At 62.3% G+C, this 56589-nt stretch carries 54 protein-coding genes and 1 tRNA gene (1 of these 55 running past the window's edge); 28 read left to right on the top strand and 27 right to left on the bottom strand.

The genetic code is table 11. From position 1 onward, the window contains the following. A protein-coding gene (locus CWB41_RS14340) for a CTP synthase (protein ID WP_115836292.1) crosses the window boundary here: on the top strand, positions 1-1086 show its 3' portion. Its footprint begins 543 nt before the window's first position; 1086 of the gene's 1629 nt are visible here — the last part of the coding sequence; its start codon lies off the left edge, out of view; the stop codon is at positions 1084-1086. 182 nt (positions 1087-1268) lie between these two features. After that, a complete protein-coding gene (locus tag CWB41_RS14335; protein WP_115836293.1) occupies positions 1269-1595 on the top strand; it encodes a hypothetical protein in 327 nt (108 codons plus the stop codon). A 4-nt stretch (positions 1596-1599) separates the two neighbouring features. Here CWB41_RS14335 and queF read toward each other — a convergent pair whose 3' ends face one another. Both queF and CWB41_RS14325 read right to left on the bottom strand, forming a co-directional pair. Then, the gene (gene queF / locus CWB41_RS14330) at positions 1600-2061 is read right to left on the bottom strand and encodes a preQ(1) synthase (protein ID WP_115836294.1); all 462 of its coding nucleotides are present in this window, start codon (positions 2059-2061) and stop codon (positions 1600-1602) included. 42 nt (positions 2062-2103) lie between these two features. Further along, positions 2104-2541 (bottom strand): MarR family winged helix-turn-helix transcriptional regulator, encoded by a 438-nt coding sequence (locus CWB41_RS14325; protein WP_115836295.1) that lies wholly within the window; start codon positions 2539-2541, stop codon positions 2104-2106. Positions 2542-2673: 132 nt separating this feature from the next. Between CWB41_RS14325 and CWB41_RS14320 the strand changes: the two genes are divergently transcribed. The 4 genes from CWB41_RS14320 (at position 2674) to eno (ending at position 6468) form a co-directional block, all read left to right on the top strand. Beyond that, positions 2674-3600 (top strand): ketopantoate reductase family protein, encoded by a 927-nt coding sequence (locus tag CWB41_RS14320; protein WP_115836296.1) that lies wholly within the window; start codon positions 2674-2676, stop codon positions 3598-3600. 25 nt (positions 3601-3625) lie between these two features. Continuing rightward, complete coding sequence (locus CWB41_RS14315) at positions 3626-4006, top strand: tautomerase family protein (RefSeq protein ID WP_115836297.1); 381 nt, start codon at positions 3626-3628, stop codon at positions 4004-4006. A gap of 27 nt (positions 4007-4033) precedes the next feature. Further along, positions 4034-5059, top strand: coding sequence for an aldo/keto reductase (locus CWB41_RS14310; protein WP_115836298.1), 1026 nt, complete (start codon positions 4034-4036; stop codon positions 5057-5059). Positions 5060-5181: 122 nt separating this feature from the next. After that, entirely contained in the window at positions 5182-6468 is a 1287-nt protein-coding gene (eno, locus tag CWB41_RS14305; protein WP_115836299.1) for a phosphopyruvate hydratase, read from the top strand. Here eno and CWB41_RS14300 read toward each other — a convergent pair. After that, positions 6465-8444, bottom strand: coding sequence for a putative bifunctional diguanylate cyclase/phosphodiesterase (locus tag CWB41_RS14300; RefSeq protein WP_129396513.1), 1980 nt, complete (start codon positions 8442-8444; stop codon positions 6465-6467). The genes eno and CWB41_RS14300 overlap by 4 nt on opposite strands. Positions 8445-8592: 148 nt before the next feature. Between CWB41_RS14300 and CWB41_RS14295 the strand changes: the two genes are divergently transcribed. From CWB41_RS14295 to lpdA, 5 genes are all read left to right on the top strand, one after another. Next, the gene (locus CWB41_RS14295; protein ID WP_115836301.1) at positions 8593-8940 is read left to right on the top strand and encodes an FtsB family cell division protein; all 348 of its coding nucleotides are present in this window, start codon (positions 8593-8595) and stop codon (positions 8938-8940) included. Positions 8941-9106: 166 nt separating this feature from the next. Beyond that, on the top strand, positions 9107-10159 hold the full coding sequence (pdhA, locus tag CWB41_RS14290) for a pyruvate dehydrogenase (acetyl-transferring) E1 component subunit alpha (protein WP_115836302.1): 1053 nt from the start codon (positions 9107-9109) through the stop codon (positions 10157-10159). A gap of 3 nt (positions 10160-10162) precedes the next feature. Then, positions 10163-11533: a pyruvate dehydrogenase complex E1 component subunit beta gene (locus CWB41_RS14285; protein WP_115836303.1), complete on the top strand. Its 1371-nt coding sequence runs from the start codon at positions 10163-10165 to the stop codon at positions 11531-11533. A gap of 10 nt (positions 11534-11543) precedes the next feature. Continuing rightward, entirely contained in the window at positions 11544-12863 is a 1320-nt protein-coding gene (locus tag CWB41_RS14280) for a pyruvate dehydrogenase complex dihydrolipoamide acetyltransferase (protein WP_115836304.1), read from the top strand. 1 nt (position 12864) lies between these two features. Beyond that, positions 12865-14307, top strand: coding sequence for a dihydrolipoyl dehydrogenase (gene lpdA, locus CWB41_RS14275; RefSeq protein ID WP_129396512.1), 1443 nt, complete (start codon positions 12865-12867; stop codon positions 14305-14307). An 8-nt stretch (positions 14308-14315) separates the two neighbouring features. On the opposite strand, the gene CWB41_RS14270 is transcribed toward lpdA, so the two are convergent. Then, complete coding sequence (locus CWB41_RS14270) at positions 14316-14528, bottom strand: ChaB family protein (protein ID WP_115837966.1); 213 nt, start codon at positions 14526-14528, stop codon at positions 14316-14318. Between the two features lie 65 nt (positions 14529-14593). Here CWB41_RS14270 and lipA point away from each other — a divergent pair, with 65 nt between their 5' ends. Together lipA and CWB41_RS14260 are read left to right on the top strand one after the other, a co-directional pair. Beyond that, the gene (gene lipA, locus CWB41_RS14265; RefSeq protein ID WP_115837968.1) at positions 14594-15544 is read left to right on the top strand and encodes a lipoyl synthase; all 951 of its coding nucleotides are present in this window, start codon (positions 14594-14596) and stop codon (positions 15542-15544) included. 49 nt (positions 15545-15593) lie between these two features. Beyond that, complete coding sequence (locus CWB41_RS14260; protein ID WP_115837660.1) at positions 15594-16052, top strand: type II toxin-antitoxin system RatA family toxin; 459 nt, start codon at positions 15594-15596, stop codon at positions 16050-16052. Here the strand turns inward: CWB41_RS14260 and CWB41_RS14255 are convergent, their stop codons facing one another. The 5 genes from CWB41_RS14255 to CWB41_RS14235 all read right to left on the bottom strand — a co-directional run bounded on the left by CWB41_RS14255 (position 16053) and on the right by CWB41_RS14235 (position 20806). Further along, positions 16053-16544: a CinA family protein gene (locus CWB41_RS14255; RefSeq protein ID WP_115837661.1), complete on the bottom strand. Its 492-nt coding sequence runs from the start codon at positions 16542-16544 to the stop codon at positions 16053-16055. 210 nt (positions 16545-16754) lie between these two features. After that, on the bottom strand, positions 16755-18191 hold the full coding sequence (locus CWB41_RS14250; RefSeq protein ID WP_115837663.1) for a polysaccharide biosynthesis protein: 1437 nt from the start codon (positions 18189-18191) through the stop codon (positions 16755-16757). 98 nt (positions 18192-18289) lie between these two features. Beyond that, positions 18290-19141 (bottom strand): serine O-acetyltransferase, encoded by an 852-nt coding sequence (cysE, locus tag CWB41_RS14245; protein WP_115837941.1) that lies wholly within the window; start codon positions 19139-19141, stop codon positions 18290-18292. Between the two features lie 77 nt (positions 19142-19218). Further along, on the bottom strand, positions 19219-20535 hold the full coding sequence (locus CWB41_RS14240; protein WP_115837665.1) for an O-acetylhomoserine aminocarboxypropyltransferase/cysteine synthase family protein: 1317 nt from the start codon (positions 20533-20535) through the stop codon (positions 19219-19221). 52 nt (positions 20536-20587) lie between these two features. After that, positions 20588-20806, bottom strand: a complete 219-nt coding sequence (locus CWB41_RS14235; protein ID WP_115837667.1) for a hypothetical protein — start codon at positions 20804-20806, stop codon at positions 20588-20590. A 438-nt stretch (positions 20807-21244) separates the two neighbouring features. Here CWB41_RS14235 and CWB41_RS14230 point away from each other — a divergent pair, with 438 nt between their 5' ends. The 3 genes from CWB41_RS14230 (at position 21245) to CWB41_RS14220 (ending at position 24987) form a co-directional block, all read left to right on the top strand. Further along, positions 21245-22201 (top strand): family 2A encapsulin nanocompartment shell protein, encoded by a 957-nt coding sequence (locus CWB41_RS14230; RefSeq protein WP_115837669.1) that lies wholly within the window; start codon positions 21245-21247, stop codon positions 22199-22201. A gap of 65 nt (positions 22202-22266) precedes the next feature. Next, positions 22267-24456 carry a family 2A encapsulin nanocompartment cargo protein cysteine desulfurase gene (locus CWB41_RS14225; RefSeq protein WP_115837671.1) on the top strand — a complete coding sequence of 730 codons (2190 nt, stop codon included), beginning with the start codon at positions 22267-22269 and terminating at the stop codon, positions 24454-24456. 108 nt (positions 24457-24564) lie between these two features. Beyond that, positions 24565-24987 carry a hypothetical protein gene (locus tag CWB41_RS14220; RefSeq protein WP_115837673.1) on the top strand — a complete coding sequence of 141 codons (423 nt, stop codon included), beginning with the start codon at positions 24565-24567 and terminating at the stop codon, positions 24985-24987. A gap of 100 nt (positions 24988-25087) precedes the next feature. On the opposite strand, the gene CWB41_RS14215 is transcribed toward CWB41_RS14220, so the two are convergent. Together CWB41_RS14215 and CWB41_RS14210 are read right to left on the bottom strand one after the other, a co-directional pair. Then, complete coding sequence (locus CWB41_RS14215; RefSeq protein WP_115837675.1) at positions 25088-25543, bottom strand: Lrp/AsnC family transcriptional regulator; 456 nt, start codon at positions 25541-25543, stop codon at positions 25088-25090. A gap of 146 nt (positions 25544-25689) precedes the next feature. Further along, positions 25690-27105: a hypothetical protein gene (locus CWB41_RS14210; RefSeq protein WP_129396511.1), complete on the bottom strand. Its 1416-nt coding sequence runs from the start codon at positions 27103-27105 to the stop codon at positions 25690-25692. A gap of 90 nt (positions 27106-27195) precedes the next feature. Here CWB41_RS14210 and cobT point away from each other — a divergent pair, with 90 nt between their 5' ends. Beyond that, complete coding sequence (gene cobT / locus CWB41_RS14205) at positions 27196-28233, top strand: nicotinate-nucleotide--dimethylbenzimidazole phosphoribosyltransferase (RefSeq protein WP_115837679.1); 1038 nt, start codon at positions 27196-27198, stop codon at positions 28231-28233. Positions 28234-28306: 73 nt separating this feature from the next. On the opposite strand, the gene CWB41_RS14200 is transcribed toward cobT, so the two are convergent. The 3 genes from CWB41_RS14200 to CWB41_RS14190 all read right to left on the bottom strand — a co-directional run bounded on the left by CWB41_RS14200 (position 28307) and on the right by CWB41_RS14190 (position 31701). Beyond that, positions 28307-29392, bottom strand: a complete 1086-nt coding sequence (locus CWB41_RS14200; RefSeq protein WP_115837681.1) for a DNA sulfur modification protein DndB — start codon at positions 29390-29392, stop codon at positions 28307-28309. A 426-nt stretch (positions 29393-29818) separates the two neighbouring features. Beyond that, positions 29819-30457 (bottom strand): thiopurine S-methyltransferase, encoded by a 639-nt coding sequence (gene tmpT, locus CWB41_RS14195; RefSeq protein WP_115837683.1) that lies wholly within the window; start codon positions 30455-30457, stop codon positions 29819-29821. A 47-nt stretch (positions 30458-30504) separates the two neighbouring features. Continuing rightward, entirely contained in the window at positions 30505-31701 is a 1197-nt protein-coding gene (locus CWB41_RS14190; protein WP_115837685.1) for a bifunctional 2-C-methyl-D-erythritol 4-phosphate cytidylyltransferase/2-C-methyl-D-erythritol 2,4-cyclodiphosphate synthase, read from the bottom strand. 245 nt (positions 31702-31946) lie between these two features. Between CWB41_RS14190 and dusB the strand changes: the two genes are divergently transcribed. The 8 genes from dusB (at position 31947) to hflX (ending at position 42116) form a co-directional block, all read left to right on the top strand. Further along, on the top strand, positions 31947-32882 hold the full coding sequence (gene dusB, locus CWB41_RS14185) for a tRNA dihydrouridine synthase DusB (protein ID WP_245411355.1): 936 nt from the start codon (positions 31947-31949) through the stop codon (positions 32880-32882). Continuing rightward, entirely contained in the window at positions 32879-34042 is a 1164-nt protein-coding gene (locus tag CWB41_RS14180) for a two-component system sensor histidine kinase NtrB (protein ID WP_115837689.1), read from the top strand. Before dusB ends, CWB41_RS14180 begins: the two co-directional genes overlap by 4 nt. A gap of 41 nt (positions 34043-34083) precedes the next feature. Continuing rightward, positions 34084-35556, top strand: coding sequence for a nitrogen regulation protein NR(I) (gene ntrC, locus CWB41_RS14175; protein WP_115837691.1), 1473 nt, complete (start codon positions 34084-34086; stop codon positions 35554-35556). A 161-nt stretch (positions 35557-35717) separates the two neighbouring features. Further along, complete coding sequence (locus tag CWB41_RS14170) at positions 35718-37976, top strand: sensor histidine kinase NtrY-like (protein WP_115837693.1); 2259 nt, start codon at positions 35718-35720, stop codon at positions 37974-37976. A 15-nt stretch (positions 37977-37991) separates the two neighbouring features. Next, a complete protein-coding gene (gene ntrX, locus CWB41_RS14165; RefSeq protein ID WP_115837695.1) occupies positions 37992-39362 on the top strand; it encodes a nitrogen assimilation response regulator NtrX in 1371 nt (456 codons plus the stop codon). 13 nt (positions 39363-39375) lie between these two features. Further along, positions 39376-40236 (top strand): D-amino-acid transaminase, encoded by an 861-nt coding sequence (locus CWB41_RS14160; protein WP_115837697.1) that lies wholly within the window; start codon positions 39376-39378, stop codon positions 40234-40236. 201 nt (positions 40237-40437) lie between these two features. Continuing rightward, positions 40438-40692 (top strand): RNA chaperone Hfq, encoded by a 255-nt coding sequence (hfq, locus tag CWB41_RS14155; RefSeq protein WP_115837699.1) that lies wholly within the window; start codon positions 40438-40440, stop codon positions 40690-40692. Positions 40693-40757: 65 nt separating this feature from the next. Beyond that, the gene (hflX, locus tag CWB41_RS14150) at positions 40758-42116 is read left to right on the top strand and encodes a GTPase HflX (RefSeq protein WP_207206656.1); all 1359 of its coding nucleotides are present in this window, start codon (positions 40758-40760) and stop codon (positions 42114-42116) included. A gap of 9 nt (positions 42117-42125) precedes the next feature. Here hflX and mazG read toward each other — a convergent pair whose 3' ends face one another. From mazG to CWB41_RS14100, 9 genes are all read right to left on the bottom strand, one after another. Continuing rightward, positions 42126-42920 carry a nucleoside triphosphate pyrophosphohydrolase gene (gene mazG, locus CWB41_RS14145; protein ID WP_115837701.1) on the bottom strand — a complete coding sequence of 265 codons (795 nt, stop codon included), beginning with the start codon at positions 42918-42920 and terminating at the stop codon, positions 42126-42128. Positions 42921-42988: 68 nt separating this feature from the next. After that, entirely contained in the window at positions 42989-43642 is a 654-nt protein-coding gene (locus CWB41_RS14140; RefSeq protein ID WP_115837703.1) for a cold-shock protein, read from the bottom strand. Positions 43643-44033: 391 nt separating this feature from the next. Next, positions 44034-44831, bottom strand: coding sequence for an MBL fold metallo-hydrolase (locus CWB41_RS14135; RefSeq protein ID WP_115837705.1), 798 nt, complete (start codon positions 44829-44831; stop codon positions 44034-44036). Beyond that, positions 44828-45616: a TatD family hydrolase gene (locus tag CWB41_RS14130; RefSeq protein ID WP_115837707.1), complete on the bottom strand. Its 789-nt coding sequence runs from the start codon at positions 45614-45616 to the stop codon at positions 44828-44830. Before CWB41_RS14130 ends, CWB41_RS14135 begins: the two co-directional genes overlap by 4 nt. A gap of 6 nt (positions 45617-45622) precedes the next feature. Continuing rightward, complete coding sequence (gene metG, locus CWB41_RS14125; RefSeq protein WP_115837709.1) at positions 45623-47173, bottom strand: methionine--tRNA ligase; 1551 nt, start codon at positions 47171-47173, stop codon at positions 45623-45625. Positions 47174-47321: 148 nt separating this feature from the next. Continuing rightward, on the bottom strand, positions 47322-48413 hold the full coding sequence (locus CWB41_RS14115; RefSeq protein WP_115837711.1) for a DNA polymerase III subunit delta': 1092 nt from the start codon (positions 48411-48413) through the stop codon (positions 47322-47324). Between the two features lie 54 nt (positions 48414-48467). Then, positions 48468-49166, bottom strand: a complete 699-nt coding sequence (gene tmk / locus CWB41_RS14110) for a dTMP kinase (protein WP_115837713.1) — start codon at positions 49164-49166, stop codon at positions 48468-48470. Then, a complete protein-coding gene (locus CWB41_RS14105) occupies positions 49163-50353 on the bottom strand; it encodes a D-alanyl-D-alanine carboxypeptidase family protein (RefSeq protein WP_115837715.1) in 1191 nt (396 codons plus the stop codon). Before CWB41_RS14105 ends, tmk begins: the two co-directional genes overlap by 4 nt. A gap of 136 nt (positions 50354-50489) precedes the next feature. Next, positions 50490-51410, bottom strand: coding sequence for a septal ring lytic transglycosylase RlpA family protein (locus CWB41_RS14100; RefSeq protein WP_425373471.1), 921 nt, complete (start codon positions 51408-51410; stop codon positions 50490-50492). Positions 51411-51861: 451 nt separating this feature from the next. On the opposite strand from CWB41_RS14100, the gene CWB41_RS14095 reads away from it, so the two are divergent. Beyond that, positions 51862-53346: an outer membrane protein gene (locus CWB41_RS14095; RefSeq protein WP_129396510.1), complete on the top strand. Its 1485-nt coding sequence runs from the start codon at positions 51862-51864 to the stop codon at positions 53344-53346. 23 nt (positions 53347-53369) lie between these two features. On the opposite strand, the gene CWB41_RS14090 is transcribed toward CWB41_RS14095, so the two are convergent. Next, entirely contained in the window at positions 53370-53861 is a 492-nt protein-coding gene (locus CWB41_RS14090) for a GAF domain-containing protein (RefSeq protein WP_245411357.1), read from the bottom strand. A gap of 301 nt (positions 53862-54162) precedes the next feature. On the opposite strand from CWB41_RS14090, the gene CWB41_RS14085 reads away from it, so the two are divergent. Then, positions 54163-54390 carry a hypothetical protein gene (locus CWB41_RS14085; RefSeq protein WP_129396509.1) on the top strand — a complete coding sequence of 76 codons (228 nt, stop codon included), beginning with the start codon at positions 54163-54165 and terminating at the stop codon, positions 54388-54390. Positions 54391-54467: 77 nt separating this feature from the next. On the opposite strand, the gene CWB41_RS14080 is transcribed toward CWB41_RS14085, so the two are convergent. After that, complete coding sequence (locus CWB41_RS14080) at positions 54468-55040, bottom strand: hypothetical protein (protein ID WP_115837722.1); 573 nt, start codon at positions 55038-55040, stop codon at positions 54468-54470. A gap of 249 nt (positions 55041-55289) precedes the next feature. On the opposite strand from CWB41_RS14080, the gene CWB41_RS14075 reads away from it, so the two are divergent. Beyond that, entirely contained in the window at positions 55290-56096 is an 807-nt protein-coding gene (locus CWB41_RS14075; RefSeq protein ID WP_115837724.1) for a bestrophin-like domain, read from the top strand. A gap of 30 nt (positions 56097-56126) precedes the next feature. Here the strand turns inward: CWB41_RS14075 and CWB41_RS14070 are convergent. Next, a tRNA-Arg gene (locus tag CWB41_RS14070) sits at positions 56127-56203 on the bottom strand. A gap of 34 nt (positions 56204-56237) precedes the next feature. Further along, positions 56238-56543: an ETC complex I subunit gene (locus CWB41_RS14065; RefSeq protein ID WP_115837726.1), complete on the bottom strand. Its 306-nt coding sequence runs from the start codon at positions 56541-56543 to the stop codon at positions 56238-56240. Between the last annotated feature and the right edge of the window lie 46 nt (positions 56544-56589).

Raw genomic sequence — 56589 nt, 5'->3', positions numbered from 1 at the left:
GCCGGGGAACTGAAGACCAAGCCGACCCAGCATTCGGTGAAGGAGCTGCGCTCGATCGGCATCCAGCCGCAGATCATTCTCTGCCGCACGGATCGCGAGATTCCGCGCGAGGAGCGCCGCAAGATCGGTCTTTTTTGCAATGTCCGCGAAAGCGCGGTGATCGAGGCGAGAGATGTCGCCTCGGTCTACGATGTGCCGGCCGCCTATCACGCGGCGGGGCTCGACCAGGAGGTTCTGGCGGCGTTCGGCATCGAGCCGGTGCCGAAGCCCGACATGAGCCGCTGGAACGCCGTGACAGCGCGCACCCATAATACCGAAGGCGAAGTGACGATCGCCATCGTCGGCAAATATACGGGCATGAAGGACGCCTATAAGTCGCTCATCGAGGCGCTCGCCCACGGCGGCATGGCCAATCGCGTCAAGGTCCAGCTCGACTGGATCGAATCGGAGGTGTTCGAAGGCTCGGACCCGGCGCAGCGGCTGGAAGGCGTCGATGGCATTCTCGTGCCCGGCGGCTTCGGCCATCGCGGCGCCGAGGGCAAGATTCTCGCCGCGCGCTTCGCTCGCGAGCGCAAGGTGCCTTATTTCGGCATCTGCTTCGGGATGCAGATGGCGGTGATCGAGGCGGCGCGCTCGCTTGCCGGTATCGCAGACGCCAATTCAACCGAATTCGGCCCGACGAGCCAGCCGGTCGTTGGCCTGATGACCGAATGGATGCGCGGCAATGAATTGCAGATGCGCGCGGCCGAAGGCGACCTCGGCGGCACGATGCGGCTTGGCGCCTATCCGGCCTTTCTGCGGCCGGGATCGAAGATCGCCGGGATCTACGGCGAAGCTGAAATTTCCGAGCGCCACCGTCATCGCTACGAGGTCAACATGACCTATCGCGATCAGCTCCAGGACAAGGGGGTGATCTTCGCCGGCCTGTCGCCGGACGGGCTGCTGCCCGAGACGATCGAGCTCGAGAACCATCCCTGGTTCATCGGCGTGCAATATCATCCCGAGCTGAAGTCGCGGCCGTTCCAGCCGCACCCGCTGTTTGCGAGCTTTGTTGCCGCCGCGGTCGAGCAGAGCCGATTGGTCTGAGCCTGCTTATTACCGGCGCCCAAGCCGGACAAGCATGATGGAAATCAAAGCTTTGGAAACCTTACCGTGCGAGTTTTCGCGCTTCGAGGGGCCGCCGGACGCTTATTGCTGGGTTTTGCGGCCCCGCGCGCCTACATGTGATAAGTTGAAATCGAACCGCGTCGTTGACGAAAGGTGATTTGATGAAACTCTTTTTGTCTGCCCTGGCCGCATCGGCGCTGGCTTTCGCCTGGACGCCGTCGCAAGCGGCGACAACGACACACACGCACGTCCATCATCATTACGTGCATGTGGTCCATCATTATCATCATCATTACTATGCGGGCGGTCCGTACTACGCGCCACCGCCTCCGCCGCCCGGCTATTATCCAGGGCCTGCGCCTTATTACGCTGGCGGCGTTTATGCGCCGGGATATTTCTATGTCGCGCCCGGAACGGAGTTGGGCAATCGCAATACGCTGAAGGCGCTGATGGACAGCGAATGGGACCCGCCGTTCTCCGGACGCTGAAGTTCTATCCGCGCCCGCGATAGGGCGCGACTCCCTGATCGGGCACCCAGACGCCCGCCGGCACCTTGCCGCTCTGCCAGAAGACATCGATGGGAATGCCGCCGCGCGGATAGAAATAGCCGCCGATGCGCAGCCAGCGCGGCTTGAGCAGCGCGATCAGGTCTTTGCCGACCCGGATCGTGCAATCCTCGTGGAAGGCGCCGTGATTGCGGAAAGCGCCGAGATAAAGCTTCAGCGACTTCGATTCGACGAGCCAGCGATCCGGCACGTAATCGATGACGAGATGGGCAAAATCCGGCTGGCCCGTCACCGGGCAGAGCGAGGTGAATTCCGGCGCCGTGAAACGGGCGATGTAATCCGCGTCCGGATGTGGGTTCGGCACGCGGTCGAGCTTGGCTTCATCGGGGGAAGCGGGCAGGGCGGCCTGACGGCCGAGCAATGGCGCGGCAATGGGTTTTTTGCTCATGCGGGCTTATAGCGCGCGCGCTGCGGCTCTGCCACGCCCGCGTTAATCCAGATCGAGGGCCGCGACCTCGTGCAGGACGGCCCGTAGCGAGGCGGCGCGCTCGACGCCGAAAGCCCCCTCGAAAGCGCTCTGAGCCTGTTTCCATCCGGCATTGGCTTGCTTCAGCCGCGCCGACCCGTCGGGCGTGACATGCAACAGCTTGCTGCGCCGGTCCTCGGCGCTTTGACGGATAGCGATCAGCCCCTCGCGCTCGAGCGGCAGGATATTGCGGCCGAGCGTCGTGCGGTCCATCACCATCGCTTGGGCCAGGGCATGGATGCTCATCGGCCCGGCGCGGCTGAGCCAGCTCAGGATCGAGAATTGCGTCGTCCGCAACGCCGACGACGCGAGGTACCTGTCATAAAATTGGGTGACCCGGCGGGCAGCCTGACGCACCGCCAGGCAATTGCACAGGCTCGCCACGTCGCTGTCGGGCGGCATGTCAAATCCTCAAAAAAGTTTCGGCGGATTCGACATAAGAGCATATGCACGCTTGTCAACGGATATTGATCGTGACCCGTTAGCGCCAGCCGGCCAAAAATGCTTAAAGGAGGCGCTTTTGGAGGGGAATGGATGCGGATTCTTGTAATCGGTGCCGGCGCGCTCGGTGGCTATTTCGGCGGGCGGCTTCTGGCGGCAGGCCGGGATGTCACTTTTCTCGTCCGGCCGCGCCGGGCCGCGCAGCTTGCCGCGCGCGGCCTTGAGATCGTCAGCCTCAAGGGTGGCTTGCAGATTGCCAATCCGCCGACGGTGACCGCCGACAAGATCGCGAGCCATTACGATCTCATTCTTCTGAGCTGCAAGGCCTTCGATCTCACCGATGCGATCAAGTCCTTCGCGCCCGCGGTTGGCCCGGAAACAATGATCCTGCCGGTGCTGAACGGCCTGCTGCATCTCGACATTCTGGCCTCGCATTTCGGCGCCGAGCATGTGCTTGGCGGATGGAGCAAGATTTCTGCGACGCTCGATGACGATGGCCGCGTGCATCACCTCAGCAGCTTCCATGCGATCAGCTTCGGCGAACAAGACGGAACAAACACCGCGAGCGTCGAAGCCGTGGCCGAGACCCTCGGCCGTAGCGACTTCGATGCCCGGCTGAGCGACCATATCCTTGCGGAAATGTGGAACAAATGGGTTTTCATCGCCGCGGCCGCGAGCCTCGGTAGCCTGTTGCGCGCGCAGGTCGGCGACATCGTTGCCGCAGGCGCGGAAAGCTACGGGACGGCGCTCCTGGAGGAATGCGCGGCGATCGCGGCGCGTCACAATTTTCCGCAGGACGCTCAGGGCATGCAATTCGGCGAAAAGATGCTGTCCGAGGCCGGCTCCGAGTTCAAGCCGTCGATGCTGCGCGACATCGAGCGCGGCCAGCGCACCGAGGCGCATCATATCGTCAGCGATCTGCTGCGCCGGCGCGGCGATCTGTCGACTCCCATCTTGCAGATCGCTGACGCGCATCTCAAGGTCTACGAAGTACGCCGGGCCCGCGAAAGCGGCGCCTGACTTCAATCACTATAGGAGAAGCACAATGCCTCTCGTTCGGGTCGATCTGCCGCGCGGCAAACCCGCCGACTATAAGCAAACCATCGGCGATGTGATTTATGCCGCGATGCGCACCACGATCAACGTGCCGGAAGGCGACCGCTTCCAGATTTTCGCCGAGCATGCGCCGGAAGATCTGTTCATCGATCCGAATTATCTCAATATCGCGCGCTCGCCCGAGGCGCTCATCATCCAGATCACGCTCAACGAGGGCCGTACCACCGAGCAAAAGCGTGCCTTCTACAGGGCAATCGCGGACGGCCTTCACGACAAGATCGGCCTGCGGCGCGAAGACGTCTTCATCAATCTCGTAGAAGTGAAGAAAGAGAACTGGTCATTCGGCAACGGCGAAGCCCCATATGCGTGAAGGGCATCTCAAGTTAACGAGGGGAATATGGAATATCGGCAGCTAGGCGCCTCGGGATTCAAGGTTCCGGTTCTGAGCTTCGGTACTGGCACGTTCGGCGGCAAGGGCGAGTTCTTCGCCGCGTGGGGATCGAGTGACGTCAAGGAAGCGACACGGCTCGTCGACATCTGTCTCGATGCCGGCCTGACGCTTTTTGACAGTGCCGACATCTATTCCGCCGGCGCGGCGGAGGAGGTGTTAGGCGAGGCCATCAAGGGCCGCCGCGATCAGGTGCTGATCTCGACCAAAGCCACGTTCCGTTCAGGACAGGGGCCGAACGACGTCGGCTCCTCGCGCTTTCATCTTACGCAGGCGATCGAAGGCTCGCTGAAGCGACTCAAGACCGATTACATCGATCTTTTCCAGTTGCACGGCTTCGATGCTCTGACGCCGATCGAGGAAGTGCTCTCGACGCTCGACGATTTCATCCGCGCCGGCAAGATCCGCTATATCGGCTGCTCGAATTTCTCCGGCTGGCATCTGATGAAATCGCTGGCCATCGCCGATCGTTACAATCTGCCGCGGCATGTCGCGCACCAGGCCTATTATTCTTTGATCGGCCGCGAATATGAATGGGAACTGATGCCGCTCGGCCTCGATCAGAAGGTCGGTGCCTTGGTGTGGAGTCCGCTCGGCTGGGGACGGCTCACGGGGAAAATCCGCCGCGGCCAGCCGTTGCCGGAAACAAGCCGGCTGCACAAGACCGCCGACATCGGGCCGCAGGTCGATAACGAATATCTTTACAAGGTGGTCGATGCGCTGGACGAGGTCGCGAGGGAGACAGGCAAAAGCGTGCCGCAGATCGCCCTGAACTGGCTGCTGCAGCGCCCGACGGTCGCGAGCGTCATCATCGGCGCCCGCAACGAGGAGCAGTTGAAGCAGAACCTTGGCGCTGTCGGCTGGTCGCTCACCCCGGAACAGGTTAAGAAGCTCGATGCCGCCAGCGAACGGGTGCTGACCTATCCTTACTGGCATCAACGCAGCTTCCCGGAACGCAACCCGCCGCCTGTCTAATTCCCTTCGCAAAAAGCGTCATATCGTCCTTTGGGCGGGTGCGCCCATATCACCCCTTTTTTCGGCGGCGGCTTCGTCGTAGAAACCGCGCCAAACGAGGAAACCCGCCGAAAGGACAATTTATGACCGCGATCGTCGATATTGCTGGCCGCGAAATTCTGGATAGCCGCGGCAATCCCACGGTCGAAGTTGACGTGACCCTGGAGGATGGTTCCTTCGGCCGCGCGGCGGTTCCCTCGGGCGCATCCACCGGCACGCATGAGGCGGTTGAACTGCGCGACGGCGACAAGTCGCGCTTCGGCGGCAAAGGCGTGCTGAAAGCGGTCGAATCCGTCGATCGCGATATTTTCGATGCTTTGGCCGGCCTCGACGCCGAGGATCAGGTGGCGATCGACGAAGCCTTGATTGCGCTCGACGGCACGCCGAACAAGTCGCGGCTCGGCGCCAATGCCATCCTCGGCGTTTCGCTGGCCGTCGCCAAGGCGGCGGCGGATGTCAGCGGACTGCCGCTGTTCCGTTACGTCGGCGGCACGCAGGCGCGCGTCCTGCCCGTGCCGATGATGAACATCCTCAACGGCGGCGTCCATGCCGACAATCCGATCGATTTCCAGGAATTCATGATCGTGCCCTTCGCCGCGCCGTCGCTGAAGGAAGCGGTGCGCTGGGGCGCCGAGGTCTTCCAGGTCTTGAAGAGCGCGCTGAAGAAGGCGGGCCTCAACACCAATGTCGGTGACGAAGGCGGCTTTGCCCCCGATCTGCCGTCGGCGGAAGCGGCACTCGATTTCTGCCTCAAGGCGATCGAGCAGGCGGGCTTCAAGCCGGGCGAGGAGATCGCCCTCGGCCTCGATTGCGCCGCGACTGAATTTTTCCGTGACGGTGCCTATCGCTACGAGGGTGAGGGCAAGACCCGCAGCAGCGAAGAGCAGGCGCAATATCTCGCCAAGCTCGCCGGCGCCTATCCGATCGCGACGATCGAGGACGGAGCGTCGGAAGAAGATTGGGAGGGCTGGAAAATTCTCACCGATCTTCTCGGCAAGAAGGTCCAGCTCGTCGGCGACGATATTTTCGTCACCAATGTCGAGCGTCTCGGCAAGGGCATCGCGCAAGGCATTGCCAATTCGATCCTCATCAAGGTCAACCAGATCGGCACGCTGACGGAAACGCTCGCCGCGGTCGATCTGGCGCAGCGCGCTGGCTATACCGCCGTCATCTCGCACCGCTCGGGCGAGACGGAGGATTCGACCATCGCCGATCTCGCCGTCGCGACCAATGCCGGGCAGATCAAGACCGGCTCGCTCGCGCGCTCCGACCGGCTCGCCAAATACAACCAATTGATCCGTATCGAGGAAGAGCTGGGCGGCCAGGCGCGCTATGCCGGCCGTGCCGCACTCAAGGCCTGGGCGGGTTAGGCCGAAGCACTTTTCTTCAGGCGCGGCGGAGTCGCAACGTGCGGCTGCCGCTGGCTGATCGTGCATTCCCCGGCGAGAAACTCCGCAACCTTCTCGGCCGGCATCGGCCGGTTGAAGAGATAGCCCTGTCCTTCGGAGCAGCCCTGCGCCTGCAGCCAGATCCGTTGCGGCTCGATCTCGATGCCTTCCGCCGTTGTACGGACGTTGACGCTGCGGGCGAGATCGAGCACCGCCTTGACGATCGCCATCGTCTGTCCGTGTCCGGGAATTTCGCGCACGAAGGAATGGTCGATTTTCAGCCGATCGAAGGGGAAGGAACGCAGGTAGGACAGCGATGAATAGCCGGTGCCGAAATCGTCGAGCGCGATGCTGATGCCGCGGCTTTTCAGGGCACACAGCACTTCGCGCATCGCCTGGTTGGCGACCAGAGGCACCGACTCGGTGATTTCGAGCTCCAGCCTTTCCGGCGGCAGACCGCTTTCGGCTAGCGCCGCCTCGACCTGCTGGATGAAGTCGGCGCGGCTGAGTTGCAGAGGCGAGAGGTTCACCGCGATCCTGATGTCGGCGGGCCAGCGCGCGGCTTCGCGGCAGGCCCGGCGCAAGAACCAATTTCCGAATTCGACGATGATGCCGATTTCCTCGGCGATCGGGATAAATTCGCTTGGCGGGACAAGGCCGCGCGAGGGCTCATACCAGCGCGCGAGCGCTTCGAAGCAAATCGTTCTGCCGGTCGCGAGATCGACAATCGGCTGGAAATGCAGCGTGATCTCGCCCCGCGCGAGGGCTTGGCGCAGATCCTTTTCCATTGCGCGGCGCGCAAGCATGCGCCGGCCCATTTCTTCGTCGAACAGGCAATATCTGGCGCGTCCCGCGCCCTTCGCGCGGTAGAGCGCGACGTCGGCACGGCGCAGAAGATTGCTGAAATCATTGCTATCGGTCGGTGCCCGCGCGATCCCGATACTGGCCGAGGTGGTGATCGTGCGTTCTTCGACCTCGAACGGCCGCGCGAAACAGGACAGAAGCTTTTGCGCAAGCCGCTCGATCTCCCTGAGCTTCGCGACGGGAAATTGCAGAACCGCGAATTCATCGCCGCCGAGCCGGGCGACGAATTCACCGTTCTGGCAAACCGTCCGCAGGCGCGCGGCGACGGCGCTCAGCAATTGATCGCCGACCGCGTGACCGAGCGTGTCGTTGACGCCCTTGAAATCGTCGAGATCGATATAGTGCACAGCGAGGCTTTTCCCGCCGGACGCGGGCAGCTTTTCGAGAATTTCGCAGGCGCGCTGTTGAAAGGCTGCGCGGTTCGGCAGGTCCGTCTGCTGATCGCGATAGGCGAGCTTCAGGATGCGCGATTGGGCGCGGTCATGTTCGAGGGCGATCGCACAGAGATTGATGCAGGCCGCGACGATCTGGCGATCGAGCATGTCCGGCCCGCGCGGTTCGCGGTAATAGAAGGCGAACGTACCCAGGACCTTGCCGTCGCGGCCCTTGATCGGACTGGACCAGCAGGCTCGCAGACCGTGAGGCAGGAACAGGTCTTTATAGTCCTTCCAAAGCGGATCGGAGGCGATATCCGTCACTTCGACCGGCTCGCCGCGATAAGCGGCCGTGCCGCAAGAGCCGGTGTTGGGCGCTATGGCAACGTGTGAGGTCAATTTCACAATTTCATCCGGAAGACTCGGGCCGGCCAGCGGAAGCAGGCAATTTGCCTCTGCATCCACCCTCAGCACTGAGCAAATAGCGTTGGGCGAGAGTGTTTCGGCACGCTGGCACAGCAACACGATGATGCGCGCCAAGGGCCAGCCGGTCGCTATGGCTTCGAGGATTTCCTTCTGCAATTGCTGCAGCAATTGGGCGCGGATCGCGGCGCCGGAGCGGTGAATTTCGACCGCTGCGAGCGGCGCGGCGCCGGCCGGTTTGTCGAACTCGACCGATCCGGTGGTGCAATTGCTGTCGCGCAAAATATCGGCTGCCACACAAAACTCGCTGTTTGAGCCGGGCCGGTTCTCGCCAACTCTACGCGCCAGGGTTGAAGAGACGGTTACAAAGGCGTTGCGCAATTTTGCGCACTCTTGCCCTCTGTGAGTTAATCGGCTGCTAACCCTGATCGGCGAAGCTGAAGAAATGGTCGTTCGCCGTCGCCTTCGGGCTATTCTCTTTCCGCTCGCGCTTTATTGCCTGTCCGGTGCCGCCGGCAGCTATTTCCTTTGGCATGCCGTCAATGACGAACGCGGTCTGCACGCCAATGCAAATTATGAGCTTCAAATCAAAAGCTTGCAGACACAAGTTGATGAGAAAGAAAAAGAGCGGCGGGCGTGGGAACGGCGCATCGCGCTCTTGAGCGGCCGGGCCATCGATCGGGATATGCTCGATGAGGAGGCGCGTGCCCGGCTCGGCCGTGTCGACAAGGACGATCTTATCGTTTTCCTCAAGCCCAACGCTGACGCTCCGCCAGCCTCCGCGACGCCCTGAATCCAGACAGAAGCCATCGGCGGCGCGCATCTTCGTGCCCGGATTTGCACTTTTGCTCGATAGATTTAGGCGCGTCGTTGGAGTAGAAGGGGCGCGCAAAACCAACAGAACGCACGCTGGCGCCAAGGCGCGATCTTTGCTTCCCCAACCTACCAGAGGAGACACGATGGCGGCGACATCCGGGAGCCAGGGAAACGGCTCGGCTGCGGCGGACCCGGCCGGCCTGAGCCACGTCAGCCTTCCCAATGCGGTGCTGGCACAATTCACCTTGGACGACGAACTCGCCGCTTATCGCGAGATGCTGCTGATCCGCCGTTTCGAGGAAAAGGCCGGCCAGATGTACGGCATGGGCCTCATCGGCGGTTTCTGCCACCTCTATATCGGACAGGAAGCCGTCATCGTCGGCATGACCCGCGCCATCAAGCCGGGCGACCAGACTATCACCGGCTATCGCGACCACGCCCATATGCTCGCCTGCAGCATCCCGCCGAAAGCCGTGATGGCCGAATTGACCGGCCGTGCCCACGGGATTTCCAAAGGCAAGGGCGGCTCGATGCATATGTTCTCGAAAGAACATCACTTTTACGGTGGGCACGGCATCGTTGGCGCGCAGGTCCCGCTTGGGACCGGCCTCGCCTTCGCCAATCAATACAATGGCAGCGGCAATGTCAGCTTCACCTATTTCGGCGATGGCGCCGCCAACCAGGGCCAGGTCTACGAGAGCTTCAACATGGCGGAGCTGTGGAAGCTGCCTGTCGTCTATGTGATCGAGAACAATCGCTATGCGATGGGTACTTCGGTCAAGCGCGCCTCGGCGATGACGGATTTTTCCAAACGCGGTCTCTCCTTCAATATTCCGGGCGAACAGGTCGACGGCATGGATGTGCGTGCCGTCGCCGCGGCCGCAGCGCAAGCCGCGCAATGGTGCCGCGACGGCAACGGCCCGATCATTCTCGAAATGCTGACCTATCGTTATCGCGGCCATTCCATGTCCGACCCCGCTAAATACCGGACGAAGGAAGAAGTGCAGAAAATGCGCACCGAGAGCGATCCGATCGAGCAGTCCCGCGACCGCCTGCTCAACACGTATCAGGCGAGCGAGGCCGCGTTGAAGGACATCGATGCCGAAGTGCGCGCTCTGATCGCCGAGGCGGCGGATTTCGCCACCCACGATCCTGAACCCGATCCCGCCGAGCTTTACACCGACGTTTGGAAATAGCGCATGTCCGTCGACATTCTGATGCCGGCCCTGTCTCCGACGATGGAGCAGGGGAAGCTCGCCAAATGGCTGAAAAAGGAAGGCGATTCCGTCCGCGCGGGCGATATTCTCGCCGAGATCGAGACGGACAAGGCGACGATGGAGGTCGAGGCGGTCGACGAGGGCACGCTGGCCAAGATCATCGTCCCGGAAGGTACCGAGAATGTTGCGGTCAATTCGCCGATCGCGGTGATCGTTGCCGAGGGCGAGACTTTTGATGGCGCAGCGCCAAGGCCAACGCCTTCAGCTGTGCCGAGAGAGGCCGACGCGCCCGCGGCTTTTATCGCTGAAGCGCCCCCGGCCGTCGCCGTTCAACCTGTTCCGCAGGAGGTCGAACCCGCCGCGGACGTGAAGACCGTCAAGATGACCGTGCGCGAAGCGTTGCGCGACGCGATGGCGGAGGAGATGCGCCGCGACCCTAGCGTCTTCGTCATGGGCGAGGAGGTCGCCGAATATCAGGGCGCCTACAAGATCACCCAAGGATTGCTTGAGGAATTCGGCGCCAGGCGGGTCGTCGATACGCCGATCACCGAACATGCCTTCGCCGGCATTGGCGTCGGCGCGGCCATGGCGGGGCTGAAGCCCATCGTCGAATTTATGACCTTCAATTTCGCCATGCAGGCGATCGACCAGATCATCAACTCCGCTGCGAAGACGCATTACATGTCCGGCGGGCAGATGGAATGTCCCATCGTCTTCCGCGGTCCGAATGGCGCCGCCGCCCGCGTCGCCGCCCAGCACAGCCAGGATTACGCCGCCTGGTATTCGCATGTGCCGGGGCTGAAGGTTGTGGTGCCTTACAGCGCCGCCGATGCGAAGGGTCTGCTGAAGAGCGCCATCCGCGATCCGAACCCGGTGATCTTCCTCGAAAACGAAATCCTTTACGGCCATAGTTTCGAAGTGCCGGAGGGCGAAGACATTCTTGTGCCGATTGGCGTCGCGAAGATCGCGCGGCCCGGCAAGGACGTGACGCTCGTCTCCTTCGGCATCGGCATGATCTATACGTTGCAAGCGGCCGAGACGCTGGCAGGCGAGGGCATCGAGGCGGAGGTAATTGATCTGCGCACCATCCGGCCGCTCGATATCGAAACGGTGCTGGCCTCGGTGCGCAAGACCGGCCGCGCCGTCACGATCGAGGAAGGCTGGCCGCAAAGCGGCGTCGGCTCGGAGATTTCGGCGCGGATCATGGAAGGCGCCTTCGATTATCTCGATGCGCCAGTGCTGCGGATCACCGGCCGCGACGTGCCCATGCCCTACGCCGCCAATCTCGAAAAGCTGGCCTTGCCGAATGTCGCCGAGGTCGTCGCGGCGGCCAAAGCCGTCTGCTATCGTTAGGATCGCGCGGATGTCCGTCAAAATCCTCATGCCCGCACTGTCGCCGACGATGGAGAAGGGCAATCTCACCCGCTGGCTCAAGGCCGAGGGCGATGCAGTGAAGTCCGGCGACGTGATCGCCGAGATCGAGACCGACAAGGCGACGATGGAAGTCGAAGCCGTCGACGAAGGCACGCTCGGCAAGATCCTCGTGCCCGCAGGCACGAACGATGTGCCGGTCAATGAAATCATCGCGCTGATCGCGGAAGAGGGCGAAGACCCCAAGACGCTGACGGCCGGATCGTCCGCACCGGTGCAACCGGCGGCTCCTGTGCCGCTAGCGTCCGTATCAACGCCAACAGCTCCGGCCTCCGCGCCGGGAAATGTCGTCGCCTTTCCGCAGGCGGAGGCCGGCAAGCCGGCGCGCCGTTTCGCCTCGCCGCTGGCGCGCCGCCTCGCGGGGCAGAACAAGCTTGATCTCGCGGCTGTCACCGGCTCTGGTCCGCATGGTCGCATCATCGCCGCCGATGTGACGGCCGCCCTCGCAGCCGGCGTCGGCAAGGCCGCACCTGCTGCCGCAGCGGTTGCGCCGCTGCCGAAGCCGACGCAATCCGACGCGATCATCAAGCAATATTTTGCGTCTGACTCGTTCGACGAAGTTCCGCATGAGACGATGCGCAAGACGATCGCGCGGCGGCTTGTCGAGGCGACGACGAATATCCCGCATTTCTATCTGACCATCGAATGCGAGATCGACGCGCTTTTGAAGCTGCGCGGCGAATTGAACGCCGCAGCACCGAAGGCGAAGGACGGCACGCCCGACTACAAGCTTTCGGTCAACGACATGATCGTCAAGGCTTTGGCTCTGGCGTTGATCGATGTGCCGAACGCCAATGTCACCTTCCTCGAAAACAGCATGCTGCGGCATCATCATGCCGACGTCGCGGTGGCGGTGGCGATCCCCGACGGGCTCATCACGCCGGTGTTGAAGCAGGCCGATCTCCTGCCGCTCTCGGTCATCTCCAGCACGATGAAGGATTATGCCGCGCGCGCCAAACAGCGGCGGCTGAAGCCGTCAGAATATGAGGGCGGCGTCAGTGCCGTCTCCAATCTCGGCATGTATGGGATCAAGGAATTTTCGGCCATCATCAACCCGCCGCAGTCTTCGATCCTCGCGGTCGGCGCGGGCGAGGCGCGGCCCGTTGTGCGCAAGGGCCAGATCGTCCCGGCGACGCTGATCGGCGCGACGCTTTCCTGCGATCACCGCGCCATCGACGGCGCCACGGGCGCGGAACTGCTTTCGGCGTTCCGGCATCATATCGAGGTCCCGCTGACTTTGTTGGGCATTTAGCATGGCGAATGCTTACGGCGTGATCGTCATTGGCGGTGGGCCTGGCGGCTATGTGGCGGCGATCCGCGCGGCGCAATTGGGCCTGAAGACGGCGGTGGTGGAGCGCGAGCATCTCGGCGGCATCTGCCTCAACTGGGGCTGCATCCCGACCAAGGCGCTGCTGCGCTCGGCCGAGATTTATCATTACGCCCGGCACGCGAAGGATTACGGCCTCAGGATCGAGGGCAAGATCGGCTATGACGCCGAGGCGATCAAGGACCGTTCGCGCAAGATCTCGGCGCAGCTCAATGCCGGGGTCGGCTTCCTGCTGAAGAAGAACAAGGTCGATGTGATCTGGGGCGAGGCGCAATTGACCAAGCCCGGCGAGGTCCGGGTCGGCAAGCCGTCGAAGCCGGCGCATCAGCCGCAGGCGGCGCTGCCCAAGGGCGTATTGGGCGAGGGCACCTATCAGGCAAAACACATCATCGTCGCCACCGGAGCGCGGCCGCGCGTCCTGCCCGGGCTGGAGCCGGACGGCAAGCTCATCTGGACCTATTTCGAGGCGATGATGCCGGACGCGATCCCCAAAAGCCTGATCGTCGTCGGCTCGGGCGCCATCGGCGTCGAGTTCGCTTCGTTCTATCGCGACTTCGGCGCCGAGGTGACGCTGATCGAGGTTCTGCCGCGTATCCTGCCGGCCGAGGATGCCGAGATCGCGGCGCTGGCGCAGAAGAGGTTCGAGAAGCGCGGCATCAAGGTCCTCACCGGCACGAAGATCACCAAGGTCGAAAAGGGCGCCAACGGCGTCACCGCCCTTGCGGAAGATGCCAACGGCCAGCCGCAGACCTTGAAAGCCGAGCGGCTGATCTCCGCCGTTGGCGTCATCGGCAATGTCGAGACCCTCGGCCTCGAGGCGCTCGGGGTGAAGACCGAGCGCGGCATCATCGTCACGGACGGGCTCGGCCGCACCAATGTGGCGGGCGTCTATGCCATCGGCGATGTCGCCGGCCCGCCCATGCTGGCGCACAAGGCCGAGCATGAGGGCGTCATCTGCGTCGAGGCCATCGCCGGCCAGCATCCGCATCCGCTTGACCGCGACAGGGTCCCCGGCTGCACCTATTGCAATCCGCAGATCGCCTCGGTCGGCCTGACCGAGGAAAAGGCCAAGGCGGCGGGCTATCAGCTCAGGATCGGCCGGTTCCCGTTCATCGGCAATGGCAAGGCGATTGCCCTGGGGGAGCCCGAGGGCCTGACCAAGACGATCTTCGACGTGGCGACGGGGCGCCTCCTCGGCGCCCATATGATCGGCGCGGAAGTCACCGAACTCATTCAGGGTTTTGTCGTCGCCATGAACTGCGAGACGACCGAGGCGGAGCTGATCGGCACGATCTTCCCGCATCCGACCCTGTCGGAGACGATGCACGAGAGCGTGCTCGACGCTTACGGCCGCGCTATCCATATCTAGGCGGGCCGCTAGTCTTCGTTTGCGACCCAGCGGTCGCCGGCCTTGTGATAGTGTTTTTTGACCGCCGCCCAGGCAATGCGGAAAGCAGCCTCTTCCTGGCGCGGATCGTTCTCGTGTTCGGCATGGGCCGCGTTGAAGGCAGCCCGGAAGATATCCTGGGCGTGGGCTGGCAGATGATCACGGACTTGGGGCGGAAGATCTTCGTTGCTGGAATAAGGCAAGACCGGCTCCTGTCAGTCGGATTCAGTGAGTCCTGGGAAAACCAGGACGATATTTGGTGAAGACCATGACTTTAGCACCGCCCTTACCCTCCACCATCTCCGCGCGTCACCCGGAGAAAGCCCACCGGCCGGACCAGCCGGTGGCGAAGAAGCCGGACTGGATCCGCGTCAAGGCGCCGGGCTCGCCCGCCTGGCGCGAGACCGCCGCGATCGTCAAAGAGCACCGGCTCGTCACCGTCTGCGAGGAAGCCGGCTGCCCCAATATCGGCGAGTGCTGGGAGAAAAAGCACGCGACCTTCATGATCCTGGGGGATACCTGCACCCGCGCGTGCGCCTTCTGCAATGTCAGGACCGGGCTGCCGGGTGCGGTCAATCCGCGTGAGCCGGGGCAGGTGGCGGAGGCGGTCGCCAAACTCGGCCTCGCCCATGTCGTCGTCACCTCGGTCGACCGCGATGATCTCGACGACGGCGGGGCGCGGCACTTCGCGGCGGTGATCGGCGCCATCCGCACGGCCAGCCCGCACACGACGATCGAAGTGCTGACCCCGGATTTTCTGCGCAAGCCCGGCGCGCTGGAGATCGTCGTCGAAGCCAAGCCCGATGTCTTCAACCACAATCTCGAGACGGTGCCGTCGAAATATCCGAGCGTGCGGCCCGGGGCGCGTTACTTCCATTCGGTGCGGCTGCTGCAGCGGGCGAAGGAACTCGACCCGCAGCTCTTCACCAAGTCCGGCATCATGGTCGGCCTCGGCGAGACGCGCGACGAGATTTTGCAACTGATGGACGATCTGCGCAGCGCCGATGTCGATTTTCTCACCATCGGCCAATATCTGCAGCCGACGCGCAAGCATCATCCGGTGATCGCATTCCCGGCGCCGCAGGAGTTCAGCGCGCTGCAGGAGATCGCTCTCGCCAAGGGCTTCCTGCTCGCCTCAGCCTCGCCGCTCACCCGCTCCTCCTATCACGCCGCCGAGGACTTCGCTAAACTCAAAGCCAAACGCGCCAGCAAAACCTGATCAATCTTGCCGCAAGACAAACCGCGGCGCTCTTTGTTATCGATGCACCATGCCCAGTTTTCGCACCAGCCGGATGGTCCCACACTCCGCCAAGGCGATGTTCGATCTTGTCGCGGATGTCGAAGCCTATCCGAACTTCCTGCCGCTATGCCGGGCGCTGACCGTGCGTGAGCATACTACTTTGCCGGATGGCCGCACGCTCTTCGTCGCCGACATGGAAGTCGGCTACAAGGCAATCCGCGAGCGCTTCACCAGCCGCGTGACCTGCGATGCTGAAAAGCTCGAAATCCTCGTCGAATACATCGACGGGCCGTTCCGCCATCTGGAGAATCGCTGGCGTTTCGTCGCGCACGGCGAGCGCTCCTGCAAAGTCGAATTCGATATTTCCTACGAGTTCAAGAGCCGGGCGTTAGCGGTCCTTGTTGGCGGCATGTTTGAAACAGCGTTCCGCAAATTCGCCGAGGCTTTCGAGAACCGCGCCGATCTCGTCTACGGGCGCGCGGGCTGATCAGCCTACCACGGCGTTGAACAGAAGATCGAGGGCGACTCCAACTGCGGCGAGACGGATCTGACTGCGGCCAATGGGCCCGAATCTTTTTTCGATTGTTGCGATCTGCCCGGAGCGGCCATAGCCGAAATAGACAAGTCCGACGGGTTTTGCCTCGGAGCCGCCGTCCGGTCCGGCGATTCCGGTGACGGAAAGCGCGACGCTGGCGGCGGAAAAGCGCAAGGCTCCCTCGGCCATCGCTTCAGCAACCTCGGCGCTGACAGCGCCGAATTGATCGAGAAGATCAGGAGCGACGTCGATGCATTCTTCCTTGGCCCGGTTGGAATAAGTGACATAGCCGCGTTCGAAGACTTTCGACGCACCGGGAATCTCGGTGATCAGTCCGGAGATCAAACCGCCGGTACAGGATTCTGCGGTAACGAGGGTCAACCCCCGCTCGCGATAGCGATCGACCAGCGTCGCGGCACGCTGTCGCAAAGAGGCATCGAACATGAGATCCTTTGCACATTGAGGTTCAGGCAAATGCTATGTGCCTGGATGTCATAGCTGCAATTACCGAAACTGGCGTGTGGATGCATTCCCACCGGAAAATTTTGATGCCGTTGCGTAATAGGCTCGTTTTACCATTCAAATCGTGCAGGCCTCCGGCTGAAACCAGCCCCGGTTGTGCTGCCTGCACATGGTCGTTTCGCAGTGGCGAGATTATTTGCCGTCGGCGAAGAGCCTGCGCGCCCTTGGGTAACGGGCGAGAACCGCTTGCCGGATGCCGGCGATGTCGAATATCCAGGCCAGGCCGCAATAGACGATCGGGCCGATCGTCGCCGCGCTCACAAGCGCGAGCCATGGCGAGCCGAGGCTTCGGCACGGCCAGGTCGCGAGAAGCATGGCCGCAGTCGCGGCGAACACTGCGAGGAAGTCGCGCAGCGCCGGCCAGCGTTTGCTAAGCCGCGCGCCCATGATCGCGATGACGCCCGCGCCGACCGCGTAGCTCGCGCAATGGACCCAGGCAAAGGCTTCGACGCCCGCGCCATGCGGCAGAAAGGCGAGAAGCGCGGCGTAACAGGCAAGGGCTGCGAACGCCGCCCAGATGACCTGGCGCGTTTGCATCGCGAGCTGGAAGACAGGGGTGAAGGCGTATTGGGCGAGACAGTAGAGAACCAGGCCCGGCGCGAGGATGAGACTGAGCTGCGCGAAGTTGCCGCGATATTTCGCCGGAATGAGGATCGCCTCGAAGGAGGGCATGATCGCAACGTAGCCCGCGGCGAGCGGCACGAGGATCGCAGCGACGAGAAGCATATTGATCGCGACCTGCTTTTGCGCGGCATCTTTGCCGTGCGTCGCTTCGCGGCCAACGACAAGCTGAAACAGGAAAGCGTCGAAGCCGGCCGCCGCGGTCTGGAACAGGCGCAGGCTGAGGTCGGTCGCGAGAGAGAGCTGGCCTGCCGCCGCGAAGCCGAGCCAGGCGGCGGCGAGCGAGCGGTTCGCTAATAGAATGAGTTGATAGATGACGCTGGCGATCACGAGCGGAACGCCGTAGTGCCCAAAGGAGAAGATGCGCTCCTTGCGCGCCAGCGAAAGTGCAGCGCCGGGATCTTGAAGCTCCCGCCATACCGGGGCGAGTGAGATCAGCACGGCAAGACTCGACGCGGCAAGGACCGCCGCAGCGTTGCGCAGAACGACACCTGCCGCGATCATCAGGATCAAGCTCGTGACGTTCTTGACGATAACCAGTTTCGCATAGGCGACGTTGCGAAACCGCGCGCGGGCGAGCGCAGTCCAATATTCGAAGAATCCGTTTGCGATCGCCGAGACAATGACAGCGGCCGCGAGCGCCGGGGAGAGATATTTGCCGCCGAAGAGCAGTAGTAATGCGCCGATCAGGATCAGCACCAGCGCGCCCGCGAGATAGGCGGCGTTGAGGCTCGCCCGCAGGTCCGGCTGGCTGTCGCGCGCGGTCGCGCCATAGAGGCGGGTTGCCGAAAGCCGCACCCATTCGAACACGATCGAATTGAGCGTCAGCGCGAGGGTCGCACCGATGGCAAAGCGGCCGAACTCGGCCGGTCCCAGAATTTTGGCGACCACCAGCCCGAGCGCGAAATTGATCGCCGCATTCAGAAAAAAAGTAAGAGAAATCAACATGATGATAACCGGGGCGCGAACCCGGCCATCTTAGAGCCCAGCCTTGAAGGAAGCGTTACGCGATCCGGCGACGCCGAATGCCGGTTCAGCGGGTGCGATCAGATGGAATAGCTGAAGGAATCGTAGGCGAGCTTGCTCAAAATCTGGTTCATGTCGCGCGCCGGCTCGGGGCAGCCGGCGGTGCCGACGATCTTGGCCGGAACGCCGGCGACCGTGGAATTGGCGGGTACCGGGCTCAGCACGACCGAGCCCGCCGCGACGCGGGCGCAGGGCCCGACTTCGATATTGCCGAGGATTTTCGCCCCCGCGCCGATCATCGTGCCGCTCTTGATCTTTGGATGCCGGTCGCCCGATTCCTTGCCTGTGCCGCCGAGCGTCACGTTCTGCAGGATCGAGACATTGTCCTCGATGATGGCGGTCGCGCCGACGACGAAGCCGGTCGCGTGGTCGAGGAAGATGCCACGGCCGAAGCGCGCGGCCGGATGAATGTCGGTCTGGAAAAGTTCGGACGAGCGGCTTTGCAGGTAGAAGGCAAGGTCGCGCTGATTGATGTTCCAGAGATAATGCGCGAGCCGGTGCGTCTCGATGGCGTGAAAGCCCTTGTAGTAGAGCAGGGGCTCGATCAGCCGCGCCGTGGCCGGATCGCGATCAACGACGGCGGCGATATCGGCGCGGAACGCCTTGCCGATTTCGGGGTCCTCGCGCAAGGCGGCGGTAAAAGCGTCGACAATCAGATCTGTGGAAACCGTGCCGTTGGCGAGGCGCAGGGCAACGCGGTGGATGACCGCCTGCTCGAATGTTTCACGATTGATGACTGTGGTCAGGATGAGGGCGGCGAGAACCGGCTCACGCGCCAGAACATCGGCCGCCTCTTGCCGCAAGCGGTCCCAAAGAGTGTCGTCCGAGAAGACTTGCCGCAGAGGCGGCGCTGGTGACGTCGATACGAGCATGACATGCGCTTTCTCGAATGCCATTAGAACAAATCCCGGCTAGCGACAACAGATAAGGTTGAGGAGGCCGCGCGCGCTCATTCGGCAGCTCGCGCAAGTGTGCCGGCGGCGGCAAAGCCGCGATCGAGTTCGGCAACGATATCGTCGATATGCTCTATGCCTACTGACAGGCGGACGTAATTGTCCGAAACGCCGGTTGCAAGCTGATCTTCGGGCGACAATTGCGAATGGGTTGTCGTTGCCGGGTGGATGGCGAGGCTGCGCGAGTCGCCAATATTGGCGACATGATAGAAGAGCTCCAGCCCGTCGATGAAGCGCCGGCCTGCCTCGCGCCCGCCCGCCAGTTCGAAGCCGACGAGGCCGCCATACTGGCCGCGCAGATATTTGTCGGCACGCGCCCGCTCCACGCCGCTTTGCTGCGAGGGGTGGATGATGCGCACGACCTCCGGCCGCTGCTTGAGATATTCAACGACCTTGTTTGCATTCTCGACATGCCGCTCGATGCGCAAGGCAAGCGATTCAATGCCCTGGATGATGAGGAAGGCATTGAATGGCGACAGCGCCGAGCCGAGATCGCGCAACAATGTCGTGCGCGCCTTCAGGATATAGGCGATGGGCCCCAGAGGCTTGGCCGCCTCGGCCCAGATCGCGCCATGATAGCTCGGGTCCGGCGTGTTCAGCGCCGGCTGGCGCTGTGGAAATTTCTCCCAATCGAAATTGCCGCCATCGACGATGAGGCCGCCGATCGAGTTGCCGTGGCCGCCGAGATATTTCGTCGCCGAATAGACGACGATGGCCGCGCCATGCGCGAAGGGCTGGGCGATCAGTGGCGTCGCGGTGTTATCGACGATGAGCGGAATGCCGTAGTCCCGGCCGATGGCGGCAATCTCCGCGATCGGCGGCACGATGAGCTTCGGATTGGGCAGGGTTTCGAGATAATAGGCCCGGGTGCGCTCGTCCGTGGCGCGGCGAAAATTCTCCGGGTCAGCGGGATCGACGAAGCGAACCTCGATGCCTTGCGTCTTCAGCGTATTGGCGAAAAGATTCCAGGTGCCGCCATAAAGATCGGTCGAGGAAACGACATTGTCCCCGGCAGACGCGATGTTCTGCAGCGCGAAGGCCGAAGCGGCCTGGCCGGAGGCAACCGCCAGCGCCGCGGCGCCGCCTTCGAGCGCCGCAACACGTTGTTCGAGCACATCGTTCGTCGGATTGCCGATGCGCGTATAAATGAAGCCGAGTTCGCGCAGGGCGAAGAGATTCTCGGCATGCGCCGTATGATGGAATTGGTAGGACGTCGTTTGATGAATCGGGACGGCGACGGACCCCGTCGTGGGGTCGGCGCGCCAACCAGCATGCAGGGCTAGGGTCTCGGGTTTTCGTGCATCGCGCGACATGGCTTGCTCCAATCGCGAAGTTTGAACCTGGAAGCTTGCGTCGTTCCGTTGGTTAGGAGGTGTGATGCAACTCCGGTCCCGGCAGGGAATCGCGGCGCGCAATCAATTGGCGCGCGGCGCGCTCGGCCGCGTAGGGCTCGGCGAATTGCTGGCCTTCGAGAGCATTGAAACGATGTGTGGCAGCGAAAAAGCTGAACGTCTCAGCGGAGGCGTCGCGGACGACGATTCCCGCGGTGAGTCCGCTAACCTGGACAACATAAGCGTCTGACATCTTTGAAACCCTTTAAAAAACTTCGCGGCGATCAGCGCCGATAATTGGTTAGGTCCGGGCAGGGCGCGAAGATTCGCGCGGCGCAAAGGCCGGACAACAACACGCAAAGATCAATCGGAGCGAAGACTTCAAGGGGGCCTCTTTGGGCGTCGCATTTTAGAGAGCGACGCAGCTTTTATCCGTCAACCATATATACTCTACAAAAATTGTCAACTAATATACGCTGGAGAATGTCCGGCGTTAATGCGAAGAATATTCTCTAGTCAATAAAAAACATAGAAAAGTATATATTGAAACAGTATCTTGCGAATATTATGGAGGGGCTGTAATAGAGCCCTCGTTCGCAAGAATTGTGGAAGCATATATGTAGAACATAATTCTACCATATTGGAATATTCTTCTACTCAAGCTTCTTCAACTTTGTCCAGGAGCCGGTGAATGCCCGACGAAACCGAAGAACCCCATGTCCGTCGAACCTTAAGCGAGGCTGCAGCCAGGCAACTCGCGAATGCCACCAAGACGCGGGCGCAGTGGTCCGGGATTACACCCCGCTGGCTCGTTTCTTTCCTGCCTTGGACGCCGGTCGAAGCTGGCATTTACCGGCTCAACAAGGTCCGTGAGGATGATTCCCTGGCAGATGCCGATGTCGCTTGCAGTCCGCGCCGCGACATTGATTCGGACCTGCCGCTGACCTTCGTCGATTACGAGGCCACGCCGCGCGAATATTCGCTCAATGCGGTGTCGACCGTGCTCGATGTGCAGACCCGCGTCTCCGACCTTTACAGCCATCCCTACGATCAGATTCAGGAGCAGGTTCGCCTGCTCGTCGAAAAGGTCAAGGAGAAGCAGGAAGCCGAGCTCATCAACAATCGCGAGTACGGCCTGTTGACCAATGCGCATCCGTCGATGAAGATTTCGACGCGCGGCGGGGCGCCGACGCCGGACGATCTTGACGAGCTTATCACCAAGGTCTGGAAAGAGCCGGCTTTCTTCCTCGCGCACCCGCGCGCGATTGCGGCCTTCGGCCGTGAATGCACGCGCCGGGGCGTGCCGCCGCCCACGGTTACGCTGTTCGGCTCGCCCTTCATCACCTGGCGCGGCCTGCCGCTGATCCCGAGCGACAAACTCTATATCGACGAAGCCGGCAAGACCAACATCCTCTTGCTGCGCACGGGCGAGAAGAAGCAGGGCGTCGTCGGCCTGTTCCAGCCGGGCATTCCGGGCGAGGTCGCGCCGAGCCTTTCGGTGCGTTTCATGGGCATCAACCGCAAGGCGGTCGCGTCCTACCTGATCTCGCTTTATTGTTCGGCGGCCGTCCTTACGGATGATGCGCTCGGCGTTCTCGAAGGGGTCGAGGTGGGCAAGTACCACCAATATCCGTTTAACTACGCCTAAGCTTTTATACCGCGCCAAGGATCCGGCGGCCGCGTGCCGCCGGACGGAATCAATAGGGTCAGCCCATGCCTTCGGCACCGTCCGCGCCCGATCCGAACCTGATCGCGCAGCTCGCCAATTACTTCTTCCGTACCCCGCCGGACGGCCCGATTCCGACGCGGGATTCGCCGGGTATGCCGCTCGTGCCGCCGAGCCCCAATATGGTGCCGGCGCCTTCGGTCGTGACCAGCGCCGCCCCGCTCATCCCCGCGGCGCTGCCATTTGGACCGCCGGACTTTCCGCCGACGACCATTGCCTCGGTCGTGCCGACGCCAAACATTTCCGCGCCGACAACACCGGCCGCGCCGCATGGTCTGCCCGATGTGCCACAGCCGGGTTCGACCGCAGGCGGCTTCGCGCCGAATGCGCCCGGCGATCTCGATGCCGCGGGCCCGTTGGCGCATCTCGCCGAATTCACCTCCTTCGTGCCGAAGGAGCATCTTGCATCGGCCTTCGGCGCTCAGGATTTGACGCCGTCGCCGTTCAATACGCCGCCGAAGGATTCGCCCTACTTTCTCGACGACAATGCACTGGCGCGACGCGACCTCGATCTTGCCGCGGTCCCGGCCGCGCCAACACCATCAGTGTCGCCGTCGTTGCCGGACACGGCACCCGCCGCCCGTCTGCCCGATGCGCCGGGAATATCCCCGCAGATACCGCAGGGGGCTGACGCGTCTATCCCAAGCGCAAGGCCGGCCGCGCCGGAGCTTCCGCAAAGCTTTGGTTGGCCGAGCGCCGCCGCTCCGCAAACGCCGCAGGCGCCGGTCAATATTCCGCATGTGCCGGATAGCCCCGGCGTTCCCGATGCGCATGTGCCGGGCGAAGCGTTTTATTTCCTCGGCCCGGCGAAGTCCGCCGCAGCGACCGAGACGACGCCGCAGAATGGTGCGACAGCTCCCGCGGCGCCAGCACAGGCGCCCGCAAGCTTCTCGCCACAAATCGTTGCGTTGGAAACAGCGCCCGCCGCCGTCGACCTCGGCTCTTCGACGCGGCCCTTCGACCCCTATACAGTCAAGCGCGACTTCCCGATCCTGCAGGAAAAAGTGCACGGCAAGCCGCTCGTCTGGCTCGACAACGCCGCGACGACGCAGAAGCCGCAATCGGTCATCGACCGCATCAGCTATTTCTACGAACACGAGAATTCCAACATCCATCGCGCCGCGCACGATCTCGCCGCACGCGCGACCGATGCTTATGAGGTGGCGCGGCAGAAGACGGCGCGCTTTCTGAATGCGGGCTCCGAGCGCGACATCATCTTCGTTCGCGGCGCGACCGAGGGTATCAACCTCGTCGCCAAAGCCTGGGGCGGCCGCAACGTCAAGGAAGGCGATGAGATCGTCATCACTTGGCTGGAGCATCACGCCAATATCGTTCCCTGGCAGCAGCTTTGCGGTGCCACCGGTGCCAAGCTGCGCGTCGCGCCGGTCGATAATACGGGGCAGGTGATCCTCGAAGAATACGAGCGCCTGCTCGGACCGCGCACGCGCATCGTCGCCATGCCGCAGGTCTCGAACGCGCTCGGCACGATCGTGCCGGTCCAGGAGATGACGGCGATCGCGCACCGCTATGGCGCCTGCGTGCTGGTCGATGGTGCGCAATCGGTCTCGCATATGCCGGTCGATGTGCAGACGATCGATTGCGATTTCTTCGTCTTCTCGGGCCATAAGGTTTTCGGGCCGACCGGCATCGGTGTCGTCTATGGCAAGCCGGATGTGCTGGCGCATATGCCGCCCTGGCAGGGCGGCGGTAACATGATCGCCGACGTCACTTTCGAGAAGACGATTTATCAGCCGCCGCCGAACCGCTTCGAGGCCGGCACAGGCAATATCGCCGATGCGGTGGGCCTCGGCGCAGCGATCGACTATGTGGAATCGATCGGCCGCGAGATCATCGACCGTTACGAGCATGAACTGCTTGTCTATGCGACGGAGAAAATGCTGACGGTGCCGGGCCTCACCATGATTGGCACGGCGAAAGACAAAGCGAGCGTACTCTCCTTCGTGCTCGACGGCTGCCGCAGCGAGGATGTCGGCAAGGCGCTGAATCAGGAAGGCATCGCGGTGCGGGCGGGGCACCATTGCGCGCAGCCGATCCTGCGCCGCTTCGGCGTGGAGACAACCGTGCGGCCGTCGCTGGCGTTCTACAACACCAAGGACGATGTCGATCTTCTCGTCGCGACGCTGCACCGGATTCAGGCCGGACGCGTCAAAAGATAATCATCAAGCGATAACCATGACGCGATAGTGAAGGGGCTTCCACAAGGTGGCCTCTTTGTTACCGCATTCGGCGTTCAGGGCTCTCCATCTGACCAAGGGGAGTTTTTGATGCAGTCCAAGTTCCTGAAATTAGCCGTTGGCCTTGGTGCCACCGCCGCTGCTGCCCTCTATGGGGCTTCCGCCGCGCAGGCGCACGAATACTATCATCATCACCATCACCACTATCACGCGGCCTATGACGATCGCCCCCTGACGGTCACCAAGCATCATCGTCACTATGCCGCTGTCGCGGCGGCGCCAGACCCCTGGCACGGCCCCGCGCCGGTGATCACCGGCCCGAACTATATCGCGGCCACTGCGGTGAGCTTTCCGTTCCGTGCCGTGAATACGGTGTTCCCGGCCTATGGAGACCCCGCGACCAACCCGCTGATCTTCATCGGCGCTCCGGTTCACGTGATCGCACAGGCTGTGGAATTTCCGTTCTATGTCGTCGGGTCGGCTTTCGGCGCGCCGCCGCCGGTCGCTTATTGAGCGATCGTTGTGAAGGCGGGTTGCCAGTATGCGGCAACCTGACATCCTGAATTGACGCGATTTCTCATCGGCCAGATGACTCGTCTGGCCGATGAGCACTTCAGACGTGGATCGGCAGGGCTGTCTCGGCCTTGATGCTTTCAAGCGCGAAGCGGGACGTCACCTTCTTCAGCGGCAGCGTTTCGATCAAGCGCTTGTAAAACGCATCGAAGCTTTTGGTGTCGGAGACGATCACCTTGAGCAGATAATCGACATCTCCCGCCATGCGGTAGAGATCGAGCACTTCGTCCATCGCCGAGATCGTCCGGGCAAATTGATCGAGCTTGTCGTGCGCATGTTCGCCGACCTCGATGGTCACGAAAACTGTGATGCCGAGTCCAAGTTTCTGCGGGTCGAGCAGGGCGATGCGGCGGCGGATGACGCCCTCTGCTTCAAGCTTTTGGATGCGTTTCCAGCAGGGCGTCTGCGACAATCCCACCTTGGCCGCGATCGCGGCAATCGACAAGCTCGAGTCCGTCTGCACGATTTGCAGAATTTTTCGGTCGGTCGCGTCCATAAATATTCTCCACCCCAGCGGCCGTAAGGATAATCCTTCCAGAGTCTACTTACTACATAAATTTAATAGAAATATAGCCCATGACAGGCGAAAATCCGCGTGATTTTGCGATTTGGCAAGATTTTGGGCGCGGCGGCGGGAGGCGATTAGGGGATCGCGCGCCGATAAAGCGCAAACCGGAGGCCGGAGAGCGGGGCCCGCGGGATAACCATGTCGAGGGCGTAGCGGGTACGGCATTGCGGCGGACCGAACGTCGCCGTCGAAGCCTCGGCGGCAGGCTGGTCGCTGAGGACGAACCAATCCGGCGGCCGGCTGCACCAATCCTGAGCCTGCACCTCGCTGAGCATCCCGCGCGGGTCGTAGAAGTTCAGGCTCACCCAGACCTCGACCGGCATGTTGGTGGCGAAGCGGGCGGGGCCGTGGCTTTCCATACGCGCAACGAGCGGCCGGATATTGCCACGGCCGAAGACGAACAATTCCCCGACGTGAATGCAATTTCCCAAGGCCATAAGAAACACCAATAGAAAGACGCCGAGCAGGCGCCGTGCGTCCCACAATCTGGCGATGACATCGCTGGCGAGGATGACGAGCCCGAGCACGCCGACGAGAAAGAACCGCGCATATTGGACGTTCGGTGCCTGTACGAGCGTTGCTACCAACGGCGGCAGCAGCAAACAGGTGAGCGGCAGGATCAGCCGTTCGGACGCGATCAGGACGACTGCGGCCAAGGTCAGCCCCGCACAGGCAAGCAGCGCGAGCGGCAGCGCCAGATCGTAGGGGAGGCCGAGCGTTGCCGCGTAAAGCGTCGTGAGACTATGGCCGAGCGCCGCGAGGCTGAAGGGCGTGAGCGCACCTTCCTGCAGCAGATGCGCATTGAGAACGCTCGCCGCGAGAAGCCCGAGCGCAGGCAGGGCGCCGAGAAAACCGAGCAGTGCGAGATCGAGCCCGGCGATCAGGATTTCGCGCGGCGGCCGTCCCCGATAGGCGAGCCGCAGCACCGCCGCGGCGATCAGCGTTGCGGCGGCGGCGAGCATCGTCAGATGAAACAGCGCCCCGAGCGCGACCGCGCCGGCAAAGGCGAGCCGTGTGCGCGGCGTCGAGTCTTCGAGAATGTTTTCGAGCGCCTCGGCGGCGACGAAGATCATCAGCAGCAGACCGGCGTAGCCGCGCGCTTCCGAGCCATATTGAACGAAGATCGCCCCGCCCGCGGCGAGGCCCGCGCCGGTGAGAGCCGCCGCCGGGCCGCTGCGTCCGCAAAATTTCGCTGCGACGGGAATGGTGAGCGTGCCGACGGCGATCGATTCCAGCCGGGCGAGAACCGTCGGTGCAGCCGGGCCGACGAGCCACAACCAGAGCGAGTTGAGAAGGTGGTTGTTGTCGTTCGGCAGGCGCCAGAGAATATCGCCGGCATTCTTGAGGTGCTGCAGGTTGCGCAGCGACCAGATTTCATCGAGCCAGAGATCGCCGTGCGCGCAGGCAAGCCGCAGCAGCAGGCCGAGGACAGTCAGACCCGCGACCGCGATCGCCACGCCATTCGGCGTAGCGCGCGTCTTCGGCCTCATGTCGATCCGGGCGTTGAGCACGGCGCTCCACGATCATTGTGATGGGCGCAAGGGTTGCGCCCGGGGATGCAAGCCTATTCAGTAAGGCTTATGACTTCCTTGCCTCCCGGACCGCCCAGGTCCTTTCCCGATCTTCTTTACCTGTTGCGCGATCTGCCCCCGCCCGCCGAGGCGAGCGCCGCCGCAGCGCGGGCACGCCAGGCCGAATTGACCAAGCCGCAGGGCTCCCTCGGCCGTCTGGAAGAAATCGCCGAATTCCTGGCCCGCTGGCAGGGGCGCGAGATGCCGGCGCTGGAGCACCCGCTGGTGCTGATTTTCGCCGGTAATCACGGCGTCGTGGCGCAAGGCGTCTCGGCCTATCCGCCGTCGGTCACGCAGGCGATGGTCGATAATTTCGCCTCCGGCGGCGCCGCGATCAACCAGATCTGCAAAGCCTTCGCCCTCGATCTGAAGGTCGTCCCGCTCGATCTTGCGACGGCGACGGAGGATTTCACCCGTGCTCCGGCGATGAGCGAGGCGGAGGCCACCGCGCATTTCGCCCGGGGTATGGCCGCCGTCCCCGCAAATGCCGATCTCGTCGCCATCGGCGAAATGGGCATCGGCAATACGACGAGCGCCGCGGCGATCTATGCGGCGCTTTATGGCGGACTCCCAGCCTATTGGGCGGGGCGCGGCACGGGCGTCGATGATGCCGGCCTCGCGCGCAAGATCGCGGCCATCGATGCCGCGCTGGCGGCGCATGGCGCGCATCTTTCGCAGCCGCTGGAAGTGCTGCGCCGGCTGGGCGGACGCGAGATCGCGGCGATGGCCGGGGCGATCGTCGCCGCGCGGCGTGCCGGCATCCCGATTCTGCTCGATGGCTATGTCGCCTGCGCGGCTGCGGCGGTGCTTCACGCGCAGGATCCGGAGCTTATCGCGCATTGTCTCGCCGGACATCAATCGGCCGATGGCGCGCATGCCAATGTGCTGGCGCGCCTCGGCAAGCGGCCGCTACTTGATCTCGGCATGCGGCTCGGCGAAGCGAGCGGCGCGGCGATGGCCGCGGGCTTAGTCAAAGCGGCGCTTGCCTGTCACACGGGCATGGCGACGTTTGCTGAGGCGCAGGTCGCGGGGAAGAGCGGGAGCTAATTGGCTATACGCGGGTGTGGCTTTTCGGTGCGAGTGGAAAAGGGCGGCCGAAGCCGCCCTTTTGTGGTGGGAATTATTCGGCAGCAACCGTGATTGGTTGCGGCAGCGACCGTGCTTCGCTATCGCTCAGCGGCATGCCCAACTTCGCCTTGATAAAGGCCTTCGTAGCGGCACGAGACTGACGGTTCGAGAGGACCGAATTGGCGGACATACACACGCCCTCCCATTCGGAATTTCTCTTACCCCAATCGATAGCTTCGAGGGCAGCAAGCTTCCCCTGCCATCCGTCTCCTGTGAGAAGGTCGAGGCCGAGACCGCCGAGGGCACGCAAAACGGTAGAATGCGAAGAAATCTTTTCTTGCCGTAATTCGAGCGCAAGTTTTTGACCTTTCAGGACTTTCGTCCAATCAGGCATGTGCTGAGCGACGGCCTTCCAATAGTCCACCAGCAATGCAATGTTAGCGTCTGTATCGTTCTTTCCTCGACCCTTAAGAAGTTCGACATTGGCATCATAAAGTGCGGCTAATGTGAACAGTTTGGTCGATTTAACACCCAGCGAGACGTTCTCCTTGTCCGTGAGCTCTCTGAATACAGGCAGCCTGTCAATCATGCCGAGCGTCGCGGCCGCATGTTCGTCACGCTTGTCGTAGAGGATGTCGAGAGATTTTGATGTCTTCTGTACAAAGCGATTCAGGTCCGAGAACATCTGTTGCACTCGCTCGGTATTCTCCCACGGGAACAGCAGGACCGAAATGGTGTCCTTGGCAATCGGAACGCCGCTTTCGAGTGCACGCACAATACCAGCGCAGCGATGCTGACCGTCATTGATGATGAATTCGTCGCCGAGCTGAAGGATGAGCATCCCAATATTTGAACCCTGCACATAAGGTTCGAAGCGAGGTTCCGACTTGTAGGACGCCGTGATGGAGGAAAAGAGATAATCCTCCTCGTTTTCGCTAATGTAGCCGGCTAGGTCCGGGACGCGCTTGTCATTGAGAACGCGCTGCTCGCGGTCCTCTGGGCTGATACCAGCCCAGTTCGTGAACTTAAAGAACTGCGGAACGCCACTCATCGGCATGAGCACCGAGTAGAACGTGCGGGATCCCATTTTGCCGCGCATTGCCGGGACCCGAATCTCCAAACCTTCAAAGTTTGACATTTTACTTCTCCATTAGAGCTCGTTTGGCCTGAGCGAACAACTCGCTCATTTATTGTCCAGAGCTCATACGAGGCTTAGGCCACAGCGTAAGATTTAAGTCAAGAGCTCTAGATAAAAAAATAACGAGCTCTGGATAGAAAAATAACGAGCTCTAAAGTTCATTTAGTCGGGCTATGCGCTTGGGAAATGGCGACGGTTAGGATCGAGCCATAGGCAGGCGGCCAAAATCGCCGGCAAAGCGGCATTGTAGAATCAATGAGTTAATAGGCGCACGAGGAAAGATTTGAACTGCGACCCGAGTGAAGAGAGTGCTAGCGTTGCATTTTAAAGCGGCAGCCTTACCGTCGCAATCGCCGGCGCGGCCATGCCTTCCACGCAGCCGGTGAAGCCGAGGGCGCGGTGAACTTTATGGCCCTCAGCCGCCCTCTAGCGCGGCTCAAGAAGCCAGAGAGTTTCCCGTGCAGGGCAGAAGCCCTTGAGGCCGCCGGGAATATCGCTGCTTTCGACGCTGCTGAGGCGATAGGCGTTCTCGTAGTTCCCTCGCATCTCGGCCTCGTTCACGCTGAAGGGCGGCCCATCCATGCGCGACTGATCATAATCAAAGGTGATCACGAACTGCGGTGCACGGTTGGTAATGGCCAGGAGATGAGCGGCATAAAGTGTCCGCGTCGCCCCGGGCAGCGCAACGAGCGCCGCACGATCGTAGATGGCATCGACGCGGCCCAAGGCGTCGCGATCGAGCGCAAAAATGTCTCCCGCGAAGATTGTGAGACCATCTGCTTCGTGTCGTCGCAGCGCGCCAGCCGTCGAAACGCGCGGCACGATGCCGAGTTCGGCGAACAGTTGTTCGACGGCGAGTGGACTCAGTTCGACACCGACGACCTGGAAACCGCCGGCGAGCAACCAATGGATATCGCGTGTCTTGCCGCACAAGGGGAGGAACAAGCGCGCGCCCTGCGCTAGGCCTAGAGCTGGCAGATTGCGCGAGAGCAGCGGATTGGCGTCGGTCTGATGGAAGCCGATCTCACCCCGCTGCCATTTGTTGTGCCAGAACTGCGCATCCATAATCTGCCGCCCTGCATAATCCTTCGTAAGGCATCGCGATTAAAAAGCTAAAGCGGCAACCGCACCGTGGCGATGGCCAGCGCGGCCATGCCTTCCTCGCGGCCGGTGAAGCCGAGCTTCTCCGATGTCGTGGCCTTCACGGCCACGCGGTCGAGCGACACGCTCATGATCTCCGCGAGATTCTTGCGGATCGCCTCGCGGTGCGGACCGATCTTCGGCCGCTCGCAGACGAGCGTCGCATCGACGTGCGCCAGCATCCCGCCGCATTTGCGCAGATGCTCGACAGCGGCGGCGAGGAAGATCGACGAGGCGGCGCCGCGCCATTGCGGATCGGACGGCGGGAAATGGCTGCCGATATCGCCGTCGCCCAGCGCGCCGTAGATCGCGTCGGTGATCGCATGGCTCAGCACGTCGGCGTCGGAATGGCCGACGAGGCCCTGATCGTGCGGAACCTTAACGCCGCCGAGCCAGACATGATCGCCGGGTCCGAAGGCGTGGACATCATAGCCCTGGCCCGTCCGTACATCTTCGAGCGCGCGGATGAGTTTGGCTTCGGCCACGGCAAAATCCTGCGCATTGGTGATCTTCATATTGGTCTGCTCGCCTTCGAAAACATAAACGGGATGCCCGGCCCATTCCGCGATCGCCGCGTCGTCGGTAAGGCCGGCTTGCCCGGCTTCCGCGGCCTTGCGATGAGCTGCGAGGATGAGGTCGAATCGGAACGCTTGCGGCGTCTGCACCGTGCGCAGGCTTTCGCGCGGCGGTGTGGCGACGATGCGGCCCTGCGTGTCGATTTGCTTGACCGTGTCGGTCAACGCAAGCCCCGGCACGGCGGCGCCATGCGCGCGCGCGGCCGATTGTGCCCGGTCGATCAGCGCCCGGTTCGGAAAGGGCCGCGCGCCATCGTGGATCAGAACGATCTGCGGCGCGCCGTGCCGGGCCAGGGCTTCGAGTCCGTTTTTGACGCTGATCTGCCGCGTCTCGCCGCCGAGGGCCGGCGGGAGCAGGCGGGCGTGTGACTCCTCCGGGAGATCGCCAAGTGCCGCTTTGTAGAGCGCCGCATCGTCGGGGTGGATCGCGGCCAGCAGCCGCGCCCCGGGCGCGCCCTGGAGCAGGGCTAAAACCGTATGGGTCAATAAGGGCTTGCCTGCGACGGGCCGATATTGTTTGGGTAGGCCGCCTCCCGCCCGCGTGCCGCGTCCCGCCGCCACAACCAGAATTGCGAGATCGGACGTTTCACTCATGGGCGCTGGTCGGGTTTCCAGTGAAGGGACGGGCCGCTGTCCTGTCGCTTTTCGCCGCCGTCGTCAATGTGACGCCAAAACTTAGGCTTGACGCCCAAGTCGTTGTTGCCGCGCTGCACCAATTGTCTATAGTGGAATTTGACTAAAGTATAAGCATGATACAAAGTGACCAAATTGTAGGCAAATCGACCTCCGATTTTGCTGTCGGTTCCCTTCAGCTAAGCGGGCGCGCTTTTCTCGCCCCCATGGCCGGGGTTACCGACCTTGGCATGCGCCGCGCGGCGGAACGTCTCGGCGCTGCGCTCACGGTCACGGAAATGCTTGATGCGGATTTTTACCTTGATCGCGATCCAGCGGCGGCCTTGCGGGCGGAAGGCACCGGGATCGCGCATCATGTCGTGCAGATTGCCGGCTGCCGCCCCGAGACAATGGCGGAAAGCGCCCGTCGCGCCGAAGCTGCGGGGGCGGCGATGATCGACATCAACATGGGCTGCCCGGCCAAGCGAGTTACGGGCGGTTTTGCGGGTTCGGCGCTGATGCGCGATCTCGATCTCGCCGCGGGTCTCATTCGCGCGGTTGTACGCGCCGTCAAAGTGCCGGTGTCGGTGAAAATGCGGCTCGGCTGGGATGCCGACTCGTTGAATGCGCCGGAACTCGCCCGCCGCGCCGAGGCAGAAGGGGTCGCGATGCTGACGGTCCACGGCCGCAGCCGATGTCAGTTCTACCAGGGCGATGCAGACTGGACGGCGATCCGGCAGGTGAAGCAGGCAACGGCGCTGCCGGTCGTCGCCAATGGCGATTGCAAAAGCCTTGAGGATGCTGATGACATGCTACGGCTATCCGGCGCCGATGCGGTGATGATCGGCCGTGCCGCAGTCGGCCGCCCGTGGTTCGTCGGCGAGGTCGCACGGCATCTGGCGGGGCTGCCGCAGTCTGCGCCGCTTGATGCCGCAACGCGCTGTGCCGTGGCGCTGGAGCATTATCGCACCTTGCTGGAGCTCATGGGCGCGGCGCAGGGGCTGCGCCATGCGCGCAAACATCTGGCGGCTTATGCGGCTTATGTGCAAAGCCCGGATTCCGCGGGTCTGCGTCGCCGCCTTGTCGTCAGCGAGAATTCGGCGGAAGTTGAATCGCTTCTCGTAAGTCTGTTCGAATCTGAGGAGCGCGCGGTCGCAGCATGAGCGTAAAGAGATCGGTTCAAACCGCACGCAGCCGGCGCGATCTGCAAAAGGCGGGTGAAGCTTTTCGCGATGCTTCGAAACTGCTGAACGCGCTGCCGCATCCGGTGCTGGCCATCGCGCCCGACGGCTTCGTCATCGAGGCCAATGCCGCGGCCGAAGCTTTCTTCGGCATCAGCCGCTCGATCCTGCTGCAGCAGACGCTGGCGAACCTGCTTCCGCGTGACTCGGTCTTGCTGGCGCTCGTCGCGCAGGTAAAGGAGAAAAGTTCCGCCATTACCGAATATCGCGTCGATCTCGGCGTCCCGCGGCTCGGAACGGAAAAATTGGTCGATCTCTTCGTCACGCCGGTGTCCGATTTCGATGAGGGCGTCGTGGTGATGATCCAGGAACGCGCGATGGCGGAGAAGATGGACCGTCAGCTCACCCATCGCGGCGCGGCGCGGTCCGTCTCCGGCATGGCGGCCATGCTCGGACACGAGATCAAGAATCCTCTCTCGGGTATTCGCGGTGCGGCGCAATTGCTCGAAATCGGCGCGAACGATTCCGATCGCGCCTTGACGCGGCTGATTTGCACGGAGACCGACCGGATCGTGAAACTCGTCGATCGAATGGAGGCCTTCTCCGACAGCCGGCCGCTGGAGCGCGAGAGCGTCAACATCCACACGATCCTGGATCATGTGAAGCGTATCGCTCAGGCGGGGTTTGCGCGCCATATCCGCTTCACCGAGAACTACGATCCGTCGCTGCCACCGGTGCTCGGCAGTCGCGACCAACTGATTCAGATTTTCCTCAACCTCGTGAAAAATGCAGCCGAAGCCGTCGGCGAGGCGAGGGACGACGGCGAGATCGAACTGTCCACGGCGTTCCGGCCGGGCGTGCGGCTGAAATTGCCGAATTCCGACATCTCGGTGAATCTGCCGCTGCAATTTTGCGTTCGTGACAATGGGCCGGGCGTGCCGCCCGAGATACGGCAGCATTTGTTTGAACCGTTCGTCACCACAAAAACGTCCGGGAGTGGCCTCGGACTTGCACTGGTCGCCAAACTTATCGGGGATCATGGCGGAACCATAGAATGCGAGTCGCAACCGCGTCGGACGATATTCAAAGTGCTCATGCCGATGTTCGCGCCACTGGACGGGCGCAGCGCGAAAAAGACGTAGATAAGGACTGGCTCTCCGGAGCCCTCAGGAGCAAAGCTGCAATGGGAGGCAATATCCTTGTCGCCGACGACGATGCTGCTATTCGGACGGTGCTGAGCCAGGCGCTGACACGCGTCGGCTACGAGGTGCGCACGACCGGCAACGTCGCCACGCTCTGGCGCTGGGTGCAGGCGGGGGAGGGCGATCTCGTCATCACCGATGTCGTCATGCCGGACGACAATGCCTTCGAGGTTCTGCCGCGCATCAAGAAGCTGCGCCCCGATCTGCCGATCATCGTCATGAGCGCACAGAACACGTTCATGACCGCGATCAAGGCGTCCGAGCGCGGCGCTTACGATTACCTGCCGAAGCCCTTCGATCTGCGCGAACTCGTCAGCATTGTCGGGCGGGCGTTGAGCGAACCGAAGGCGCGCGCGCGGCCGGAACACCCGGCCGACGACATGGAAAGCATGCCGCTCGTCGGCCGCTCGCCGGCGATGCAGGAGATTTACCGCGTTCTCGCACGCTTGATGCAGACCGATCTGACGGTGATGATCACCGGCGAGTCAGGCACCGGCAAGGAGCTTGTCGCTCGCGCCCTGCACGATTACGGCAAACGCAAGAGCGGCCCTTTCGTCGCGATCAACATGGCGGCGATCCCGCGCGATCTGATCGAAAGCGAATTGTTCGGCCACGAGAAGGGCGCCTTCACCGGCGCCAATCAGCGCTCCGCCGGCCGCTTCGAACAGGCCGAGGGGGGCACGCTGTTTCTCGACGAGATCGGCGACATGCCGATGGAAGCGCAGACTCGGCTGTTACGTGTTCTGCAGCAGGGCGAATATACGACGGTCGGCGGCCGTACACCCATCAAGGCGAATGTCCGCATCATCGCCGCGACGAATAAGGATCTGCGCAATCTGATCCATCAGGGCCTTTTCCGCGAGGATCTGTTCTTCCGGCTGAACGTCGTGCCGCTGCGGCTGCCGCCGTTGCGCGAACGGGCCGAAGACGTTCCCGATCTTGTCCACCATTTCTTTTCGCTCGCGGCGGCCGAGGGTCTGCCACTGAAACATATCGAGCAGCCGGCGCTGGAACGGCTGAAGCGTCACCGCTGGCCGGGCAATATCCGCGAGCTCGAAAATCTCGTGCGCCGTCTCGCGGCGCTTTATCCGCAGGAATCGATCAGCGAACAACTGATCGATGCTGAACTCTCGGCGGAAGCGGGGCTGTTTCTTTCCGGTTTCGCGCAGCGCGGCGGCGAGGAACGCGCCAAGGATCCCGAGCGCGCCGACACTTTGGCGGTCGCGGTCGAGCGGCATTTGAACGAATTGTTCCGCGCCCACGGGGATGGCCTGCCGCCGCCCGGCATCTATCATCGGGTCTTGCGGGAGCTTGAATATCCCCTGATTTCCGCGGTGCTTGCCGCAACGCGCGGCAATCAGATCAAAGCGGCCGAGCTTTTGGGCCTCAACCGCAATACGTTACGCAAAAAGGTCAAAGACCTCGACATCAAGCTCATGCGCCTGCCACGTTGAGCAGGACGGGGTTTCCATCGCCCCGGAAATGTCGTAATTCCGCAACAGCGTTACACGAACGCAACGCTGAGGCGTTCAGCGGTTGTGATAGAACGCGTCCGCCCTCGTGGGATGAAACGCCAGTCGGTACGGCCGACAAATAGGCTTGGGCAGAGACCTGGATGAGCGAAGCAACGAGTGCGCTCGACCCGAAGAGGCCGCGCAAAATCCCGATGCGCCTGATCTTCGGCCGCACGGCGGTCGTGGTGGCGATTGCGGCGGCGTTGATCAGCTTCCTGATCTTCGCCGGCTACACGCCGATCGCGCCGACTGATGTCGTCGTTCTGCGCCTCTTTGTCATCAATCTCCTTTGCATATTGACTCTCGTCGGCTTCGTGATGGTCGAAGCCTGGTCGATCATCGCGGCGCGGCGGGCTCAGGCGGCCGGCGCGCGGCTGCATGTCCGTATCGTCGGGCTCTTCACGATCATCGCGATTGTGCCGGCCATCCTCATGGCGCTCGTCGGTTCGATCACGCTCGACCGCAGCTTGAACCCGGCGTTTCTGCGCGACGTGCGCGGCTTCATCCTGCGCACGGGCGAGGCCGCGCAGTTCTTTCAGGAGGGCCAGTGCCGCGTGCTGTTGCGCGAGGCGCAATTGACCGCCTCGGACCTCGATCGCGGCGTCTCGCTTTTTAAATCCGACCGGCAGTTGTTCCACGAATTCTTCGGTTCTCGAGTCGAGGCGCTCGGCTTCGGCGCGGCGGCGATGATCCATCCCGACGGCAAGATTGACGACAAGGTCGTTGCCGGCGGCAAGGAGGGCGCGCCGGTCGTCCAGCCGCAGCCCAACGATTTTGCCGATGCGCAACGCAATGAGCCGCTGTGCATGATCCTGGACGAAGGGCGCACCTTCGTCGCGCTGCGAAAGCTGGAGGCGTTCGACAACACGTATCTTTACGTCGCGCGGCCGGTCGGCCCGTTCAGTTCGGAGTTCGGTCAGCAGGCCCGGCGGCTTATCACGTTCTACGATATGTTCGATGCTTATCGGCACAACATCCAGATCGCCTTCGCGACGATGTATGTGCTGATCGCGCTGGTGATGCTGCTGGCCGCGACCTGGGTCGGCCTGTCCTTCGCCAATGGTCTCGTTGCGCCGATCCGCCGTTTGATCACCGCCGCCGACGAGGTTGGCTCCGGCAATCTCGAGGCGCAAGTCGCGGTCAACCCTTCCGAGGGCGAACTCGGCCATCTCGGCGAGACGTTCAACAAGATGACGTCCGAGATTCGCCTGCAACAGAACCGGTTGATCGCCGCGAGCAATCTGATCGACGAGCGCCGCCAGTTCACCGAGGCGGTCCTCTCGGGCGTGCCTGTGGCGGTTATCGGCGTCGACGCCAGGGGGCTGATCACGGTGGTCAATCCGTCGGCGGAAAAGCTCATCCCGCACGAAGACGGGCGAAGCGCCGTCGGGCAGGCCATCGACGATGTGTTGCAAGAGGTGACGCCTGTGCTTGACGAGGCGCGGGCTGGCGGCACGCGGCTGGCGCGCGGCCAGATTTCCGTCAATCGCGGCGGACGCGAGCGCACATTCAACCTCGTGGTGACGACGGAATCGGGCGCGCAGGCCGAGAAAAACTATGTCATCACGCTCGATGACATCACTGATCTCGTCACTGCCCAGCGCACCGCGGCCTGGGCCGATGTGGCGCGGCGCATCGCGCATGAGATCAAGAATCCGCTGACGCCGATCCAGCTTTCGGCGGAGCGGCTGAAGCGCAAGTATGGCCGCCTTATCGTCACCGACCGCGATGTCTTCGACCAATGTATCGACACGATTATACGGCAGGTGGACGATATCAAACGGATGGTCGACGAGTTCTCGGCCTTCGCGCGGATGCCGCGCGCGCGGCTTGTCCCCGACGATGTGACGGAATGCCTACGCCATGTTATCTTCTTGATGCGCGTCGGCCATCCCGATATCGAATTCACCGACGCGATGCCTGAATCTTCGGTTATCGCCAATTTCGACCGCCGGCTGCTGTCGCAAGCCGTCGCCAATATCACCAAGAACGCCACCGAAGGCATCTTAGCCCAAGAGGAGATCGCGCCGATGAAGGGCAAGATTTCGATTTCGCTGGATGTCACGCCCGAAGGGATTGTCGAAATTTTTGTGGCTGACAATGGCAAGGGGTTCCCGAAGGAAAATCGGCACCGCCTGCTTGAGCCCTATATGACGACGCGGGCCGAAGGCACCGGCCTCGGCCTCCCGATTGTTGCCAAGATCCTCGAGGACCACGGCGGGGGCATTGAATTGCTCGATGCACCTGGCGGCCGCGGCGCCTGCGTCCGGCTTTATTTCCCGAAAGGTGACGCATCGCACCGCGATGTTGAATTTATCGATGAAAAACATTCGTCTGCCGTCATTGAAAGCGCCAAATGAACGGGCTCGACTTGCATGCCAAGTGACATTCTGATCGTCGACGACGAGGCTGATATCCGTGACATCGTGTCGGGCATTCTGTCCGATGAAGGGCACGGCACACGCAGCGCGAAGAATGCGGAGGAGGCGCTTGCCGCGATCGAGTCGCGGCGCCCGCACCTCGTGTTTCTCGACATCTGGTTGCAGGGCTCGCATCTCGACGGCCTGCAACTCCTGCAATTGGTGAAGACGGCGCATCCAAGCCTGCCCATCGTCATGATCTCCGGCCACGGCAATATCGAAACCGCCGTTTCCGCGATCAAAGTCGGCGCCTATGATTTCATAGAGAAGCCGTTCAAGGCCGACCGGCTGGTGCTCGTCGCCGAGCGTGCGCTCGAAGCCTCGCGGCTGAAGCGGGAGCTGAGCGAATTACGCTCGCGCACCGGCGCCGCCAATCGCATTGTCGGCAAGTCGAGCATCATCCATCAATTGCATCAGGTGATCGAGCGGGTCGCGCCGGCCAATTCGCGTGTGCTGATCACGGGCGCACCGGGTTCCGGCAAGGAGCTTGTCGCACGCAGCATCCACGATGCCTCGCCGCGCGCCAACGCCCCTTTCGTCGTCATCAATTCGGCCACGATCACGCCGGAGATGATGGAGATCGAGCTCTTCGGTGTCGAGAGCCGCGACGGCCAGCAGAGCCGTAAGGTCGGCGCGCTGGAGGAGGCGCACGGCGGCACGCTCTATCTCGATGAAATCGCCGACATGCCCAAGGAGACTCAGGGCAAGATCCTGCGTGTCCTGGTCGATCAGAATTTCCTGCGCGTCAACGGCACGACTCGTGTCAACGTCGATGTGCGCATCCTGTCGTCGAGCTCGCGCGATCTGCCGCGTCTTATCGCCGAGGGGGCGCTGCGCGAGGATTTGTTCCATCGCCTGTCCGTGGTGCCGATCCGGGTGCCTTCGCTCTCCGAGCACCGCGAGGACATTCCGCTGCTGATCGAGTTCTTCATGGATCAGATCTCGGCGACGACGGGCTTGCCCAAGCGCAAAATCGCCGACGAGGCGATGGCCGTGCTGCAATCGCATGATTGGCCCGGCAACATCCGCCAGCTTCGTAACAATGTCGAACGGCTGATGATTCTCGCGGCCGGCGATCCGAATACGGAGCTGACGTCGGACATGCTGCCGTCGGAGATCGGCGCGCTCGTTCCCTCGACGCCGAACGGCTCCGGCGGCGAGAAACTGATGAGCCTGGCGCTGCGCGACGCACGCGAGGTTTTCGAGCGCGAATATCTGGTCGCGCAGATCAATCGCTTCGGCGGCAATATTTCGCGCACGGCGGAATTCATTGGAATGGAGCGCTCGGCATTGCATCGCAAGCTGAAGTCGCTTGGCATCGATTAAGAGAGCAGGTCGGGTGGGGCGTATTGCTTATGTGAACGGGCGCTATCTGCCGCAGGGCCAGGCGACCGTTTCGATCGAGGATCGCGGTTATCAGCTCGGCGACGGCGTCTACGAGGTTTGCGAGGTCAGGGCCGGCGTCCTGATCGATGAGGCGCGCCATCTCGCCCGGCTGGAGCGCTCGCTGAGCGAATTGCGAATTGCTCAGCCTCTGGTGCCGGGTGCACTGTCGCTGGTGTTGCGCGAGGTGTTGACCCGCAACAAGGTGCGCGACGGCTATGTCTATGTTCAGGTCACAAGGGGGGTGGCGCCGCGTGATCATGCCTTTCCGGTTCCGGCCGTGCGGCCGAGCCTTGTCGTCACCGCCAAGGCGATCGATCCCGCCAAAGGCACAGCGCTGGCGGCCAAGGGCATCAAGGTCATCTCGCTGCCGGACATCCGTTGGAAGCGGCCTGATATCAAGACGATAAATCTTCTCCCGAACGTCCTGGCGCGGCAGGCGGCGAAAGAGGAGGGCGCTTACGAAGCCTGGCTCATCGATGCCGACGGCATGGTGACCGAAGGGGCGGCCTCCAACGCCTGGATTGTCACGGCGGACAAGACGATCGTCACACATCAGGTCGATCAGTCGATCCTGCGGGGGGTCACACGGACGACATTGCTCGACCTCATCGCTGCGAAGGGCCTCAGGCTTGAAGAGCGCCGCTTTAGCCTCGAAGAGGCGAAGCGGGCGACCGAGGCCTTCATCACCGGCGCGACGACGCTCGTCATGCCCGTCGCCGCCATCGACGACGTTGTCATCGGGGACGGTAAGCCCGGCGCGCTGGCGACGAGCCTGCGGGCGCAATTTCACAATTTCGCTAAGGCCACGCCGTAAAATGCCAAGCTGTTAGGGAAGGATTTGGCTGGCGGCAAGTGGGAGAAAGTTCCTCTTGCAGCTTTGCCGCCGCATGGGTCTAATGCGCGCGATCGGCGGGAACGCCAAGCTGCCAGCCGGTCCACCTTGTTGCCTTTTCGTCTAAAGAGCGGGCCGGGTTCTGCCAAACCACGGCCCTAAAAAAAGAACTGGAAAAAGAAAATGGCGGCCGAACGCACTCAGAATTTGCAGGACACATTTCTCAATTTTGTCCGGAAGAACAAAGTCCCCCTCACCATTTTTTTGGTCAACGGCGTCAAACTGCAGGGCGTTGTGACCTGGTTTGACAATTTCTGCGTCTTGTTGCGCCGTGACGGTCATTCCCAGCTCGTCTACAAGCATGCGATCTCCACCATCATGCCGGGCCATCCGATCCAGATGTTTGAGCCCGGTGAAGAAACCACGGCGGGGTCGTGACGCAGCGGCAAGCTGACGTGCAAACTGGCTTGGAGGAGACGCGGCGGCCCAAAACGCGCCGCGCCGTGGAGACCAAGACGGCGCGCACGCGCGCACTGGTCGTCGGGGCTTATCTCAATCCGCGCCAACAACGCCGCGCCGAAGCTGCCGTCACCCGGACGGTTGACGAAAGCCGTTCGTCCGAGGCGCGGATCGCCGAGGCGCGCGGCCTCGCCGAGGCGATCGATGTGGACGTCGTCGGCACGGAGATCGTCAGCCTGTCGCAGATCCGCCCCGCGACCTATCTCGGCCAGGGCAAGGTCGAGGCGCTCGCCACACGGACGAAGGACGAGGCGATCGACCTCGTCATCATGGATTGCGCGCTCTCACCCGTTCAGCAGCGCAATCTGGAAAAGGCTTTCGACGCCAAGGTGATCGACCGCACCGGGCTGATCCTGGAAATTTTCGGCCGCCGTGCGCTGACGCGCGAAGGCACGCTGCAGGTCGAGCTTGCGCATCTCAATTATCAGAAATCACGGCTCGTGCGCTCGTGGACCCATCTCGAGCGCCAGCGCGGCGGTTTCGGCTTTTTGGGCGGCCCCGGCGAGACGCAAATCGAGACCGACCGCCGGCTGATTCAGGAGCGCATCACCCGGATTGAGCGCGATCTCGAAAAGGTCAAGAAAACCCGCGGTCTGCACCGCAAGAGCCGGCGCGCCGTGCCCTATCCGGTCGTGGCGCTCGTTGGCTATACCAATGCTGGCAAGTCGACGCTGTTCAACCGGCTGACGCAGGCCGGCGTCCTCGCCGAGGATTTGCTGTTCGCAACGCTCGATCCCACGCTGCGGGCAATCAAGCTGCCGCGCGGCAGCGAGATCATCCTGTCCGATACGGTGGGATTCATTTCCGATCTGCCGACCATGTTGATCGCTGCCTTCAAGGCGACGCTCGAGGAAGTTCTGGAGGCGGATGTCATCCTTCATGTGCGCGATATCGCGCATGAGGACAGCGAGGCGCAGCGCGCCGATGTCGAAAAGGTGCTCGCCGAACTTGGAATTGATTTTGAACAGCCGGGACGCGTTCTCGAAGTCTGGAACAAAATCGACGTCGTCGATGCCGAGCGCGCCCTGGTTCTGCTCAATGCGGCGCGGCGGCGGCCGTCTAAGGCGCGGCCAGTGCTGATCTCGGCCCTGACCGGGCAGGGCGTCGACGAGCTTCTGGCGCGTGTCGAATCCCTGCTCGCGAATGAGCGCGTCACGCTTGATCTGGCGCTGGACGCCGGCGACGGGCAGGGCCGGCATTGGCTCTACGAGCACACCGAAGTGCTGGGCCGCCGCGAGACGAGCGACGGCGCGCTGCTCCTTACTGTAAGCGTGCCGTCGGCCATGGCCGACAATGTGCGTCAGCGCTTTCGCCTGGCGCCGAAGGCTGCGCGCGCCGGGTAGCGCCGGGCTCTATTTCTCCAGCGTTTTGGCGGTGTTCCAGAGCGCGTCCATGTCCGCAAGGCTCACCTCGCCAAGCTTTTTGCCGCCGCGTGCGATCTCGCGTTCGATATAGGCGAACCGGCGCATGAATTTTTCATTGGTGCCGCGGATCGCCGCCTCCGGATCGGCGCCGATATGGCGTGCGAGATTGGCGACGGCGAACAGAAGATCGCCGGTTTCCGCCGCGATCGCGGAAGCGTCTTTGCTGTCGAGCGCGGCCTCGATTTCGGCTGTCTCTTCACGGATTTTGTCGAGCACGAGCCGGACATCGTTCCAATCGAAGCCCACGGTGGCGGCCTTGGCCTGCAATTTCACCGCGCGCGTCAGACCGGGCAGGGTAAGAGGGATCTCGCCGAGCAAACCCTCCTCGCGCGCCGGTTTTTCGGCTTTCTCCTGCGCTTTGATCTCGGCCCAAAGACCCTTGACCGCGTCTGTCGACAGATCGCGCCTGTCGCCGAAGATATGCGGATGGCGGCGGATCATCTTGGCGGTGATGGCCTCGACAACGTCGCCGAAATCGAACGCCTTTTCTTCCTCGGCCATACGCGCGTGGAAAACGACCTGAAGCAGCAGATCGCCCAGTTCGTCCTTGAGATCGGCAAGGTCGGCGCGGGCGATCGCATCAGCGACCTCGTAGGCTTCCTCGATCGTGTAAGGCGCGATGGTCGAAAAGGTCTGTTCCAGGTCCCAGGAGCAGCCGGTCTGCGGCGTGCGCAGCGTCGCCATGATCTCGAGGAGCTTTTTGATGTCGCGAGATTTCTGCATGGCCGGTCAAAGAAAACGGCGCGAGGCAGAACCTCGCGCCGTGGAAATTGTAAAGCCGGACGGGAACGTCAGGCGAGGGCGATCGACAAGGCTTCGCGGCCTTTCGGCGTATCGACGACGCGCATTGTCACCGCTTGACCTTCGGCGAGATGATGCACGCCGGAAGTGCCGAGGATCGAAATGTGGACGAAGACATCCTTGCCGCCATCGTTCGACTGAACGAAACCGAAGCCCTTGTTGTCATCGAACCATTTGACCGTGCCGCTGACCTGAATCGCGGTCGCGGGATCGGGATTACGGCGCGCCGGCCGCGCCTCGTTGAAGCGCGGTGCGGGCGCGCGCTCGGCGGCGCCAGCCGTGTCCACTTCGAGCACGCGGGTCACTTGCGCGCCCTTGGCGCCAGTGCCGACGTAGACCTTCAGCTTCGCGCCCGGCGGAACCGTCTCATAGCCGGCATTCTGTAAAGCGCCGATATGGAGGAAGGCGTCGCCCGTGCCATTGCTCAATTCGACAAAGCCAAAGCCCTTGTCACCCTTGAACCATTTGACGACCGCATCGACTGGAGTGCCCGAAGGCGCCGACGGCGCAATATCCGGACCGCCAAAACCACCGCCGCCGAAAGAAGGTCTGGACCGGCTGGGACGGGGGGAATCGTAAGGAGACGGACCGTCATCGTCAAAGCCACGTTTCCTCGGCCCGCGGAATTCTTTACCCTTGCTCATGAGATGCCTATTTTAAACTTTCAATCCCGACGGGTCGCTCGAAAGCGACGCGCCGCAGGCCGTTCGCCCCTTGGACAGTTCAGACACGGTTGAAGACGAGCGGCCCGACGCCACCCGTTCACAATGTACGCTCTGACTTTTATCCAGAAATGCCGAAAGTCCCGCCTTTCCGGTATTGATAGCAGATGTGCCAGCCTCTTGGCTACCGCTTTTGCGTCAAACTGCGACCCCAATGTTCGATTTCGGTTCGGCTATGCCTTAGCGGCTTCGAAGTGGGCCGCGGGGAGTTGTTTTGGAATCAAAGAATTGCATATCTGCGATTCGCATAATCAATATTATGGAACTATGGCAGGTAATTTCGACCACCGGACGGCTTGGCTGGTCCAGCTCTTTATCGCTCGACCCGCAGGCCGTCATAGGCCGGCTCGACATGCGGCGGCAATTTGTGCCGGATCTGCTCGAAATCGACGTCGGTATGGAGGTTGGTCAGGATGGCGCGCCGCGGCTGCAATTTCCCGATCCAATCCAGAGTTTCCGCGACTGAGAAATGGCTTGGATGCGGCGTATAGCGCAAGGCATCCACGATCCACAGATCGAGCCCGCGCAGATAGCGCTCGCTTTCCACGGGAATGCCGTTCAAGTCCGGCGTATAGGCGATATCGCCGATCCGGAAGCCGAGGGCGTCGATCTCGCCGTGGCTCAGCCGGAACGGCGTGAAGCTGATCACGCCGCCCGGCCCTGCGATCGTCACCGCTTCGCCCGGCGTCAGCCGCCGGTCATTGAGCAGCGGCGGGTAATAGCTGCCGTCAGGCGTCTCGAAAATATAGCCGAAATGGCTGCGCACGACGGCCGAGGTCGGCGCATCCATATAGAGATCGATCCGCCGCCGGTGCATGATGACCAGCGGGCGAACTTCATCGATGCCATGCGTATGGTCGGCGTGCGCGTGGGTCAGCAGGATCGCATCGAGCCGGTCGATGCCGAGATCGAGCAATTGGGCGCGTAAATCCGGCCCCATGTCGATCAGAACCTGCGTCTTGGCGCCTTCGGCATTGGTCTGCTCGACGAAGATCGCGCAGCGGCGGCGGCGATTTTTCGGGTTATTGGGATCGCAGGCGCCCCAGCCCTGGCCGACACGCGGCACGCCGGCGGACGATCCGCAGCCAAGGATGGTGATGGCAAGGCTCACGCGGCCACCACCGGCGCCGGCATTTTCGTGAAAAGCCGCAGGACATTGGCGCTGGTGATCGCAGCGAGTTCGGCGGGCGTCAGCCCCTTGACCTCAGCCAGAACTTTCGCCGTTTCCGCGACATAGGCCGGCTCATTGCGCTTGCCGCGATAAGGGACGGGGGCGAGGTAGGGCGCGTCTGTCTCGACCAGCAGGCGCTCGTTTGGCACGCCGCGGGCGATGGCACGCAGCTCGTCGGATTTCTTGAAGGTCAGCAAACCCGAGAAGGAAACATAAAGCCCCAGCGCGACACCCGCCTCCGCCAGCCTGCGCGTCGACGTAAAGCAATGCAAGATGGCCTTGAAAGCGCCCTTCCCCATTTCTTCTTCGAGGATTTTCGCCATGTCGTCGTCGGCATCGCGGGAATGGATGACGAGCGGCAGGCCGGTTTCGCGCGCGGCGGCGATGTGCGTCCGGAAGACCTGCGCGGCGAGATCGTGCGGCGTGTCGTCGTAATGATAGTCGAGCCCGGCTTCGCCGATGCCGACGCATTTCTCATATTGCGCCAAGGCAATGAGTTCTTCGACCGAAACCTGCTCCTCCTTGGCGTTCATCGGATGCGTGCCGATGGTGCAGAACACGTCCTCATAGGCTTCCGCCAGGGCGCGGATTTCGGCGAATTTCGCGACACGGGTCGAGATCGTGATCATCCGCTTGAGCCCTGCCGCGCGCGCGCGCGCGACAACGCCGTCGCGGTCGCTCGCGAAGTCGGAAAAATCGAGATGGCAATGCGAGTCGATCAGCATCTGGTGTTACGCCGCCGGTTCCACATAACGCGGGAAGATCGGCGAAGGTTCGGGCAGAGCGCGATCCGGCGCGTCCGGGTCGGCCTGCCGCGCGAAACTGAAATCGCGATGTTCCGGCGCCACGGCAAGCAGATCGAGCAGCCGCCCGGCCGCTTGCGGCGTGAAGGGCTGTGTCAGCAGAGCGACGATGCGCAGAACCTGCGCCGTTACATAGAGGATCGTGCCCATGCGCTCGGGATCGGTTTTCTTCTTCGTCCAGGGCTCCTCGGCGGCGAAATAGCGGTTGGCATCGCCCACGACGCGCCAGATGTCGGCAAGGACCGTATGCAGGGCGAAGCTCTTCATCGCCGCGCGGGTCTTTCCGGCGAGTTCGTCGGCAGCAGCGAGGATTGCCTCGTCCGCTTCCGTATAAGCGCCCGGCTGCGGCAGGCGGCCGCCAAAATTCTTGCCGATCATCGAGAGCGAGCGCTGCGCCAGATTGCCGAGATCGTTGGCGAGGTCGGCATTGATGCGGTTGACGATCGAGTCATGCGAATAATTGCCGTCCTGTCCGAAGGGCACTTCGCGCAGGAAGAAATAGCGCAGTTGATCGACGCCATAGGTCGCGATGAGATCGCCGGGGCTGATGACATTGCCGACCGACTTCGACATTTTTTCCCCGCGATTGAACAGAAAGCCGTGCACGACGATCTGCTTCGGCACCGCAATCCCGGCCGACATGAGAAAGGCCGGCCAATAGATCGCGTGAAAGCGGGTGATGTCCTTGCCGATCACATGCGCGTCGGCGGGCCAGAATTTCTTCCGCGTCGCGTCCTTATCCCAGGGAAAGCCGGTGCCGGTGATGTAATTGGTCAGCGCGTCGACCCACACATACATCACATGCTTCGGATCGCCGGGCACCGGAACGCCCCAATCGAACGTCGAGCGGCTGATCGAGAGATCGGTCAGCCCGCGCTCGACGAATGAGACGATCTCGTTGCGATAGGTCTCCGGCACGACGAAATCGGGATTGTCGCGATAATGCGCGAGCAATTTCTCCTGATAGGCGGAGAGGCGGAAATAATAGCTTTCCTCCTCCACCCATTCGACCGGCGCGCCGCTCGGCGCGAGATATTTTCCGCCCGCGTCTTTGGTGAGTTCGGATTCGTCGAAGAAGGCTTCGTCGCGGACCGAGTACCACCCCGGATATTTGGAAAGGTAAATGTCGCCGTTGGCTTCCATGCGCCGCCAGATTTCCTGCGAGGCTTCGCGATGCGCTGCGCTCGTCGTGCGGACGATCACATCGGCCCTGGCGTCGAGCGCCTCGCCCATGGCCGCGAATTGCGCCGCCGTGCGGTCGGCGAGCTCAAGCGGGATTATCCCTTCCCGCGCCGCCGTCTGCTGCATCTTCTGACCATGTTCGTCCATGCCGGTGCAGAACAGGACGTCGTAGCCGTCGAGCCGCTTGAACCGCTGGATCGCATCGGTCGCGATGCGCTCATAGGCGTGGCCGATATGCGGTGCGCCATTGGCATAGGGAATCGCGGTCGTGATGTAGAAGGTCGGGCGCTTGGCCATGCTCGAAGCTCACTGGATCACGACGATTTCGGATCGAACCGATGCGAAATCATGAACGTGATCGATTCACGAAATTTAGAGCGGGATTTGTGCGAAAAACCGGCATCCACTTTTTCGCATCCCGCTCCGGCCGTGACGCGGCAGGGCCTCAGGCGCTGGCCGCCCTGGCCGCCGCGAGTTCGGCGAAAATCGACAGGATGACGGGCCGTTTGTCGAGATTGAGAGCCTCGGCTTCCCGCGCCGCGTCGGCGGCTTTTTCCCATACCTCCGCCAAAGGCGCAAGGCGGGCCGCCCCATGCGCCGCCTCACTCTGCAACCGCTCGTCGATCCAATCGACAATGGCGGTCATGACCCGGTCGCATTGCGCCGTCCGGTCGCGGCCGGCGATCCGGTCGGCCAGCGTATGGACGGCGCGCCAGTCGAGCGCCGGCAGGCCGGAAAGTAGCGCGCGGACCTGATTGTCGATTGCGATGCCGTCGTCGGCGAGGAGGCTCAGCGCGGTCGTGACGGAGCCCTGCCCGCGTTCGGCGGCCACCCGGCGCTCGCTCTCGCTCGCTTCGGTCCAGGGCGCCCCCAATGCGTCGATGACACGCAGAATATCGACGTCCGCCAGCGGACGCAGGATCAGCATCTGGCAGCGCGAGCGCAGCGTCGGCAGGAGCAGCGCCGGCCGATGCGCGACGATGAGGAACAGCGAACGCGGCGGCGGCTCTTCGATGAGCTTCAGCAGGGCATTGGCGGCGGAATTGTTGAGGTCTTCGGCGCTGTCCACGATGCAGATGCGCCAGCCGCCGGCCCCCGCCACGCTGCGGAACAGATGCGAGGCCTGACGGACATCGTCGACGCGGATTTCGGTGTAATGCCGCGCTGGTTTTGCCTTTTCGTTCCATTCGCGCCGCAGCAGCGCGACATCGCCATGCGACATCGCGGCAATCTTGTGGGCGACCGGATCGCTCGCATTGATGCCGAGGTCTCTGGCGCCCTGCACGGTCGCTGCCGTGGGGTCCGGATGCGCGAGCAGGAAGCGGGCGAGCCGCCACGCTAGCGTCGCCTTGCCGATGCCGGGCGGTCCACCGATGACGAAAGCTTGCGGCAGGCGGCCGGCGCGATAGGCTTCCAGCAGCCCCTGCTCCGCCTCGTGGTGGCCGAAGAAGTCGAAATTTTCACGCGGATGCGGCGTCTCATCGACGCGATCGGATTCCGGCGCGGCTTCCAGGGCCTTAGAGCGGGGGGCGTTCATACAGGATAGATAACGCGTCCTGGGCTTTTTCGCACCGGATATAGATCCGCTGCGTCAGGCGCCATGCAACGCCTCGGCCTGCATCGCCGGCTCGGCGTCGAACAGGCGGTGGCTGATCGTGTCCCAGATCGCCTGCGCGACCTCTTCCTCGCTCTGCGAGGCATCGACGACGACGCAACGCTCGGGCTCCGCAGCGGCAATGGCAAGATAGGCCTTACGCAAGGCTTCGTGGAAGGCGAGCCCCTCGCCTTCGAACCTGTCGGAGGCCTCGGCGGCGCCACGCCGCTGCGCCGCGCGGGCAAGGCCGACGTCCGCCGGCAGATCGAGGATCAAGGTGAGGTCCGGCCGCGTATCCGCGACGGTCACGCGCTCGAGCGCGCGCAGGAAGCCCGGATCGAGGCCGCCGAGGGCGCCCTGATAGGCGCGTGTGGAATCGGCGAAACGGTCGCAGATCACCCATGTGCCGGCGGCCAGCGCCGGAGCGATCGTATGATCGATATGATCCATCCGCGCGGCGGCGAAAATGATCGCCTCCGCCTTCGGGCCGAGGTCCTTGATCATGCCGGAAAGCAGGATATCGCGGAGAATTTCAGCGCCCGGCGAGCCGCCCGGCTCGCGCGTCGGGATCGCTTTGATGCCGCGCGCCTGCAACCGCGCGACGAGGTAGCGCACCTGGGTCGATTTGCCGACACCCTCCCCGCCCTCGAGCGTGATGAAGGTTCCGCGTTTTGGCAGTCGGGCGTCGTGGCTCATTTCTTCAACACATATTTGCGGAACAGCTGTTCCGCAAATTCCAGACTGGCGTCCATCGCCCGCCGCGGCAGCGTGCCGGGACCGATGGCCGCAGACGTCCGCAGCGGGATTTCGAGGATTTCGTCGGGGCCGCGAAAAACCCGCAGGTGCGCGACTTCGTGGCCGGGCGAAACCGGCGTCATCAAGGGCCCGGTGTAGACGATCTGCCCTTTCAGCTTTTCGTCCGAGTCACGCGGAATGAGCACTCTGATCGGCGTGTCGCTTACCAGCGGCTCGGAGCCGGAGCTGCCGCCGTAGACTTGAGCATAGCCCACGACTTCTCCCGGCTGAAACAGCATCTTCGACTCGAACGAGCGAAACCCCCATTGAAAAAGCCGTACGGCTTCCGACTCCCGCTCCTTGGCGCTCTTGGCGCCATAGATCACAAGGATGAGCCGCTGGCCGTTCTGCACGGCCGAGGCGACAATGCCATAGCCGCTGGTGTCGATATTGCCGGTCTTCAGCCCGTCCGCGCCGACATCCATCGTCAGCAAGGGATTGCGGTTCGGCTGCTTGATCTTGTTCCAGGTGAAGTCCTTCTCGCCGAAATAATGATAATATTGCGGATAGGTTCGGATGAGATAGGCGGCAAGGCTCGCCATCTCGCGCGACGTCACGCGCTGGTCGGGATCGTCCTGCCCCCAGGGATTGGTGAAGGTCAAATGCGCGAAACCGAGTTCGCGCGCGCGCTCCGTCATGCGTGTGGCGAACGCGCCCTCGGAGCCTGCGAGTCCTTCCGCCAGTACGATCGCCGCGTCATTGCCGGAGACGATGACGAGGCCGCGGATCAGATCCTCGACCCTGATCTTGCTGTTGAGCGCGGCGAACATCGTCGAGCCGCGTGCCAGAGCCCCGCCGGTGCGCCAGGCATGTTCACTTACATCGAATGTGTCATCGAGCTTCAGCTTTCCCTGTGCGAGCGCGCGAAACACGAGCTCCGCGGTCATGACCTTGGTCGTCGAGGCCGGAACTTCGGGCGCGTCGGCGTTCTTCTCGAACAGGACTGTCTGTGAATCCGCGTCGATCAGGATTGCCGATGGCACGCTGGTCTGAAACGGCTGTGCCGCTGCCACGGGGCGCGCCGCAAGCAGAGCCGCCGCCAGGGCGGCGAGAGCCAGCGCGAGAAGTCTTTTGAGGCCTGGGCGCATCGCCCCTTCCACGCTTTTCCCCGACCGTTTCCGCCGCTCAACTGAGCCTGCACCATGCGTCCGGGGCGGCCGGAAATCAACGCGTCAGGCGCGTGCGTGCACCGGCATTTACGGGCAGATCAAAGAAAGCCGGGGCTTATCGCGAAGCTGTCTCGCCGATCTTTGCGTCGGCGCCGGGCACCGTATCGAGATCGAAGGGCCGCGACGGCGGCAGCGGCGCCGTGCCGACGAAGATATGGTTTGGCGCTCCCGCGTCGGCGGTGTCCTGCGCGCCGTCGGCCGCGTCGGGCCGTGGCGCGGGTTGCGGCACCTCGCCCGGATCGGCCGAGGCGGTTTCAACCGGCCGATCGGCGTCAGCCAGCATGGTCGGAGGTCCGGCCGGCGCCGAATGGTCATCCATCCTCAGAGTCGTGGCGAGCTTCTCGTCGTCGGAGCCTTCGAGGCTGGCGCGGCTGAGATATTCGACCTTTACGGTCGTCGTGCCGGTACGGCGGAAATCCAAGAGATCGGCGACGCGGCGCGAAACATCCATGATACGGCCCGGCGCGAACGGCCCGCGATCGTTGACGCGGACGATCATCGAATAATGGTTGCGCAGGTTGGTGACGCGCGCGTAGCTCGGCAGGGGCATGGTCGGATGCGCGGCGGAAATCGAATTACGGTCGAAGATTTCGCCATTGGCCGTGCGGCGCCCGTGGAAGGCATCGCCGTACCAGGAGGCAAGCCCGATGGCGGTGTAATGCTTGCGCTCGCTCGGGTAATACATGTGGCCCGCGACCATATAGGGATGGCCGACGAGATATTTGCCGCCGCCATGCGGGACATCCGCGCCATCGGCAACGACGCGCGGGCTGGCAGCGCCGTAAACGGATTGCGGGAAATATTCGGAAGGATGACCGTCGGCGATCTGCTGTTGTGCGCAGCCCGCCAGCATAAGCGCGGCGGTGCAGGAAATGGCGACAGCCAGCGGCCGGAAAAGAACGGACGTCTGCGAGGTTTGGCTCTCGGCTGCCCCGCCCCAAGATACGAAGCGTGGCCAGAACGGTAAGCTTTTCACCTACAAAATCCCCCGTGATCTGTTCGCGCCATCCGGCCCTGCCTCAAGGGCAAGGTTGGCGCCGATCACTTGCTAAAACTTTAAGGGTTTCGCAGTGCGCGACGCCGGACGGCGATAAACAGACCCGCGAATGGGCCGGGCAATTCGGACGAAATTGCGGCAGCCAATGCGGTGTGGCATTTCAGTCTGGTCTTAAAGCCATGCGATTCCAGCGCAATCCACCTGCCCTATGCCTGTGCAAGCAACGAGGAATGCAGGCAAAATTCGCATTAACCAATTTGCGTTAAATACGATTCAATTTTGCGGCGATATGCAATCCGCCGTGGCGCAGCTTGGGCGAAATTTCCGTGGCGTGGCCGCGAAGTGACAGATTCGCCGGGTGCCGTCCCGTAAGGTGCAATCGAACTCGCGCTTCGATTCTGCATCTGGAATTGCGCGAGCGGAGGGGGCCGTGAAAACATTCATTTTTTCGATTGGGGCTGCTTTGATGGTGGCCACGGCCGGTTCGGCTTTCGCCGCTGACCTCCCGTCTTTGAAATCGGCGCCCGTCTATGCGCCGCCTCCGGCCTTCACCTGGACCGGCTTTTATCTTGATGCCGGCGCCGGCTATGGCGAATGGAACGCCAACACGACCACGCGCCTTCCAGACACCGATATTTGCCACCTTTGTGCCAACCAAATTCAAGGCGGCCACGGTTTTCTCGGCCGCGCCGGCGCTGGCTTCGATTATCAGTTCGCTGATCAGTTCGTTGCCGGCGTTTTCGGCGACGGCACCTATTCTGCGATGCGCGGGGCGCTTCAGGATCAAGAACCGATATGGACGGCAAGCACCAACCAGAACTGGTCATGGGCCGCCGGCGGCCGCCTCGGCTGGCTGATGACTCCGGAATTGCTCGTCTACGGCGACGCCGGCTTCAGCCAGGCGCGTTTCACCGGCGGAAGCCTGCTCAACGAAGACGGCAGTGCTAGCGGGAATTCGACGCAGGGTTTCACAGCGAACGGCTGGTTCGCTGGCGGCGGCTTTGAAACAATGTTCGCGCCCGGCTGGTTCTGGCGGACCGAATATCGCTTTGCCGATTATGGTGCGCATGACGTCATCGACGATGGCCTCGCGGGACGTGGCGATGACATCCATTTCCATCCGTTCGTACAGACGGTGACGTCCAGTCTGGTCTACAAATTCGGCTGGCCTGGTTTCAGCACGCCCGGGATCCCCTCCTTCACCCAGGTTACCGATGGCTTCGGGTCGCCGCCGGCGGCGACGAACTGGACCGGTATCTATGCCAATGCGGGAATCGGCTACGGATTGTGGAGCGCCAATACGACGACGCGCGATCCGGTCACGGATGGATGCGATCAATGCGTCAATCAGCGCCAGGGCGGCCGTGGCATCTTCGGCACCGTTGGCTTGGGCTATGATTATCAGGTCACCAACAAGCTCGTGGCTGGCGTCTTCGGCGATTTCGATCCTTCGCAATTGAAGGGCACCATTCAAGATGGGGGTCCATATTTTGCCGGATCGATTTCGCAAAACTGGGCGTGGGACGCCGGTGCGAGACTCGGCTGGCTCGTGACGCCGCAGGTCCTCACTTATACCAAGGCCGGGTTCACGCAGGCCCGCTTCGGCGGCACCGGAATGCAGGATACTCATGAGGGTGCCGGCACCGACTTTTCGACATCGGGCTTCTCTACCGACGGTTGGATGCTGGCCGGCGGTGTCGAGGCGGAATTCGCACCGGGCTGGTTCTGGCGCGCCGAATATCGCTATGCGCAATACGGCGTGCATGCCATTGCGGATACATCGCCCACAGACTCCCAAGACAATATTCGTTTCCACCCCGAGGAGCAGACCGCGACGGTCGGCCTCGTCTACAAATTCAACTGGGCGCCGCCTGCGCCGCCTGCGCCGCCCGCTCCTGTCGTCGCGAAATATTAGGCAGCGTTCCGCGGCGGCGGTGCTCAGCGCTCCGCCGCGGCGCGATAATGCTCAGCGAGATGGAAGCCGATCAGTTCGGCGAAAAGCTTGAACATGCTGACCGCGGCGGAATTGTTCACGTGCGCGGGCTTTATATCAACGGCGCATAATGTGCCGAAGAAGCTGCCGTCCGGGAGTTGAAGCGGAACCGAAATATAGCTTTCGAAGCCATAGAGCTTTGGCGTCGGGTGCTGGCTATAGACCTGATCGGAGGCGACCCTGTCGATGGCGACAGGGCGCCCGCTCTGCCTTATGTCGCGGCAGATCGTCGTTTCGATTATGAGATCGTCGCCCTGTTCGATCCCGAAATTGATCGTGTCGCGGACGGCGCAGGCCACCCACCTGTCTTCCGTGACGCGCGCGACGACGGCAAAGCCCATACCCGTAGTCTCGCAAACGACATCGAGGATCGCGCGCACAACGGGAATGCGCTGAACAATGCTGACATCAAATCCGAGCGGATCGGGTACTTGCATCGTACTCGCCTCTCTCCAACAGTTTCGCGCCGCTCCAATCCGTAGATCGAGTACCGAAAATGCGTTTGGCGGGCCTGGACGCCGGCAGCGGCGCATACATTCTGCCGTCGCGTCTTCTCATAATATCACGTTTCAGTGATCCCGGCTATTTCGGGAATTTTCCCCGGCAACATCAACGGCACCAGAGGCTTGACGGTTTCGCCGCGAGTAGCGACGCTGCCTTATTAGCTACGAGCCTGCTGCGCCCGTGGCTATGCCAGTGTCGAGACAGACCGGCAATTCAAATAATGGGAGGAAGCTGATGAAGAGGATGATATTAGCCGTTCTGTTTGCCGCGGTCGCCGCGACTCCGGTGCTGGCTGCCAAATATAGTCTGGTGAAGGACACTGTCGGGAATTGCTCCGCGGTCGTCTCCTCGCCGCGCGGCTACCCGGGCATGACGCTGGCGAGCAAGAAGAAATATCCGTCGATCGACGAAGCCAACAAGGCACTTGACGGTGTGAAGGGCTGTGTCGGTCTGGTCCGCTAATTGAAGCTTACGCACCAGCCGGGGACGCCCAGGGTTATACGATAAACCTTGATCGCGACCCCGGCAGTGCGAAGGGCTCAGAGTCGTCCGCCGGTATCGAGCCACACGCCACGCTGGTTTTGCGGAAGCTGATCCTCGGCGGCAAGCATTGCGTCCCACACGCCATCGTTCTCGCGGGTGAGAATGACATCGCCTTTCTTTAGCGGTCCGAGATCGACCTCCTTGTTGGGAAAAACGACAATCGCGCGATTGGCGACATAGACAACCACCTGCCCATATCTGAGCAGATTGAACGACCAGGTTTTGATCTGCGAATACCAGGGCTCCTCGCGCCATTTCGTCGGATTGCCCGGATCGACCGAGATCACCAGCCGGTGGCCCATGCCCTCCGTGTAGAGGACCATTTTGCAGTGCGCCGGCTGCCAAATGTCGCCGAGGTCCGGATCGGCGCGCCATAGACAATAGAAGATCCGGCACTCCTCCTGCCGGGTTTCATAGATCCGGCAGCCTTTGCCCGGCACGCAATGCGGGCACCAGATCCCTTCCGGCTTCCCCAGGGCCTCGATGCGCATGACCTTGCAGCAGAGCGCGCAGGGGCCGCAGTCGCGGCCCGGCAGGATATTTGTCTCGTCGATGATTCCAGCGATCATATGCGCCTCGACCTCAGGCTTGGCAGGGCTCAAATCTGCGACCGGCCGCTGGAAAGGCGTGCCGATATCCTTTCAACCCCCGCCAATTCGTAACAGGGAGGCTTTGCCTTTTCAAATAGTTGCGGGGCTGGTGGCGCCTGAGCCACGAGTTGCGGCTAAAGGCGGGGCATGATCGGGAATTCGAAATTCCTGGCCCTGAATAAACACATATTAGCGAGGGGAATTGCCGAACTGGCGTAAGCGGTGGTATTGGCCGCCTTGGAATTCGGGATCCCTGACATGATAGATTTTTTGACGACCGCGCCTCTTTGGGTCGAAATTTTGCTCGTGGTCATCATACCGACCGTGATCGCGATGCTCGGTCCCTCATTGATCCGGCGTTTCGTACAGCTCGAACATCTGGCCATAAACAACGAGGTCGCGGGCTTCAAGTTTGCGACCATTGGCGTGACCTATGCCGTGCTTCTCGCCTTTTCGATCGTGGTGGTCTGGGAGAAGGCCAGCGATGCAGAATCAACGATCGAACGGGAGGCCGGCGCCGCCGCGACGATCTATCGTCTGTCCAATGGTCTCGGCGAGCCGAAGAGAACGGACCTTCGGACCGCCATGACCCGCTATCTTAGCTCCACGATCAAAGACGAATGGTCGACCATGGAGCACGGTAAGTCGAACAAGCCAACGTGGGAGGCCCTAGGCGACCTCTATACGGCGATGATCGCGCCCGGAGCCGCTGACGACGTATCTATTAAAACGGAAATCTTCAATCAGCTTACCGTCATAACGCAGGCGCGCCGTGCCAGACTCATCGCGGCTGACGGCATCGTCCCCGGTCCCGTCTGGGCGATCGTTTTCCTGTGCGCGTTCCTGGTCATCGGCTTCACGTTTTTCTTCGGAACGCAAAATCTGCGCGCCCAGACGCTGATGACCGGGCTGCTGGCGTTTCTGATTTTTTCCGAATTGGTCATCGTGATCGCGCTCGAGCGGCCGTTCGCCGGCGGCATCAAGGAAGCGCCGACGCCGCTCGTCCACGTCCTGCAAGATTTCGCGCCGTCGTAAAACGGGACGTTCATAACGCGTTGAATTTATTGGCGACCCCGGCAGGGCTCGAACCTGCGACCTGCCGCTTAGAAGGCGGCTGCTCTATCCAGCTGAGCTACGGGGTCAGCCGATGACGCCGCCTTCAACAACGGCGGCGTGTTAATGCGTCCACTGGCCCAGGCGCGTCGATTTAAAATTATCGGAATAAGAGAGAATTTTCCGTGTCACCGGCTTCGGCTCCTCGAGCAGGAAGGGAATGCCGTTCTTTTCGGCATAGGCAATCGCCTCCTCCTGCGTGCCGAACCAGAGCCGCACCTGGCGGCGCATGTCGCGCGAGCCCGTCCAGCCCATCAGCGGATCGATCTGCGGGGCGAGCTCGGGGGCGAATTCCAGAACCCAGCGCGTCGTCTTCGCCTGGCCGGACTGGGTCGCCGTTCTGCTTGGCCGGTAGATGCGTGCGGTCATCTCAATTCCGCTCCTCTATCGTCGCGATCATGTGGTCGGGGCAGCA

Source organism: Methylovirgula ligni (assembly GCF_004135935.1).
Lineage (GTDB): Bacteria > Pseudomonadota > Alphaproteobacteria > Rhizobiales > Beijerinckiaceae > Methylovirgula > Methylovirgula ligni.
Note: the sequence above shows the minus strand (reverse complement) of the source record. Positions and strands in the feature narration are given on the sequence as shown.

Bases quoted from the DNA above. Each gene is read 5' to 3' on its own strand.
- CWB41_RS14315 (WP_115836297.1), top strand. From the start codon at position 3,626: ATGCCTCTCGTTCGGGTCGATCTGCCGCGCGGCAAACCCGCCGACTAT.
- CWB41_RS14335 (WP_115836293.1), top strand. From the start codon at position 1,269: ATGAAACTCTTTTTGTCTGCCCTGGCCGCATCGGCGCTGGCTTTCGCC.
- lpdA (WP_129396512.1), top strand. From the start codon at position 12,865: ATGGCGAATGCTTACGGCGTGATCGTCATTGGCGGTGGGCCTGGCGGC.
- metG (WP_115837709.1), bottom strand. From the start codon at position 47,173: ATGGCCAAGCGCCCGACCTTCTACATCACGACCGCGATTCCCTATGCC.
- cobT (WP_115837679.1), top strand. From the start codon at position 27,196: ATGACTTCCTTGCCTCCCGGACCGCCCAGGTCCTTTCCCGATCTTCTT.
- hfq (WP_115837699.1), top strand. From the start codon at position 40,438: ATGGCGGCCGAACGCACTCAGAATTTGCAGGACACATTTCTCAATTTT.
- CWB41_RS14085 (WP_129396509.1), top strand. From the start codon at position 54,163: ATGAAGAGGATGATATTAGCCGTTCTGTTTGCCGCGGTCGCCGCGACT.
- CWB41_RS14240 (WP_115837665.1), bottom strand. From the start codon at position 20,535: ATGTCGCGCGATGCACGAAAACCCGAGACCCTAGCCCTGCATGCTGGT.
- CWB41_RS14215 (WP_115837675.1), bottom strand. From the start codon at position 25,543: ATGGACGCGACCGACCGAAAAATTCTGCAAATCGTGCAGACGGACTCG.
- CWB41_RS14170 (WP_115837693.1), top strand. From the start codon at position 35,718: ATGAGCGAAGCAACGAGTGCGCTCGACCCGAAGAGGCCGCGCAAAATC.
- tmk (WP_115837713.1), bottom strand. From the start codon at position 49,166: ATGAGCCACGACGCCCGACTGCCAAAACGCGGAACCTTCATCACGCTC.
- eno (WP_115836299.1), top strand. From the start codon at position 5,182: ATGACCGCGATCGTCGATATTGCTGGCCGCGAAATTCTGGATAGCCGC.
- queF (WP_115836294.1), bottom strand. From the start codon at position 2,061: ATGAGCAAAAAACCCATTGCCGCGCCATTGCTCGGCCGTCAGGCCGCC.
- pdhA (WP_115836302.1), top strand. From the start codon at position 9,107: ATGGCGGCGACATCCGGGAGCCAGGGAAACGGCTCGGCTGCGGCGGAC.
- lipA (WP_115837968.1), top strand. From the start codon at position 14,594: ATGACTTTAGCACCGCCCTTACCCTCCACCATCTCCGCGCGTCACCCG.
- CWB41_RS14310 (WP_115836298.1), top strand. From the start codon at position 4,034: ATGGAATATCGGCAGCTAGGCGCCTCGGGATTCAAGGTTCCGGTTCTG.
- CWB41_RS14260 (WP_115837660.1), top strand. From the start codon at position 15,594: ATGCCCAGTTTTCGCACCAGCCGGATGGTCCCACACTCCGCCAAGGCG.
- CWB41_RS14280 (WP_115836304.1), top strand. From the start codon at position 11,544: ATGTCCGTCAAAATCCTCATGCCCGCACTGTCGCCGACGATGGAGAAG.
- CWB41_RS14295 (WP_115836301.1), top strand. From the start codon at position 8,593: ATGGTCGTTCGCCGTCGCCTTCGGGCTATTCTCTTTCCGCTCGCGCTT.
- CWB41_RS14255 (WP_115837661.1), bottom strand. From the start codon at position 16,544: ATGTTCGATGCCTCTTTGCGACAGCGTGCCGCGACGCTGGTCGATCGC.
- dusB (WP_245411355.1), top strand. From the start codon at position 31,947: ATGGCCGGGGTTACCGACCTTGGCATGCGCCGCGCGGCGGAACGTCTC.
- CWB41_RS14225 (WP_115837671.1), top strand. From the start codon at position 22,267: ATGCCTTCGGCACCGTCCGCGCCCGATCCGAACCTGATCGCGCAGCTC.
- CWB41_RS14190 (WP_115837685.1), bottom strand. From the start codon at position 31,701: ATGAGTGAAACGTCCGATCTCGCAATTCTGGTTGTGGCGGCGGGACGC.
- CWB41_RS14065 (WP_115837726.1), bottom strand. From the start codon at position 56,543: ATGACCGCACGCATCTACCGGCCAAGCAGAACGGCGACCCAGTCCGGC.
- CWB41_RS14210 (WP_129396511.1), bottom strand. From the start codon at position 27,105: ATGAGGCCGAAGACGCGCGCTACGCCGAATGGCGTGGCGATCGCGGTC.
- CWB41_RS14130 (WP_115837707.1), bottom strand. From the start codon at position 45,616: ATGCTGATCGACTCGCATTGCCATCTCGATTTTTCCGACTTCGCGAGC.
- tmpT (WP_115837683.1), bottom strand. From the start codon at position 30,457: ATGGATGCGCAGTTCTGGCACAACAAATGGCAGCGGGGTGAGATCGGC.
- CWB41_RS14115 (WP_115837711.1), bottom strand. From the start codon at position 48,413: ATGAACGCCCCCCGCTCTAAGGCCCTGGAAGCCGCGCCGGAATCCGAT.
- CWB41_RS14325 (WP_115836295.1), bottom strand. From the start codon at position 2,541: ATGCCGCCCGACAGCGACGTGGCGAGCCTGTGCAATTGCCTGGCGGTG.
- CWB41_RS14105 (WP_115837715.1), bottom strand. From the start codon at position 50,353: ATGCGCCCAGGCCTCAAAAGACTTCTCGCGCTGGCTCTCGCCGCCCTG.
- CWB41_RS14200 (WP_115837681.1), bottom strand. From the start codon at position 29,392: ATGTCAAACTTTGAAGGTTTGGAGATTCGGGTCCCGGCAATGCGCGGC.
- CWB41_RS14220 (WP_115837673.1), top strand. From the start codon at position 24,565: ATGCAGTCCAAGTTCCTGAAATTAGCCGTTGGCCTTGGTGCCACCGCC.
- ntrX (WP_115837695.1), top strand. From the start codon at position 37,992: ATGCCAAGTGACATTCTGATCGTCGACGACGAGGCTGATATCCGTGAC.
- CWB41_RS14320 (WP_115836296.1), top strand. From the start codon at position 2,674: ATGCGGATTCTTGTAATCGGTGCCGGCGCGCTCGGTGGCTATTTCGGC.
- mazG (WP_115837701.1), bottom strand. From the start codon at position 42,920: ATGCAGAAATCTCGCGACATCAAAAAGCTCCTCGAGATCATGGCGACG.
- CWB41_RS14285 (WP_115836303.1), top strand. From the start codon at position 10,163: ATGTCCGTCGACATTCTGATGCCGGCCCTGTCTCCGACGATGGAGCAG.
- ntrC (WP_115837691.1), top strand. From the start codon at position 34,084: ATGGGAGGCAATATCCTTGTCGCCGACGACGATGCTGCTATTCGGACG.
- CWB41_RS14140 (WP_115837703.1), bottom strand. From the start codon at position 43,642: ATGAGCAAGGGTAAAGAATTCCGCGGGCCGAGGAAACGTGGCTTTGAC.
- CWB41_RS14235 (WP_115837667.1), bottom strand. From the start codon at position 20,806: ATGTCAGACGCTTATGTTGTCCAGGTTAGCGGACTCACCGCGGGAATC.
- CWB41_RS14090 (WP_245411357.1), bottom strand. From the start codon at position 53,861: ATGCAAGTACCCGATCCGCTCGGATTTGATGTCAGCATTGTTCAGCGC.
- CWB41_RS14080 (WP_115837722.1), bottom strand. From the start codon at position 55,040: ATGATCGCTGGAATCATCGACGAGACAAATATCCTGCCGGGCCGCGAC.
- CWB41_RS14180 (WP_115837689.1), top strand. From the start codon at position 32,879: ATGAGCGTAAAGAGATCGGTTCAAACCGCACGCAGCCGGCGCGATCTG.
- CWB41_RS14250 (WP_115837663.1), bottom strand. From the start codon at position 18,191: ATGTTGATTTCTCTTACTTTTTTTCTGAATGCGGCGATCAATTTCGCG.
- cysE (WP_115837941.1), bottom strand. From the start codon at position 19,141: ATGCTCGTATCGACGTCACCAGCGCCGCCTCTGCGGCAAGTCTTCTCG.
- CWB41_RS14230 (WP_115837669.1), top strand. From the start codon at position 21,245: ATGCCCGACGAAACCGAAGAACCCCATGTCCGTCGAACCTTAAGCGAG.